This window comes from Clostridium isatidis, assembly GCF_002285495.1.
GTDB lineage: Bacteria > Bacillota > Clostridia > Clostridiales > Clostridiaceae > Clostridium > Clostridium isatidis.
On sequence record NZ_CP016786.1, the window covers coordinates 1,814,803 to 1,872,473 of the forward strand.

The 57,671-nt window shown below is 27.3% G+C and carries 55 protein-coding genes and 2 riboswitches (2 of these 57 only partly in view); of the genes, 13 read left to right on the forward strand and 42 right to left on the reverse strand.

The window, feature by feature from the left end:
- Nucleotides 1-34: the 5' portion of a hypothetical protein gene (locus tag BEN51_RS08600; protein WP_119865662.1), read on the reverse strand. 2,015 nt of this gene lie to the left of the window's left edge; 34 of the gene's 2,049 nt are visible here — the first part of the coding sequence; the start codon lies at nucleotides 32-34; its stop codon lies beyond the left edge, outside the window.
- Between the two features lie 163 nt (nucleotides 35-197).
- Between BEN51_RS08600 and BEN51_RS08605 the strand changes: the two genes are divergently transcribed.
- The 5 genes from BEN51_RS08605 (at nucleotide 198) to BEN51_RS08625 (ending at nucleotide 5,243) form a co-directional block, all read left to right on the forward strand.
- Nucleotides 198-851: a hypothetical protein gene (locus BEN51_RS08605; protein ID WP_119865663.1), complete on the forward strand. Its 654-nt coding sequence runs from the start codon at nucleotides 198-200 to the stop codon at nucleotides 849-851.
- 180 nt (nucleotides 852-1,031) lie between these two features.
- The gene (locus BEN51_RS08610) at nucleotides 1,032-1,877 is read left to right on the forward strand and encodes a tetratricopeptide repeat protein (protein WP_207652761.1); all 846 of its coding nucleotides are present in this window, start codon (nucleotides 1,032-1,034) and stop codon (nucleotides 1,875-1,877) included.
- A gap of 24 nt (nucleotides 1,878-1,901) precedes the next feature.
- Nucleotides 1,902-2,954: a tetratricopeptide repeat protein gene (locus BEN51_RS08615; protein ID WP_119865664.1), complete on the forward strand. Its 1,053-nt coding sequence runs from the start codon at nucleotides 1,902-1,904 to the stop codon at nucleotides 2,952-2,954.
- 146 nt (nucleotides 2,955-3,100) lie between these two features.
- Nucleotides 3,101-3,784, forward strand: a complete 684-nt coding sequence (locus tag BEN51_RS08620) for a response regulator transcription factor (RefSeq protein WP_119865665.1) — start codon at nucleotides 3,101-3,103, stop codon at nucleotides 3,782-3,784.
- A 4-nt stretch (nucleotides 3,785-3,788) separates the two neighbouring features.
- Entirely contained in the window at nucleotides 3,789-5,243 is a 1,455-nt protein-coding gene (locus BEN51_RS08625) for a HAMP domain-containing sensor histidine kinase (protein WP_119865666.1), read from the forward strand.
- Nucleotides 5,244-5,292: 49 nt separating this feature from the next.
- On the opposite strand, the gene tyrS is transcribed toward BEN51_RS08625, so the two are convergent.
- The 5 genes from tyrS to BEN51_RS08650 all read right to left on the reverse strand — a co-directional run bounded on the left by tyrS (nucleotide 5,293) and on the right by BEN51_RS08650 (nucleotide 11,102).
- Nucleotides 5,293-6,513: a tyrosine--tRNA ligase gene (tyrS, locus tag BEN51_RS08630; RefSeq protein WP_119865667.1), complete on the reverse strand. Its 1,221-nt coding sequence runs from the start codon at nucleotides 6,511-6,513 to the stop codon at nucleotides 5,293-5,295.
- Nucleotides 6,514-6,782: 269 nt separating this feature from the next.
- Nucleotides 6,783-7,196, reverse strand: coding sequence for a hypothetical protein (locus tag BEN51_RS08635; RefSeq protein ID WP_119865668.1), 414 nt, complete (start codon nucleotides 7,194-7,196; stop codon nucleotides 6,783-6,785).
- Between the two features lie 116 nt (nucleotides 7,197-7,312).
- Nucleotides 7,313-8,416 (reverse strand): sensor domain-containing diguanylate cyclase, encoded by a 1,104-nt coding sequence (locus BEN51_RS08640; protein ID WP_119865669.1) that lies wholly within the window; start codon nucleotides 8,414-8,416, stop codon nucleotides 7,313-7,315.
- A 153-nt stretch (nucleotides 8,417-8,569) separates the two neighbouring features.
- Nucleotides 8,570-9,688 (reverse strand): Ger(x)C family spore germination protein, encoded by a 1,119-nt coding sequence (locus tag BEN51_RS08645; RefSeq protein WP_119865670.1) that lies wholly within the window; start codon nucleotides 9,686-9,688, stop codon nucleotides 8,570-8,572.
- Nucleotides 9,678-11,102 carry a spore germination protein gene (locus BEN51_RS08650; RefSeq protein ID WP_119865671.1) on the reverse strand — a complete coding sequence of 475 codons (1,425 nt, stop codon included), beginning with the start codon at nucleotides 11,100-11,102 and terminating at the stop codon, nucleotides 9,678-9,680. Before BEN51_RS08650 ends, BEN51_RS08645 begins: the two co-directional genes overlap by 11 nt.
- A 111-nt stretch (nucleotides 11,103-11,213) precedes the next feature.
- Here BEN51_RS08650 and BEN51_RS08655 point away from each other — a divergent pair, with 111 nt between their 5' ends.
- The 4 genes from BEN51_RS08655 to BEN51_RS08670 all read left to right on the forward strand — a co-directional run bounded on the left by BEN51_RS08655 (nucleotide 11,214) and on the right by BEN51_RS08670 (nucleotide 15,408).
- Nucleotides 11,214-12,308, forward strand: a complete 1,095-nt coding sequence (locus BEN51_RS08655; RefSeq protein ID WP_119865672.1) for a GerAB/ArcD/ProY family transporter — start codon at nucleotides 11,214-11,216, stop codon at nucleotides 12,306-12,308.
- Nucleotides 12,309-12,475: 167 nt separating this feature from the next.
- Nucleotides 12,476-12,631 (forward strand): zinc-ribbon domain-containing protein, encoded by a 156-nt coding sequence (locus BEN51_RS08660; protein ID WP_119865673.1) that lies wholly within the window; start codon nucleotides 12,476-12,478, stop codon nucleotides 12,629-12,631.
- Between the two features lie 185 nt (nucleotides 12,632-12,816).
- Nucleotides 12,817-13,830: a tryptophan--tRNA ligase gene (trpS, locus tag BEN51_RS08665; protein ID WP_119865674.1), complete on the forward strand. Its 1,014-nt coding sequence runs from the start codon at nucleotides 12,817-12,819 to the stop codon at nucleotides 13,828-13,830.
- Nucleotides 13,831-14,121: 291 nt separating this feature from the next.
- A complete protein-coding gene (locus BEN51_RS08670; RefSeq protein WP_119865675.1) occupies nucleotides 14,122-15,408 on the forward strand; it encodes an O-antigen ligase family protein in 1,287 nt (428 codons plus the stop codon).
- Here the strand turns inward: BEN51_RS08670 and lepB are convergent.
- The 13 genes from lepB to BEN51_RS08735 all read right to left on the reverse strand — a co-directional run bounded on the left by lepB (nucleotide 15,374) and on the right by BEN51_RS08735 (nucleotide 29,489).
- Nucleotides 15,374-15,931, reverse strand: coding sequence for a signal peptidase I (gene lepB, locus BEN51_RS08675; RefSeq protein ID WP_119865676.1), 558 nt, complete (start codon nucleotides 15,929-15,931; stop codon nucleotides 15,374-15,376). The two genes, BEN51_RS08670 and lepB, sit on opposite strands and share 35 nt — an antisense overlap.
- Before the next feature lie 255 nt (nucleotides 15,932-16,186).
- Nucleotides 16,187-17,068 (reverse strand): UTP--glucose-1-phosphate uridylyltransferase GalU, encoded by an 882-nt coding sequence (gene galU, locus BEN51_RS08680; RefSeq protein ID WP_119865677.1) that lies wholly within the window; start codon nucleotides 17,066-17,068, stop codon nucleotides 16,187-16,189.
- A gap of 208 nt (nucleotides 17,069-17,276) precedes the next feature.
- Nucleotides 17,277-18,317 (reverse strand): hypothetical protein, encoded by a 1,041-nt coding sequence (locus BEN51_RS08685; RefSeq protein WP_119865678.1) that lies wholly within the window; start codon nucleotides 18,315-18,317, stop codon nucleotides 17,277-17,279.
- A complete protein-coding gene (locus BEN51_RS08690; RefSeq protein WP_119865679.1) occupies nucleotides 18,298-19,194 on the reverse strand; it encodes an ABC transporter ATP-binding protein in 897 nt (298 codons plus the stop codon). Before BEN51_RS08690 ends, BEN51_RS08685 begins: the two co-directional genes overlap by 20 nt.
- A gap of 24 nt (nucleotides 19,195-19,218) precedes the next feature.
- Complete coding sequence (locus tag BEN51_RS08695; RefSeq protein WP_119865680.1) at nucleotides 19,219-19,809, reverse strand: hypothetical protein; 591 nt, start codon at nucleotides 19,807-19,809, stop codon at nucleotides 19,219-19,221.
- A gap of 171 nt (nucleotides 19,810-19,980) precedes the next feature.
- Nucleotides 19,981-20,586: a sugar transferase gene (locus tag BEN51_RS08700; protein WP_119865681.1), complete on the reverse strand. Its 606-nt coding sequence runs from the start codon at nucleotides 20,584-20,586 to the stop codon at nucleotides 19,981-19,983.
- Between the two features lie 25 nt (nucleotides 20,587-20,611).
- Nucleotides 20,612-22,486, reverse strand: coding sequence for a nucleoside-diphosphate sugar epimerase/dehydratase (locus BEN51_RS08705; protein ID WP_119865682.1), 1,875 nt, complete (start codon nucleotides 22,484-22,486; stop codon nucleotides 20,612-20,614).
- A gap of 240 nt (nucleotides 22,487-22,726) precedes the next feature.
- Entirely contained in the window at nucleotides 22,727-23,695 is a 969-nt protein-coding gene (locus BEN51_RS08710) for a glycosyltransferase (RefSeq protein ID WP_119865683.1), read from the reverse strand.
- Nucleotides 23,696-23,714: 19 nt separating this feature from the next.
- Nucleotides 23,715-25,103 (reverse strand): O-antigen ligase family protein, encoded by a 1,389-nt coding sequence (locus BEN51_RS08715; protein WP_119865684.1) that lies wholly within the window; start codon nucleotides 25,101-25,103, stop codon nucleotides 23,715-23,717.
- Nucleotides 25,104-25,114: 11 nt separating this feature from the next.
- Nucleotides 25,115-26,140 (reverse strand): glycosyltransferase family 2 protein, encoded by a 1,026-nt coding sequence (locus BEN51_RS08720; RefSeq protein ID WP_119865685.1) that lies wholly within the window; start codon nucleotides 26,138-26,140, stop codon nucleotides 25,115-25,117.
- 24 nt (nucleotides 26,141-26,164) lie between these two features.
- On the reverse strand, nucleotides 26,165-27,571 hold the full coding sequence (locus BEN51_RS08725; RefSeq protein ID WP_119865686.1) for a lipopolysaccharide biosynthesis protein: 1,407 nt from the start codon (nucleotides 27,569-27,571) through the stop codon (nucleotides 26,165-26,167).
- Nucleotides 27,572-28,408 carry a LicD family protein gene (locus tag BEN51_RS08730; protein WP_119865687.1) on the reverse strand — a complete coding sequence of 279 codons (837 nt, stop codon included), beginning with the start codon at nucleotides 28,406-28,408 and terminating at the stop codon, nucleotides 27,572-27,574.
- Nucleotides 28,409-28,475: 67 nt separating this feature from the next.
- On the reverse strand, nucleotides 28,476-29,489 hold the full coding sequence (locus tag BEN51_RS08735; protein WP_119865688.1) for a glycosyltransferase family 2 protein: 1,014 nt from the start codon (nucleotides 29,487-29,489) through the stop codon (nucleotides 28,476-28,478).
- A gap of 229 nt (nucleotides 29,490-29,718) precedes the next feature.
- On the opposite strand from BEN51_RS08735, the gene BEN51_RS08740 reads away from it, so the two are divergent.
- Entirely contained in the window at nucleotides 29,719-31,347 is a 1,629-nt protein-coding gene (locus BEN51_RS08740; RefSeq protein WP_119864227.1) for an IS1182 family transposase, read from the forward strand.
- Nucleotides 31,348-31,511: 164 nt separating this feature from the next.
- Here BEN51_RS08740 and BEN51_RS08745 read toward each other — a convergent pair whose 3' ends face one another.
- From BEN51_RS08745 to BEN51_RS08760, 4 genes are all read right to left on the reverse strand, one after another.
- Complete coding sequence (locus tag BEN51_RS08745; RefSeq protein WP_119865689.1) at nucleotides 31,512-31,694, reverse strand: DUF1858 domain-containing protein; 183 nt, start codon at nucleotides 31,692-31,694, stop codon at nucleotides 31,512-31,514.
- A gap of 3 nt (nucleotides 31,695-31,697) precedes the next feature.
- The gene (locus tag BEN51_RS08750) at nucleotides 31,698-32,261 is read right to left on the reverse strand and encodes a hemerythrin domain-containing protein (protein WP_119865690.1); all 564 of its coding nucleotides are present in this window, start codon (nucleotides 32,259-32,261) and stop codon (nucleotides 31,698-31,700) included.
- A 9-nt stretch (nucleotides 32,262-32,270) separates the two neighbouring features.
- The gene (locus BEN51_RS08755; protein WP_119865691.1) at nucleotides 32,271-32,909 is read right to left on the reverse strand and encodes a hypothetical protein; all 639 of its coding nucleotides are present in this window, start codon (nucleotides 32,907-32,909) and stop codon (nucleotides 32,271-32,273) included.
- Between the two features lie 113 nt (nucleotides 32,910-33,022).
- Nucleotides 33,023-33,802, reverse strand: coding sequence for a histidinol-phosphatase (locus BEN51_RS08760; protein ID WP_119865692.1), 780 nt, complete (start codon nucleotides 33,800-33,802; stop codon nucleotides 33,023-33,025).
- A 173-nt stretch (nucleotides 33,803-33,975) separates the two neighbouring features.
- On the opposite strand from BEN51_RS08760, the gene ltaE reads away from it, so the two are divergent.
- A complete protein-coding gene (gene ltaE, locus BEN51_RS08765) occupies nucleotides 33,976-35,016 on the forward strand; it encodes a low-specificity L-threonine aldolase (protein ID WP_119865693.1) in 1,041 nt (346 codons plus the stop codon).
- A gap of 92 nt (nucleotides 35,017-35,108) precedes the next feature.
- Here the strand turns inward: ltaE and BEN51_RS08770 are convergent, their stop codons facing one another.
- The 3 genes from BEN51_RS08770 to BEN51_RS08780 all read right to left on the reverse strand — a co-directional run bounded on the left by BEN51_RS08770 (nucleotide 35,109) and on the right by BEN51_RS08780 (nucleotide 40,448).
- Nucleotides 35,109-36,506 (reverse strand): alanine/glycine:cation symporter family protein, encoded by a 1,398-nt coding sequence (locus BEN51_RS08770; RefSeq protein ID WP_119866602.1) that lies wholly within the window; start codon nucleotides 36,504-36,506, stop codon nucleotides 35,109-35,111.
- Nucleotides 36,507-36,604: 98 nt separating this feature from the next.
- Nucleotides 36,605-36,681: riboswitch (glycine riboswitch) on the reverse strand.
- A 2-nt stretch (nucleotides 36,682-36,683) separates the two neighbouring features.
- A riboswitch (glycine riboswitch) is annotated at nucleotides 36,684-36,759 on the reverse strand.
- A gap of 228 nt (nucleotides 36,760-36,987) precedes the next feature.
- A complete protein-coding gene (locus BEN51_RS08775; RefSeq protein WP_119865694.1) occupies nucleotides 36,988-39,336 on the reverse strand; it encodes an ABC transporter ATP-binding protein/permease in 2,349 nt (782 codons plus the stop codon).
- Between the two features lie 128 nt (nucleotides 39,337-39,464).
- Nucleotides 39,465-40,448: an alpha/beta hydrolase gene (locus tag BEN51_RS08780; protein WP_119865695.1), complete on the reverse strand. Its 984-nt coding sequence runs from the start codon at nucleotides 40,446-40,448 to the stop codon at nucleotides 39,465-39,467.
- Between the two features lie 175 nt (nucleotides 40,449-40,623).
- Between BEN51_RS08780 and BEN51_RS08785 the strand changes: the two genes are divergently transcribed.
- Nucleotides 40,624-41,262, forward strand: coding sequence for a GerMN domain-containing protein (locus tag BEN51_RS08785; RefSeq protein ID WP_119865696.1), 639 nt, complete (start codon nucleotides 40,624-40,626; stop codon nucleotides 41,260-41,262).
- A gap of 67 nt (nucleotides 41,263-41,329) precedes the next feature.
- On the opposite strand, the gene BEN51_RS08790 is transcribed toward BEN51_RS08785, so the two are convergent.
- From BEN51_RS08790 to BEN51_RS08820, 7 genes are all read right to left on the reverse strand, one after another.
- The gene (locus BEN51_RS08790; protein ID WP_119865697.1) at nucleotides 41,330-42,493 is read right to left on the reverse strand and encodes a class I SAM-dependent methyltransferase; all 1,164 of its coding nucleotides are present in this window, start codon (nucleotides 42,491-42,493) and stop codon (nucleotides 41,330-41,332) included.
- 29 nt (nucleotides 42,494-42,522) lie between these two features.
- On the reverse strand, nucleotides 42,523-43,359 hold the full coding sequence (locus BEN51_RS08795; protein ID WP_119865698.1) for a deoxyribonuclease IV: 837 nt from the start codon (nucleotides 43,357-43,359) through the stop codon (nucleotides 42,523-42,525).
- Between the two features lie 134 nt (nucleotides 43,360-43,493).
- The gene (locus BEN51_RS08800) at nucleotides 43,494-44,432 is read right to left on the reverse strand and encodes an L-lactate dehydrogenase (RefSeq protein WP_119865699.1); all 939 of its coding nucleotides are present in this window, start codon (nucleotides 44,430-44,432) and stop codon (nucleotides 43,494-43,496) included.
- Nucleotides 44,433-44,523: 91 nt separating this feature from the next.
- On the reverse strand, nucleotides 44,524-44,904 hold the full coding sequence (gene gloA, locus BEN51_RS08805) for a lactoylglutathione lyase (RefSeq protein ID WP_119865700.1): 381 nt from the start codon (nucleotides 44,902-44,904) through the stop codon (nucleotides 44,524-44,526).
- A gap of 96 nt (nucleotides 44,905-45,000) precedes the next feature.
- Nucleotides 45,001-46,956, reverse strand: coding sequence for an elongation factor G (locus BEN51_RS08810; RefSeq protein WP_119865701.1), 1,956 nt, complete (start codon nucleotides 46,954-46,956; stop codon nucleotides 45,001-45,003).
- A 17-nt stretch (nucleotides 46,957-46,973) separates the two neighbouring features.
- The gene (locus BEN51_RS08815; protein WP_236906196.1) at nucleotides 46,974-47,768 is read right to left on the reverse strand and encodes an EcsC family protein; all 795 of its coding nucleotides are present in this window, start codon (nucleotides 47,766-47,768) and stop codon (nucleotides 46,974-46,976) included.
- 29 nt (nucleotides 47,769-47,797) lie between these two features.
- Nucleotides 47,798-48,685: a LysR family transcriptional regulator gene (locus BEN51_RS08820; RefSeq protein WP_119865702.1), complete on the reverse strand. Its 888-nt coding sequence runs from the start codon at nucleotides 48,683-48,685 to the stop codon at nucleotides 47,798-47,800.
- 120 nt (nucleotides 48,686-48,805) lie between these two features.
- On the opposite strand from BEN51_RS08820, the gene BEN51_RS08825 reads away from it, so the two are divergent.
- Complete coding sequence (locus BEN51_RS08825; protein ID WP_119865703.1) at nucleotides 48,806-49,999, forward strand: coenzyme F420-0:L-glutamate ligase; 1,194 nt, start codon at nucleotides 48,806-48,808, stop codon at nucleotides 49,997-49,999.
- Nucleotides 50,000-50,157: 158 nt separating this feature from the next.
- Here the strand turns inward: BEN51_RS08825 and BEN51_RS08830 are convergent, their stop codons facing one another.
- The 9 genes from BEN51_RS08830 to BEN51_RS08870 all read right to left on the reverse strand — a co-directional run.
- The gene (locus BEN51_RS08830) at nucleotides 50,158-50,916 is read right to left on the reverse strand and encodes a MurR/RpiR family transcriptional regulator (protein ID WP_119865704.1); all 759 of its coding nucleotides are present in this window, start codon (nucleotides 50,914-50,916) and stop codon (nucleotides 50,158-50,160) included.
- 106 nt (nucleotides 50,917-51,022) lie between these two features.
- Entirely contained in the window at nucleotides 51,023-52,348 is a 1,326-nt protein-coding gene (locus BEN51_RS08835; protein ID WP_119865705.1) for a 6-phospho-alpha-glucosidase, read from the reverse strand.
- Between the two features lie 25 nt (nucleotides 52,349-52,373).
- Entirely contained in the window at nucleotides 52,374-53,972 is a 1,599-nt protein-coding gene (locus tag BEN51_RS08840) for an alpha-glucoside-specific PTS transporter subunit IIBC (protein ID WP_236906197.1), read from the reverse strand.
- A 211-nt stretch (nucleotides 53,973-54,183) separates the two neighbouring features.
- Entirely contained in the window at nucleotides 54,184-54,600 is a 417-nt protein-coding gene (locus tag BEN51_RS08845; RefSeq protein WP_119865706.1) for a hypothetical protein, read from the reverse strand.
- Between the two features lie 185 nt (nucleotides 54,601-54,785).
- Nucleotides 54,786-55,196, reverse strand: a complete 411-nt coding sequence (locus BEN51_RS08850; protein WP_119865707.1) for a hypothetical protein — start codon at nucleotides 55,194-55,196, stop codon at nucleotides 54,786-54,788.
- 209 nt (nucleotides 55,197-55,405) lie between these two features.
- On the reverse strand, nucleotides 55,406-55,624 hold the full coding sequence (locus BEN51_RS08855) for a DUF3892 domain-containing protein (protein WP_236906198.1): 219 nt from the start codon (nucleotides 55,622-55,624) through the stop codon (nucleotides 55,406-55,408).
- Nucleotides 55,625-55,757: 133 nt separating this feature from the next.
- Nucleotides 55,758-56,210, reverse strand: coding sequence for a GNAT family N-acetyltransferase (locus BEN51_RS08860; RefSeq protein ID WP_119865709.1), 453 nt, complete (start codon nucleotides 56,208-56,210; stop codon nucleotides 55,758-55,760).
- A 3-nt stretch (nucleotides 56,211-56,213) separates the two neighbouring features.
- Nucleotides 56,214-57,080 (reverse strand): DMT family transporter, encoded by an 867-nt coding sequence (locus tag BEN51_RS08865; RefSeq protein WP_119865710.1) that lies wholly within the window; start codon nucleotides 57,078-57,080, stop codon nucleotides 56,214-56,216.
- Between the two features lie 156 nt (nucleotides 57,081-57,236).
- Nucleotides 57,237-57,671 carry the 3' portion of an alpha-amylase family glycosyl hydrolase gene (locus BEN51_RS08870; RefSeq protein WP_119865711.1) on the reverse strand. The gene runs 858 nt beyond the window's last position, so only the last 435 of its 1,293 coding nucleotides appear in the window; its start codon lies beyond the right edge, outside the window — the gene reads right to left on this strand; its stop codon occupies nucleotides 57,237-57,239.

Below are 57,671 nucleotides of genomic sequence, written 5' to 3' on the forward strand. Positions count from 1 at the left end.
TATAAACATTCCCTATATTGTAAATTCCAGCCATTATCCCACCCCATCAACATTATCTATTATTTATAATATCGAATGTTAATGCACTTTTCTTAATAGAAGTCCCTTTGGAAATAAGTTAGAAATAAAATTATTATATTTAGAAATTTCTTATAAATAATATAGGAGTATAGAAATTTTTTTATAGGAGATGTAATATGCATAAAAAATTATTAATTCTTTTAACCTTTCTTGTTATAATGCTTTTTAGTGCTTGTAAAGCACCTATTGAAAATTCTAATAAAAATCTAAATAATAATCAGATTGAAGAAGTTAAGAAGGAAAATAATTCAAAAGAAGAAAATATAATTTCTACGGAAGAGGATGCGTTTATTGTGCCATCTAAGGATATGGATGAAGAGGATATAGATCAATCAGAAGAAAGTAGTCCTATTAGTTCTGAAGAATTAAAATATGACAGTAGATTTGGCTTTCTAAAAAATATATACTATGAAAATAATGAACTATTTATAGTCTTAGATGAAGCAGAAATATTCTTTGGAGAAGAAGCTGTTATAGAAGCATTAAAGGATGGAGCTGGCTATTATGAAGACGGAAAATTTTTTGTTCCAGATGGTTATTATATTAGAAATAATTATAATACTCTAACAAGCTATAAAATCAAAGATACTGCTACTTTTTATATTTGTTATCATATTATAGATCCCTATAGTACTAAAGGTGCAAATTTAGTTGAAGTATCATCTGAAGAATTTATAGACTATGTCAAAGATCTTTATTTTGAGTTAAGTCTCTGGATAGATACAGAGAATGGAGAAGGATATAAAGTTTATCAACAATACAGACCATAATTCAATCTTAAAATAGCATTATTACTTTATCAAGGCAGTAGATAAGTTAAAAGTATATCTACTGTCTTTTTATATACTTAGTATATTTGGAAACATTTTAGAAATATAATTATTATATTTAGAAATTTTTTAAGAGTAATATAAAAACATAGGATAATAGAAATTTTGGGAGGTTTTAATATGAGTTTATCTTCTACAAAAAACAAAAAAAAATTATTACTTTTTATTGTTTTATTCATTCCATTAATCACTATCTCTTGTAGCAATAATTCTAAAAAAATTACTTTATTCGAAGATACGGAAAAAGTACTTTTGTTAGAAGAAGGAGAAATCACAGAAGCTATAACTACAGGTGAAAAACTCTTAGATGAAGGAAAACTTGAAGAAGCAAAAGAAAGCTTTAATAAAGCTATTTATCTAGATAAATCAAATAAAGATACCTATTTGCGAATAAAAAATAAATATCTATCTGCAAATATGCTTGATGAAGCTTATGCAATTATAAGAACTGCAATATCAAATAATGTTGATATTGAAAATATGAAATTAATCCTTCAAGAGATCTCTTCTAAATTTGAAGTAATTAATTTATCTACTTCTATTTATCAATATAGCAGTTATTCTTTACCAAAAAGCACTAATATAACAATACTTGGAGAAGCAAAATCAATTCCTATAACTTGGAACGATGAGATTGTTAATACTGAAAATTTAGGCAGCTTTAAATATGAAGGCTTTAATGAAGAATATGGTAGAAAAGTAATAATGAATATTACTGTTTTAGAAAACATTTATGATAAGCAGGTAGGCTGGTTAAAAGACTTCTATATTGATAATGGAAAGTTATATATTGATCTTGATTTAATTGAACTATATTTAGGTAAAGAAGAAGCCCTTAGAGAGGCTATTAAAGATGGAAAAGCTAGAATAAATGAAAATGGAGAATATTTTTTACCTGATCCGGTTTGGATAAGAAACAACTCTAATAATGTAGTTTATAAAATTTATGAACAATACTTGCCATAAAAATAATAGCAAAGGAAATTGGTTATGAATAAAAAATTAATAAAACAAATTAATATGCTTGCTTTATTAACACTAGCTATTTCTCTTTTTGCTTGTACTGACATTAATAAAAAAATTACAATTTCTAATAACACTAATAAAGAAATTCTCCTTGAAGAAGATGAAATAAGCGAACTAATAAATAAAGGTAAAAAACTCCTTAACGATGAAAGATATGATGAAGCTAATGCTTATTTTAATAAAGCTCTAGAATTAGATAAATCAAATAAAAATTTATATTTAAAAATTAAAGATATTTATTTAGAAGCGAATAGATTAGATGATGCTTATTTTTTAATTAAAAGTGCTATTTCGAATAATGTAGATGTTGAAAATATGACAAAGATAGCTGAAGAAATTTCTTCAAAATTTGAAATTATAAAAATTAATGATAGTATTTATCAAGATTTAGAATATTATTTTCCTAATACAGTGACTACAGTTATAAATAACAAATCAATAGATCTACCTATAATCTGGGATTATCAAAAGGCAGATACGACTAATATAGGAAGCTTTGATTATTACGGCTTTAATGCTGAATATGGAAGAAAAATACAACTCACTTTAACTGTTAAAGAAGTTATCTATGATAAGCAAATAGGATCTATTCAAAACATCTATACTATTAATGGTAAAAGTTATATCGATGTTGATCTCGTTGAGTTTTATTGGGGAACTGAAACAGCTTCAAAAGAAGCCTTAAAAGACAATAAAATTCTTTTATATGATGAAGATGGAACTCCATATTATCCTAACGGCTATTATATAAGAAATAATGATAGTGAATTAATCACTTATGAAATTTCTGATAGTTGCAGCTTTCAGTTATTACCTAATGATTTTTTATTCTTAGGATATGAACTTCCACCCTCAAGCAGCTATACTATACCTAATACAGCTTCCTTTAATGATTTTAAAAACTATATTAATTTATATACTCCATATAACAATGAAAAAACAAACAGAAGAACCTTATGCTGGATTGAACTAAAAAATGGAGTTGCATACTCAGTTTATAGGCAATTTACACCATAAAAATGAAATATTAAGCTAAAAAAATGGACATATATGAATAAGACTATATGTCCATTTATTAAAGATACAAGTTCTTTTTGCATTCTTATTCAAAAATAAACCATATATACCATATAATTAAATATATAACTAAAGGAGATGTTTATATGAATAATCAAATATTAATAGTGGAAGATGATAAATCAATAAATGATATACTTTTTCATAGTTTAAAATCTGAGGGATATAATCCTTTTAGTTCATTTACTTTAGAAGAGGCTAAAGAATATCTAAATATAAATACTCCTGATTTAATTTTACTTGATTTAAATTTACCTGATGGTGACGGCTTCGATTTATGTAAGGAAATAAGTTCTAAATACCCTATTCCAATAATAATACTTACGGCTAAAAATGACATTGTAGATAAAGTATTAGGATTAGAACTAGGGGCTGATGACTATATAACTAAACCCTTTCATATAAAAGAAGTCTTAAGCAGAATAAAAGCTGTATTTAGAAGAATAGAAAAGTCATCCCAAAACTTTAATTCCAACTTTATCAATATAAATAATTCTATAAAGATAAACTTTAAAAACAGAACTGTTTTAAAAGATGATAAAGTAGTAAAACTTAAACCTAAGGAATATGAACTTTTAGAGTTTTTTGTTCAAAATAGGAACAAGGTCTTTTCCAGAGAGCAGCTTATAGATAATGTTTGGGAATTTTCTTATGATGGCGATATTAGAACAGTGGACATTCATATAAGAAGACTTAGAAGCAAATTGGACACCCCTGGAGAAGCATCAATAATTGAAACAGTATTTTCTGTTGGTTATATTACGAGGTAAATCTATGAAAATAAAATATAAATTTACCTTAATAATAACTGTTATTATGATTTTTCTAGGCTTATCCCTTAATATTTCAGTTAGAAAAATTTTAAAAGATAATATGGAGAATTCAATAATAAACTCCTTAAAGGAAGTCACTAAAAGTGCTCGAGAATCAATAAAATATACTTTATCTATAAGGGACTATATATTCAAAGATATAGCATTAGTACAAGAGGCTGATTATCTAATAGAATATATTTCATTAAATTATGAAAGCAAGCTAAGAATTTGTGATGTTAATGGCAAGGTAATTTCCAGTAATTTATCAGAAGATTATATTGAGTTTTCTGAAAATCTTAATGAAATTAACGAAGGAAAAACAATAGTTAATATAAAATATAGCAAAAATTCTCTCACTGGTTTAATATCATATCCCTTGATAATAAATCAATCTTATATAGGTATTATAAATCTAACTAAAGATTATTCAATTTTATTTATGGAATATAAAAAAGCTATTAACACATTAACATTAATCGAAATATCCCTTATTATTTTTATATTTTTTATTTCCTATAGGCTTACAAATAAGATAGTCAAGCCTATAGAAACTTTAACTTATGCTTCTAAAAAGTTAAGTGAAGGAAATTATAATATAAATATAGATATAAAAGGTAATGATGAAATATCTATTTTATCTAAAGAATTTATTAATATGAAAACAAAAATTCAGGAACAAATTTTAGAAATAGAGAAGGAAAAAGAAAAGGTTGAAAAATTAGCCTTAAGCAGAAAAATATTTTTTGACACTGTAACACATGAATTAAAAACTCCCCTTACTTCTATAATGGGATATTCTGAAATGATAATACAAAATATAGTTGATGACGAGAATTTTAAAGTTCATGCCCTTGATAGAATATACTCTGAAAGTAATCGTCTAAATAAACTTGTACTTGAAATAATCAATATTTCAAAGGGCTTATCATCAATAAATGAAGAATTTATTAGTATGGATATTGCACCTTTAATTGAATCCATTTCTTCAGATATGAATATAAAAGCTAAAAAATACAATTTAAATATTTACACTATTTTAGAAAGCGGAGAAATTTCTATAAAAGCAAATAAAATAAAAGAAGTATTAATAAACTTACTTGATAATGCAATAAAATATTCTATTGAAAGTACTATTATAATTGTTAATTCATATATTTGTGATAATTTTTATATTATTGATATAATAAACGAAGCAAATCCTATTCCAGATTATGTATATCAACATATCTTTGAACCATTTGTTAAATCTAATACTTCTGAGGATTTATCTAGTACAGGCTTGGGGTTATATTTATGTAAAGAAATAATAAAAGAGCATGATGGCATAATAAAACTAGACAATGGTGATACAATAATTTCAACAATAAAACTTCCTCTTTCAAATAATCATAACAAATCTATTATAAATAATTAACAGGTAAGGCCGATTTTAATTCCAATAAAATCAGCCTTACCTGTTACTTTTACTCTATCTCAATCTTATGATAATTCTTCTTTCCTCTTTTAATTAAAGCAAATCCATCTTTAAAGTCTGCTTCTTCTAATGTTTTAGCAAGATCTGTTACTTTTTCTCCATTTAAAGAAAGTCCATTTTGTTGTATTAATCTTCTTCCTTCTGCTTTTGAAGGAACAATTTTAGTTTGAGCAATTATATCAAGTAAAGTTGAACCTAACTTATCTCTAGCTATTTTTACAGTAGGAACATTAGACATATCTACCCCGCCTGAGAATAAGGCTTCTGCTGCTGATTTAGCTTTTAGTGCTTCTTCTTCTCCATGAACTAATTTAGTAACTTCAAAAGCAAGTCTCTTCTTGGCTTCATTTATAGCAGCACCTTCAACATTTGTAATTTCATTTATTTCTTCAACTGGAACAAAAGTTAAAAGCATTAAGCACTTTTTAACATCTGCATCATCAACATTTCTCCAGTATTGATAGAAATCAAATGGTGAAGTTTTATTAGGATCAAGCCATAAAGCTCCTCCAACTGTCTTACCCATTTTTTGACCTTGGCTATTAGTTAATAAGGTACATGTCATTGCCATAGCTTGACCTTGAGCCTTTCTTCTAACAAGCTCAACTCCAGCAATCATATTTGACCATTGGTCGTCTCCACCTAATTGCATTTTACAACCGTATTTTTGATTTAATACATAGAAGTCATATCCTTGCATTAACATATAGTTAAATTCTAAGAAAGAAAGACCTCTTTCTAATCTTTGCTTAAAACATTCCGCAGTTAACATTCTATTTACTGAGAAATGAACCCCTACTTCTCTTAGGAAATCTACATAATTTAAATTTAATAACCAGTCTCCATTGTTTACTAATAAAGCCTTACCATCGCTGAAATCAATAAATCTTTCCATTTGCTTTTTTATTGCTTCAACATTGTGATCAATTTGCTCCTTAGTAAGCATTGCTCTCATATCAGTTTTTCCTGATGGATCTCCTACCATAGCAGTTCCACCACCTATAAGAGCTATTGGTCTATGTCCAGCCTTTTGCATATGTGCCATAAACATTAAGGCAATAAAATGCCCTACATGTAAACTATCAGCTGTTGGATCAAAACCTATATAAAAAGTTATTTTCTCCTTATCTAATAACTCTCTAGTTTCTTCTTCATGAGTAAATTGTTTTATGTAACCACGTTCTAGTAACTCATCTAAAACATTAGCCATTTTGCCGTACCTCCTAGTTTAATTTACTTATTATAGTATATCTTTTTATTATTACAAAATCAATTACATTCAATTATTTGCAAGAACAATTAGGATAAAACAAAAAAATCGAGGCAAGCCTCGATTTTATATATTAATTTCTTTTTTGATAAATCACCCCAACTCCAAACTGTGTCTCACTCCACACTCCTAACTCCACACTCCTAACTCCAAACTGAGTCTCACTCCAAACTAGAGTTAAACTCCACACTCCAAACTCCTAACTGATATTATGCTACATATTCCTTAATAAAGTCTGGTAAACGTTCTCCTGTATTGCAATCTATATTAATAAATAAATTTACTTTAAACTTTTGAGAGAATTCCTTTAATCTTTTGAATAGTTCCATTGATTCTGATATCCTTAAATTAACTATTTCTGATAAGTTATCTATATATATATTCTCCACATCATAGTTTTGAGATATTATCCCACATAATAATCCATAAAAACTATCTATATCTTCTATTCCAAGTTCCCCAGTATTTATAAATCTAATGTTCATCTTAAGATGCATCATATTCTTTGACATATTATCAATGTATACCGAATCACCTTTTGATTGATATAAACGTTCATTAGCAAGTTTTATTAATCTTTTTGTTTTTCCGTCCCCCTTACTAGCGCAAAAAACCTGAATCATTGGAATCCACTCCTTTAAAGAATTTTTTCTACTCTTAATCTATTATATTCTTGAAGATTGCAATTATTTACAGATATTTGAACAAAATAAAAAAAGATAAATAAACTTAAGCTTATCTATCTTTTTGCTGTCAAGGATTCCTTAATAAACATTTGAGAAATTTCTACTTTATTCTTACCTTCAGACTTAGCTTTATAAAGTAACTTATCTGCACTATTTATTACTCTTTCTAAGTTTTCTCCATCAAGTGGATAAAAAGCAACACCAAAACTTGCAGTTATACTAGTGTTCGCTCCTTCTTTTGAAACAATATGATTGGATATAGCATTTCTTATCTCATCTATTTCTTCATATATATTTCTCTCATCATTATTACAATTAAGATATAGTATTAGTTCTTCTCCTCCATATCTAGCAATTATATCTTCCTCTTTAAGCCTGCTACTAATAATGCCAGCGGTTTCTATTAAAACCTTATCTCCAAACTGATGGCCTAAAGTATCATTAATTTGTTTAAAATTATCTAAATCAATCATAACTATTGCATACTTATTTACTGTACCGGAAGCTAATCTTTCTTCAATAATATTATAAAAGGTCTTTCTATTATAAACGCCTATTAAAGCATCATATTGAGCAGCTCTTTCAATTTGTTTATATAACATGGAGTTTTCCAAAGCAATTGCAATTTGGCTTGCTATTGAACTTAAAAATATCTCGTGAAAATCCGTCAAAAAATTGTAATGTGGATGATCAACAATTATATATCCAATAAACTTATCTCCTACTTTAATTGGAACTCCCATTCTAGAATGTATTGCTATTTTGTTCTGCGGGTCTTCTACAATAGGCTCTTTAGAATTTATTATAAAGGTTTTCTTTTTACTAATATATCCTTTACATTTATTGGTTAACTTAATACTTTCTTTTGTTCCATTAGTTGCTTTTATAACAAATTTAAAGTCTTGAAATAAATATATTGTTGATTGAGCTACCCCAATTATACCAATTATCATATCATTTATCATGGAGATAATATTATTACTACTTAAATTTGAATTTATGTAATTGCTAATTAAGATTACATTTGATAGCATATCAAGATTTTTTTGATATTGTATATTTTCGGAGCTGAGTTGCTGTATCTTCTCTTCTGTAATTTTTTGATACCCTTCATATTCCATCTTAAGTTGATGATACCTAAACTTATAATCGTCCATACTCCCTCCCTACTTATACTTAACTTAGTATGAATCGAATTAAAATAACATAATATAATAACTCATATATTTTATATATTACTTTATTTTCCTTTTAATATCAATAGATTTTCTTGTACAAATAAAAAATGTATACAAAACTTAAGATGTATTCTATAAAATATCTTTTATTAAACTGCTGCCATCAATTATTACCTTAACATTCACTTCTAAGTTAGTATTTAACAGAGGGCTTTCTATGTCAAATTTAGGGTAATTTATATTTAATAATCTTTTCACTTCAAAAATATCTAATTCTTCTTTTTTGAACTTATCAAATGTGCTTACTAAATAATCTTTCATTAAATTTTCAGTCTCTTCTTTTATATAATCTAAAATTTCATCATTAACAATTAGTTCGCTTTGTGCTTCTGCTATTGTTACTTTCAAATCTACATTTTTTATAAGCTTTATTTTTTCATCTTCAATTTCTATATTACTCTCAACATTTGTACCTAATATTTCCACTGTAATAAGTCCATTATCATTTTGTGGGTTAGCTATTTCCAATATACCATCTGTAATATTATTTAAAAGTACATTATAACTTATTACATCTTCAGGATTCATATTAGAAACTAACTTATGATCTTTTAATATAGCCCCTCCACTAAGCTCAATTTTTTCTCCAATTTCATCTTCCTTTATTTTAAGACTTCCTACAATAAAAGAATCATCTTCTTCTATCACCTTGCTTAAATAATCATTCATATTAGCACTTACTGCTTTTGGATTAGTCTTATTTCTATTAATAAGTTCTTCAAGAAATTGCCCTAGATACTCTTCATCTTTTGAACTTACTTCTAATAGTTTACTTATATCTCCAGAATAAATAAACATATCTGGCTTAATTGATAATTGCTGATTATTATTAATAAGGCTTAAATATTTCTCTATTCCTGATTTAGCAGCTTTTTCAGTAAATATATAAGCTCTATTTTGAGAATAATTTAATCTCGTACTAGAAATTAAATTTACATTTTTTAAGGCTTCTATTGCTGTTTTCCCTTCTCCCTTATACATTATTCTTCTAGCCTTTTCTTCCCCCTCATCACTGCTTCTATAGGGTTTAATACAATCAACGTAGACTATTATCTTATCACTATCTTCTTCATCAAATATTATACTTGTTACAAAGGTAAGTTTATTAATATCATTATAATTAAAACATCCGCTTAAAAGGGCAGGAGTAAGTAATAGCATTATAGCAATTATTATTTTATTAACTTTCATCTTTACCACCCTCTTTTATTACATTCTTTGAAATTTTAGATAAACTTCCTCTAAAAGCTATATCTCTAAATTTCAATTCTTTTGTGCTTCCAATTGGGAATAAGAATTGATAGCCAGCTGAATCTAACTGTGATAATTGAATTAACATCAATAAAACTCCAGATAAAAATCCTGGTATCCCAAAAGCAGAAGAAAAGCCAACCAAAACAATGGCCCAGAAAGATAAAGGTCCATAAAGCTTTGGAATTAAAAAATATGCTAAGGAACTTAAAGCTATTATAACTATAGTAATTCTTGAAGCTATTCCTGCAGCTACAGCTGATTCACCTAAAATTAAACCTGATACTATACTCATAGCTCCGCCTATTGGTTTTGGCAGCCTTAGACCAGCCTCCTTAATTAATTGGAAGGCTAACATAACTATTAATACTTCTAAAAAGGTTGGAAATGGCACCCCAGCCCTTGATACTGCTAATCTAAACATAAATATCGATGGTATAATAGAAAAATGATAGGTTGTTACCGCTACATATAAAGCTGGTACAAATACAGCTAGAAAAAATGCTATCCATCTTAATACTCTATTAAAGTTTGTAAAATATTTATTTAAATAATAGTCATCAGGCATTTGAAAGTTTTCTAAAAAGAAATATGGTACTGTAATAACAAAAGGAGTACCATCTACTATTACTCCAACTCTTCCTTCTAACAACTTCGCACAAACTTCATCTGGCTTTTCTGTATATCCTACTGTATCGAAGAAACTTATCTGATTTTTTAAAGCATCCTCTACATAATTTGTATCTAATATAAAACTTAAATCAAGCTCAGCAACCTTTTCTTTTACATTTCTTATTAAAGCTTCTGGAGCTAACCCATTTATATAACAAATAGCAACAGAAGTATTTGATTTATCACCTACTACTGCTATTTCAAACTTTAAATCTGTAGATTTTATTCTTCTTCTTATTAAAGCAATATTATTTACAATTAACTCATTAAAACCTTCCTTAGGCCCCTTTAGTACAGCTTCTGTTTCAGGAGTTCCAACACTTCTTACCGGAAATCCTTTAGCTTCTAGAAAAATAATATCTTCAATTCCTTCAAATATTACAATTGGATCACCAGATAAAATATGCCATAGGGCATCATCTACATCATCACATAAACCTAAGGCATTTATGTCTAAAACATTTTCCATTATTTGATCTAATATGCTTTTATCTTGATTCTTTGTCTCTGGTAACTGCCTAATATTCTTAAGCGGCATTACAATATATTCACTTATCATTCTTACATTACATAAGTCATCTATATATACGATTGTTGCATTGCCTATTGCAGTTTCTACTTTCCTATATTTAACATCAAAGTTTTTTTCTAATCTTTGTTTAATTTCTTGTAACTTATCCATATTCATCACCAAGTATATTATTAGATTTATAAATGATTAATATACATATTTTTGTTCAAAATAAGAAAAGATAAGTATTAATGAAAAATGATAGAATTTGGAGGGTATTATATGAATAAAATTTCTAGCAAACACTTTATATTATTTATAGTTGGAGCTACCCTTATATCCTTAAAAACTTATCCTTCTATATTTATTAATTTTGGGGGGAGAGATACCTGGCTGATAGCTTTATTTGCTTGTATAATATTTACTGTATTTTTAACTTATATAACACATATTTCTTTATCAACTAATACTTTTGATATCAGAGATATTTTTATTCAATCTACTCCAAGATTTATTAGTATGATATTAATAGCAATTTATACCATAGCTTTATTTATTAATGCAATAGAAGCAGCATCTGTGGAAATAAGCGCATTACATTCCACTATATTTATAGATACTCCAGTTTGGTATGCCTTAATCTTTTTTCTTTTTCCTTCTTTCTTTATTCTTAATAAGAATTTAAGAACAATATTAATATTCATACTTGTTAGTGTCTTTGCCTTAATAGTTAACGGAATTATATTTTTAATTTTGTCACAACCTTATAAAGAAGTAACTCAACTTCTGCCTATTTTAGGCACTGGATTTCCTAAAAACTACTACACCGCTTTATTTTCAATACTAGGAGCTCTTTCATGCTTTATGATTATTGCTCCATTTTTAAAATATGTAGTAGATCATGAAAACTTAAGAAAAAATAATCTCTATGCTGCTGCTATAATTTCTGTTTTTATAATATTATCCTTTATAGGAGTAATAACAGCTTTTGGACCTGAAAGAGGAAAAAACTTATTTTATCCTGAATTTGTAATTGGCCAAAGAATTAAACTAGGAGGCTTCATAGAATTCGGGGAAATATTTTTTATTAACCAAACTGTACTGGGATTTTTTATTAAATATATATTATCAACCTACAGCATTTTGACTTTAAATTCAAAATACATAAAAACTAAACCATTATTTATTGGAATTTATTCCTTTATTATATTTTCCTTATCAACCTTTATAGGGCAAAATAATTATATACTCTACTTTACATTAAAAAATATTCAACTTATGAATTTAGCTGTTTTCTTTATAATACCTCTAATAATTTATACTATTTATCTAATTAAATATAAGAACAACAGTAAAAATACTAAATTTTCAGAATAATTTATATTTTTTACAAATTAATATTGTAATTTAAGTTTTTTATGCTATAATATTCTTGAAAAAATGAAATGATTAGGAAAAATTGTATAGTTTCTTTCTTAAAATTCATAAAAAGGTAAGAAGTTATAACAATTTTATGCCTATGAATTTTAAGGAGGATTTTAAATATGGAAGATAAGAAAATAATTTGTAAAGACTGCGGAAAGGAATTTGTTTTCACAGTTGGAGAACAAGAATTCTACAAAGAAAAAGGATTTGATAACGAACCAGTAAGATGTTTTGAATGTAGAAAAGCTAGAAAAGCACAATACAACAGAAAGTAATCTGTTTTAATAACTAACCCTTTTGGGTTAGTTTTTTTATTATTTTTTGGGGTCTGACCCCATTACATTAATTGATAGTTATAATACCTCGATTTATCCTTATTGACATAAAAATTTTGGAATTTTATAATTAAAGGTATAGTTGTTCGTATTATAAGATGCACAAATGAAAGGAGTGCTTTGATTTGGAAAACAATAATGAAAGTAAAAAGGTTATTTTCAGCGGAATACAGCCTTCTGGAAATCCTACCATAGGTAATTATTTAGGTGCATTAAGAAACTGGGTTAAACTTCAAGATGAATTTGATTGTTACTTTTGTATAGTTGACTTACATGCTATAACTGTTAAGCAAGTACCAAAGGAATTAAGAGAAAAAACTTTAGAAATGTTAGCTATTTATTTAGCTGCTGGAATAGATCCTGAAAAGAATACTATTTTTATTCAATCTCATGTACCAGCTCATTCTGAAGCAGCTTGGTTATTAACATGTAATTCTTACATGGGTGAATTAAGTAGAATGACACAATATAAAGATAAATCTAAAAAATATGGAGATAATGATTCTATAGGGGCTGGACTATTTGTTTATCCAGTACTTATGGCCGCTGATATATTATTATATAACACAGATCTTGTTCCAGTAGGCCAAGATCAAAAACAGCATCTTGAACTAGCTAGAGATCTTGCAAATAGGTTTAATAATGCTTACAGCCCAACTTTCAAAGTTCCTGAACCATATATTCAAAAGGCTGGAGCTAAAATAATGAGCTTACAAGATCCTACTAAGAAAATGTCTAAATCAGATGAAAATGCAAACGCTTATATTTTAATTATGGACCCACCTGAAGTTATAAGAAAAAAAGTTTCTAGAGCTGTTACAGACAGCCTGGGAGTAGTTAATTACTCTGATGAACAGCCAGGAGTTAAAAATTTGCTAAATATTCTTATAGCTATTAAGGGTTCAACTCCTGAAGAACTTGTAGAATATTATAAAGGTAAAGGCTATGCTGAATTAAAGAAAGACGTTGCTGATTCTATTATTGGAGAGCTTGAGCCGATACAAACAAAGGTTAAGGAACTTCTTAAAGATAAGGCATACCTTGAAAGCATTTATAAAAAAGGGGCAGAAAAAGCGCATTATATTTCAATGAAAACCTTAAGAAAAATGCAAAAGAAAATTGGATTTATTCCAAGATAATATATGTATAAAGTTTTATATTTTTATTAAGTATGAGGAATAAGTTATGATAACCATGTTTATTGTTTTATGAATGGCAAATTATCATTTGAATAATAATGTAAAAAATTTATTTAACTAAAGTTATGTAAATTTTATCCATATATAACTTAGTTGACATTATACTTTTATAATTTTATAATTTTATAATTAGTGTTATGTTTATTATATTAACTTGTGTTTTATTTTAAAATAAATAATTTTGGCATGGGAAATTCATTAGAATTTCCTATTATTTTGAAGTGAGGTCATATGATTAAATTATATAAGAATTTATTAAATACATTAATAATAATTTTTGTTATTTTTTATCCAATTTTACCCAGTTATGGTGATAAAAATCCAGATAAAATACTGCATTTAATTTTTGTTGTACAAGCTCTAGGTATTATTTTTATTCCTTTAGAAAGAAAATATTATTTTAATGTTATGAAAAATATTAAAGAAGATAAAATTTTTCTTTCTTTATTATTACTAAATATTTTAATGTATTCCTCTAGTTTTATTTCTTTTGATAGCGATACTACCCTTAAAGCTAGTTTAAAATTTTCTTTGTATATTTGGATTTATTATAATATAGTCTATAATTTAAGGGGAAAAAATATATTTAAGATATTATTAACCTCTTTTGTAGGTGTTGCAGCAATTTCTAGTATTTTTTCTATATATCAGACTTATGAAAATCTTCATATTAACAAACATATAAATGCTGAAAATAGAATTTCTTCATTTTTAGAAAATTCAAATATACTAGGCTTATATGCTGTATCAGCCCTATTTATAGTTATAATGCTATTTTTAAACAGTAAAAAGAACTATCAAAAAGTATGCTTCTCAATTTGTTCGCTTTTACTTATTATAAATATTATATTATCTCAGTCTAGAAATGCTTTAATAGCATTAATATTTGGAAGTATACTTTTATCATTGATCTATAATAAAAAACTAATATTACCAACTGCTATAACATTAGGAACTTTAATAATATTGCCTATTAGCAGGACTAGAATAATAGATATTCTAAGTACAAATCAAAATATTAGTAGAATAAAAATATGGAAAATAACTAATTTTATAATAAAAGATAATTTCCTATTTGGTGTAGGCTATGATGGATATTCATCTGTTTATCCTGATTATGTAAATAATTATAAAGATTTAATGATACGTGATGACTATATGGCTTATCATCCTCATAATGTATTTTTAAAATTTCAAAGTGAGTTAGGTATCCTTGGAACAATATTATTAGTACTTTTCTTTTCATTAACTTTATATAACTTTTATAAAAATATAAAACTATTTAAAAACTCTAATAAACAAGCAATTATAGTTGGAACAGCAGTTTCATTTTTATGCTTTTTACTTATGAATATGGTGGACAGTTATTTTAATTCACCTAAGGCTATAATGACATTATGCTTAATTTTAGGAATATCAAACTTTTATTCAAATAAAAAAGTTAAAGAACCATTTGAAAAGTACTTTTCAAATGGTTCTTTTGTTACATCAGCTCAAAATCAGACAGGCTATATATAATTTTCCCTAAAACACTTTCTTTATAATTTATTACTCCTATATTAGGATTTCTTGAATCAGAAGAATGATTTCTATTATCTCCCATAACAAAGATTTCATCTTCATTTAAAAGTATGTCTATATCATATTTACCACTAACTACCTCTTCATCATTTATATATTTCTCTTCTAATAATTCTTCATTTATATATACTTTACTATCTTTTATAACAACATGATCTCCAGGAGCACCTATTACCCTTTTAACAATAGTTTCTGGCTTAAAGCTGTCATTTACTTTTATTATTACTATATCCTTATATTTAGGCACTTTTCTAACATAGGCTTTCTTATATAAAATCAAAATTTCTCCATCTTCTAAAGTTTTTCTCATTGAATTTCCTACAACTATTACTGGAACAAAAAATCTTGATATCATTAATAAAATTAAAAAGGTTATTAGTACTATTTGGGATATCTCTCTTAATGATAATTTTGTAAAAAAATCTTCTAGACTCCTATTAATTCTTTTTAACTCCAACATTATATTCCCTTTTAAAGCAAATTTCTATCTGATATATAATATGCCAAGAAAAAAGCTAGTGATAAAATTTGCTGTAAAATGTAATAGCTTGTAATTCAAAATAATAAAAAAGATATTATATGAACTCCTCATATAATATCCTCCTTAATTATGTCATTTTAAATTGTGATTTAATTAATAAAGAGCTTATATAGCTAATTCATATAAACTCTTCCTTAATTGTCAATTATCATTCGTCAATTGAACTAAAGAAATCTATTTCTTCAATTCATTATCCCAATCTCTATTTGCTAAATAGTTCATAAATGTTTCTCTTAATTCTTCTCTCTTTAAAGCAAATTCAACTGTTGCTTGTAAGAAACCAAATTTATCTCCAACATCATACCTCTTCCCTTCAAAATTATAAGCATACATAGCTTCTTGGGAAATTAATGTTTGTAGAGCATCTGTAAGTTGAATTTCTCCACCCTTTCCAGGCTTTGTTTGTTCTAAAATGTTAAAAATTTGTGGAGTTATTATATATCTGCCTAAAATAGCTACATTACTTGGTGCCTCTTCTATTGCTGGTTTTTCAACTAAATTCTTAACCTTATATACTCTATCTTCTATATGAAGTCCATCTACTATTCCATATTTATTTACATCATCCTTTGGTACAGTTTGAACTCCTAATATTGAAGTTTTATATTCATTATAGCAATCCATTAATTGCTTTAAACAAGGAACTTCTGCATCTACCACATCATCACCTAATAATACTGCGAATGGCTCATTTCCAACAAAAGCTCTTGCGCATAAGATAGCATGACCTAAACCTCTTGGTTCCTTTTGTCTAATATAATGGATATCTGCTATATCAGATATTTCCCTTACCATCTCTAGCATTTCATCTTTTTTGTTTTTTTCTAATTCTAATTCTAATTCAACAGATCTATCAAAGTGATCTTCTATACATTTTTTATTTCTTCCAGTTACAATAAGAATTTCTTCTATTCCAGATGCCACAGCCTCTTCTATAATATATTGAATAGTTGGCTTATCAACTATTGGAAGCATTTCCTTAGGCTGTGCTTTAGTAGCTGGTAAAAATCTAGTCCCTAATCCAGCTGCTGGTATAATAGCTTTTCTAACTTTCATTATTATCCCTCTCATTCAAATTATTTTGCATAATTGTCATATTTATATTATAGCATTTATTTAAATATTTTACCAAATTTAATGCCATTGTTAAATAATACTCCTTATAAACTCAATAAACAAATTCTTCTATATTAATATTATTGCCCACTTTAACATTTTTCTTACTAAAATAGGGTCTGACCCCATTACATTTTTTGGAATGGGGTCAGACCCCATTTTTTCTCATTTTTAATAAATAAGAAGAAATAAAAGAAAAAATTATCACTATTAATAACTTAACAGCAAATAACATATTAGCATTTAAAGTATAAGAAAAATAAAATTCATTTATTAATTCACTAAGAAATGGAGCTAAAACCAATCCTGAGAAAGTTATTAGCATAAATTTAAATGCCTTTTTAGGGAATTTCATTAGTATCCCCTCATTCATGTTTTCAACAAACATATTCTTAGTTAATCCTTTACTGATTATAATTAATATTATTCCAATAACAAATAAAGCTGCTGATATTCCTTGTACCCTTAAAATAATAGTTGCTCTATCTAAATTACCTGCATAATCTCCATAAAAATAGTAACCCTCAAGGTAGTACTGTATATTTTCTATAATTATGTTAAAGGCCCTGTTAGCATAAGTATACATAGTAATATAGCCCTCTAAATTTATAAGAAGCGTAAAAAGATAGGCCAGTATAAATATCATGGAACCAAATACAAAATACAAATTAGAAAAAAAGCAGTCAAGTAAGGCCAGGCATCCTATAATTAGTGTTGAAATACATATAATCCTAATAATATCCAATAAAAAGCTAGTTCCAAAGTTGCCAATATAATAAAGCACTTCATAATTTAAATATACATTTTGTATAACTGAAATAATATAAGAAAATAAGAAAACTAAAAAGGAAATTATCATCAAGGTAAATTCTCTTTTTCTTATATCAAGCTTTGAGAAAGGTCCACTTAAAAATAATGACCACTTTTTCCTCTTATGAAGTCCCACAATAATTGAATAGCAAATCATTAAATAAACAGTAAGTAAAAGTATTGCCCCACCTGTAATGATAAATTCAATCCCCTGACTATAATTATTTAAATTGTATAATTTATTTATGATATTATAATTAAAATAATCATCAACTATGCTTTTATTAAGAAAAAAGGCTATAAGATATACTACACATAAAAATACTATTATTTTTGAATCTCCTTGGTACAAAAGACTTTTATTTAAATATTTTCTCATATTCCTTTTCCTTTCCAAGCTTATAAATAAAAATTTCCTCTAAGTTTAAATCAATTTCTTCAATGAATAATGGTTCATATTGTTGCAGACTTTTTATAAATTTATCATCATATTTTTCTGTAATAATAGTAAATACCCTGCCAACATTATCTATAGTTATTATTCCTTGGCAAGCTAAGTCCTCTTCATAAATTGGCTTATCAAAGGCTACTTGAATCTTCTTAATATTCTCCTTCATATTATTTAAAGTATTATAATAATCTACCTTACCATTATTAATTATTAATATTTCATCGCATACTTCCTCTAAATCTCTCAAATTATGTGAAGTTATTATTGCTGCTTTTTCTCCCCTAGTTACTTTCTCCTTAACTAAATTTAATACAGCCCTCTTTAAAATTGGATCAAGGCCAGAAGTAGGCTCGTCTAAAACTAATAAGCTGGCATCTATTGAAAAAGCTATCATTATGCTTACTCTCATTTTCATCCCCTTTGAAAGCTGCATAAATCTCTTGTTTAAAGGTATTTTAAATACCTTATTTATTTTATAAAATCTTTCCTCACTAAAGGAACTGTATATGCTCTTATAAAAGTTAACTATCTCTTTTATAGTAATTAAATAAAAGCTAGGCTGCTCATCTGGCACATAGGCTATATTTCTTTTTATTTCAGGATTATCATAAACCTGCTTTCCAAAAAGCCTAATATTACTTTCATTTGATTCATATAGTCCAACTATTGCCTTGACTAAAGAGGTTTTTCCACAGCCGCTGGGACCTATTATACCAAGAATCTTTCCTTTTTCTAAGGAAAAATTTATATTATCTAAAACTAAATTTTCTCCATACTTAAAAGAATAATTTTCAACTTCTAGCACTATCTTCCCCCCCTTAATCTATAGCTAATCTAAATATATTTCTTGATAATAATCAACTACATATCCTTCTCCTTCGTCTATTACAACTAAATATAAAGAAGTTTTATCTAACTCTTCCGTGCTAGTAGAACTATAATCATTTGAAACTGTTCCATTATCATTAATTAATTCCATATCTATAACTTTATTATAATAATAAGAGTTTCCATCTAATCTATAAAATCTTATATCCTTTGCTCTTTTATAATTAGGTATTTTATCAAAACTATTTTCATATTCCTCTTTTATTAATTTCTCATCTATTTCTTCTAAATCATAACTATAGAAAGAAGGTATATATCCATAAATAAATCTTGCATCATTACTGTTTTTAATAAATAATCTATATCTTCTTGATAAGCTTTCTAAAAACTTAGTAGGAGCCATATTTATATAAGTCCCTTTAGTACCAATCCTTTCGTAAGCATTAGCATAACCAATAAAGCTAGATATTGCTTCCTCAGGAGTATTAAAGTTTATTTCCTTTTCATATATTTTTGTTTTGCGTGAAAAAGTGCTTAATACTAAAAATACTATCATAAGGCTTGCAATAGCATAAAATGTAGATTTCTTCATAAGTCCTCCTATAAAAAAACTAAGTATACAAATAAGTTGTACACTTAGTATTATAAATAATTAAGAATAATAAAACAATTAATATTTCCTTAAGGTTGCTATTTTCCCTTTTTATGTTAATTGTATATCTCGTTTTCTTTTTAAATGTTTCTTAAATAATTATTTAATTACTTATATGCATTTAAGTATTGTTTTAATAATTAAGTAAATATCAAAAAATATATTACTTTTCTCAATATATTCTAAATTTAATTTAAGCTTATCCTTCATAATAACATTAATATAATATTCTTCAGGATTTTCAACCTTACCTAGTATATCATTTTCATCGCTGTATCTTATGGATGCTAAATCTGTAATACCAGGCCTAACTTCTAAAACCTTTTTTTCTTCTTCAGTATATAATTCAACATACTTTGGAACCTCTGGTCTAGGACCAACTAAACTCATATCACCTTTTAATACATTAAAGAGCTGAGGAAGTTCATCTATTTTATATTTTCTTAAGAAAGCCCCAACTCTTGTAATTCTACTATCTTTTCCAACTGTAATCTGGGCTCCCAGTTTTTCAGCATTACTTACCATAGTTCTAAACTTATAAATATTAAAAGGCTTACCATCTTTACCAATTCTTTTTTGAAGAAATAATATATTTCCTTTAGAATCTGCTTTTATACATATTGCTACAATTATAAGAATAGGTGATATTATTATTATCCCAATTAAGGATACTACAAAATCAAATATTCTTTTTATTACTCTATCAATTTTGCTCATTTTTTTACCTCTTAATTTTAAATTTCTAACTTTCAGTTAATGCTACTTCATTTACTTCACTGGGTTCCCTATAAGTAGGAACGATTTGTTTCATTTTAAGCTTTACCATTTCATTACTTTCTTCTTTTAATACTTCCTCTAATTCTTTTAATTTTTTATTTAAACTATCTATGTTCTCAAAGGTAGGTCTACCAATATATATTTTTTTATGTTTAGTAGCCTTTAAGCCTTCCTCACTCATTAAAAGCTCTTCATAAAGCTTTTCTCCAGGTCTTAAGCCTGTTATTTTAATTGGTATGTCTTCTCCTGGCTCAAAACCAGAAAGCTTTATAAGATCTTTTGCTAGATCATATATTCTTACTGGCTTACCCATATCTAAAACAAATATTTCTCCACCTTTAGCATAAGCTCCTGCTTGAAGAACAAGCTGTGCTGCTTCTGGAATTAGCATAAAATATCTTGTAATATTTTTATGAGTCACAGTAACTGGACCGCCTTCTTGAATTTGCTTCTTAAATAAAGGAATTACAGACCCATTACTTCCAAGAACATTACCAAATCTTACTGCAACAAAATCAGTTTTACTTACAGTGTTATAAGCTTGAATTATCATTTCACATAATCTCTTAGTAGCCCCCATTACGTTGGTCGGATTTACCGCCTTATCTGTAGATATAAGCACAAATCTTTCAATCTTATGTTCATTAGCAGTTTGAACTAAATTTAAAGTACCAAAAACATTATTTTTTATAGCTTCCTTTGGACTATCTTCCATTAATGGAACATGTTTATGAGCTGCTGCATGAAAAACCACTTCGATATTATTACTTTTAAAAACTTCTTCTAATCTTTCTTTATCTCTTATAGATCCTATAAGTACTTCCATATTTAAATTAGTAAAATGACTCCTTAATTCATTTTGAATATCATAAACTGAATTTTCATATATGTCAAAAAGCACCAACTTTTTGGGGCCATATTTTACAATTTGTCTACATAATTCTGACCCAATAGAACCACCAGCCCCTGTAACTAAAACTACTTTATTATTTAAATAGCTTGATATTCCTTCATCATCTAATACAATAGGATCTCTACCTAGCAAGTCTTCTAAATCTACATCTTTTATTCTGTTAACAGTAGCTTTTCCAGATATAATTTCATAAATACCAGGTATTATTTTGATTTTACAATTGGTTTTCTTGCATATTTCTAATATCTCTTTTTTATTTTTACTATCAATAGAAGGAATTGCAATTAAAATAATATCTATTTCCTTTTCAACAGCTAATCTAACTATATCCCTTCTTTTACCTTCTACCTTAACACCACTTATTCTCTTACCTTGCTTATAATCATCATCATCAACTAAAACAATTGGATTAAGCTTAAGATTTCTTTTAGATAACATTTCATTAATAAGCATGGTTCCAGCAGAGCCTGCTCCAACTATCATAACTCTTTGTTGGTCTTTAGCATACTTATATGGAGCATATAAAAGGTATCTTCTATATACTCTAAACAATATTCTATATCCTAACACAAAGATACAAGTCATCATAGTTGCAATAACACAAACATTCAATGGAATAGTTGCTCCAACTGATGTAATATTAGGAGAAAATCTTGTATACAAAATTACTAAAGAACCCGATAGAATACCTCCTCCAGCTCCAAGTAAAAATTCATCTGTTCCTGTTAAATCCCATAATGAATTGTATAATTTGAACAGAAAAAAGCATATTGTATAAATTATAGTTACTACTATTATATTTTTTGCATATATAGTAGCAATCTCTGTAAATCTATCATGAAAAGTAATGTTTATTGCTAATAAATATGCCATATTAACCAAAAAAGCATCTATTACTACTAATAAAAAGGTTTTTAGCTTCTTCATATTTTTCCTCCACTTCTATGTGTTAGTGCATATATTAATTATTAAATTTAACTACATTATTATACTACTAAAATCATTAAATTGTCTATATTAGTGAAATCTTAAGATTTTTGTAACATCTAAATATAATAGATTATAAATATTATTTAAATAATATTTAATTATAAAAAAATAAAAAATCATTAATTTCAAACTATATATTGTTATATAGTCTAAATTAATGATTTTTTAATAATAATTTTATTTTATTCTGTTTCTTAATCTTAACAGCTTCGATGTATTTTTTATACCAATAAGTTTTACTACATTTCTAACTAATTTAGCTCTATTACTATTAATATCTTCTAATAAATATAAATTATCCTTAAGTTCCTTAGTCATTTTTTTATTTTCTTCGCCACTATAGGCCTCTAGTTCATTTAATGCAGTAACATAATTATGCTCTACTCTATATTGTAAAAAACTTCGCATTATTCCTTGGGCATTATCTCTTCTAATTTTATTGTATAAATTTTTTGAAACAAAAATTTTATCATATACCTTTTTAGGATTTAGCATTCCCATTATAGATTTTGGATTTCCTACTCTATAACAATAAACTGATTCCTTTACTACTGCAAAGTTTTTAGCAGAACATAAAACTCTTGGAGACCAATCTTCATCTTCGTGATATATTCCTTCAGTAAAGAATAAACTATTTTCTTCTATTAATCTCTTTTTTGCTATAAACCTTGTGGCAGCATAACTTGCACTACCTTTATTATAGAAATATACATAGGGCTCTTTTTCATTTTCTTTTGGTTCTTCTAAATAATCATTTATAACTTCTCCATTTGGATAAATATTACAGTGACTTACCATTACTAAATCTGTATCTTTTAATGAAGCATTAATAATCTCCTTAATACTTCCATCTTTAATATAATCATCACTATCTACAAACCAAATATATTTTCCATTAGCTTTTCTTATTCCTGCATTTCTTGCAGAAGATAAACCGCCATTTTCCTTATGAAGTACCATTATATATTCATATTCTTTTTCGTATTTATCACATATTAAAGGACTACTGTCTTTTGATCCATCATCAACTAAAATTACTTCTACTCCTTCTTGATAATTATTAATAATACTTTTTAAGCACTCATCTAAATATTTTTCAACATTATAGACAGGTACAACAATTGATAAAAGAATATCTTTTTTCATACTTGCCTCCACTATTATTTTATATAAATTTCTCCTTTTTGTTTAAATAAACTATATACCCTACAAAAATCCATAATATTGCTGCTGTAAAAGAATTTTGAAAGAAAACTTCAGTTATAAAGAAGGTTGTCAAAAGTATTGCTCCTATCATAGATGTCAATATAGTATATACATAATAATCATTATCATGTTTTTTATTATTTACTATGTTTCTTAGAGCTGATATAGCTATATCTCCAAGTAAGAACATCATTATAAGTAGTGATACAGCCCCCCCTGAAAGTAACATATGTAAATATCCATTATGTACATATTGTTTAGTTATTGATGAACCAGGCATCAATTTTTGTGCAATAGCCATTATATTTCTATCCCCTACTCCAAATATAGGAAACTTCTTACTTAATTTAAGTCCATCTGTCCATAATTCTATTCTACCATTTGATGATTCTACATCTGCCCTATCTATTGTAATATTGTTTGATTTATTTTCATCTTTATCATTTTGTTTATTTATTATACTCTCACTTATACTATAACCTATTTCTGGTATTAATGCTAATGTCTTTCTAGTTATTCTAAAGGTAGCTACTAAGGCTACTGATAAAATTATGCTTAAGATAAGACTTATTAATTTTTTAGAATTTATAGCATTATTTTTATCTTTAAATTTCCTATCAAATACTAAATAGAACAGCCCAATTAATAATATTATTAATCCTAGCGAACCTCCTCTTGAACCAGATAAAACAATAAGTGAGTATTGAATTAATATGTTTGATATAAGTAATACTTTATTAAGTAATGTTTTTCTCAATAATAATATAACAGATAATGCTAAAGAAATTATTGCTACATTACAGGATTGATTTGGATCTACATAAATTCCCCATAATCTTGCAGCATAATATCCTTGAGGAATACTTCTTCCATCTACTCTTGTAACTATATAACTAATATCGAGGAAAAATTGTAATACAGATATGGCTGATATTATTAATGTTGCTATTATTACTGCTCTTCCTATTCTATCTATATCCATTAAAATTTGCTTCTTATCTTTTCGATAATCATTTATAAATAATCCAATTATCATAATACTTTGCCAAATTAAAGTTTTTATATTTCCAAGCAAATTCAACTCTCTATTAATAACTATTGTTACTAAATATGCCAATAAAAAACTAAATATTAAAATAAAATACTTCCTTGAAAAATCTACTCTATCTATCAATAGAAGCTTAATTAATATTAATCCACCCCATAATATTATAATGGGAGATGCATATGAGGTTACATATTGCCCTAATGCTAGTGAATGAATTAATGCCCATAAAAGAAATGTTATTTTGAAATATACACTGTCCTCTAGTATTCTTATTTTAAAAATCTTTTGTAATGTCTTCATATTATCTACCTCTATCTATAAAAAACTTTCCTCATATTAACTTTAATAAAATATATTATTTTACTTAATAATATAACGCTTATAGGAAATGCTAATGATAATTTAAGAAGCTTAAAAGCAAAACTTAAATCATCAGTATCATTAATAATATTATTATATTTTTTTATACTTTCTTTAACAAACTTGTATTTTCCAGAAATACTTAAATCACAATTTCTATTATGAAGATCTATATAACAAGAATACATCCATTTTATAAATAGCCCATTCATTTTCCTTATATAAGACCTTTCTAAATCAGAAGCTTCAAAATAACTTATACAATTTTTATATAAAGCTTCCATTAATTCTAATTTATCCTTTCTATATTTAAAAGTTAAATTATCTTCTAATCTCATGCAATAATGATAATAACATTTTTCAGAAAAGACTACACAATTACAATATTTTAGATACTCTAAATTAAAAGCTAAATCTTCTCCTAAATCAATATTCTTATCCATAAATAAGTTATTATCAATAATGACAGATCTTTTATACAGCTTATTAACTGGTGAATTAACGTATGTCCCACTTAGTCTCTCTAAAACATTTATAGCAATATCTTTCTTATTATTAGAAATATTATTTTCGTAGGTTTGTATTTCTGTTACTATTTTATTTTTTTCCTCTATATCTAGAAAAAATCCTGTCATTACTAAATCTGCTTCTTTATTCTCCATTATATTCAGAGTTTCTTCAAGCATATTACTTTCAATAAAATCGTCTGAATCAATGAATTGTATATATTCACCAATTGCTTTTTTAATTCCTATATTTCTTGTTTCTGATACCCCATTATTTGAATTATCAATTACTCTTATTCTTTCATCTAACTTTTCAAATTTTTTAAGTATATCTATGCTTCTATCACTAGATCCATCATTAATTAATATTAATTCAAAATCTTTAAAGGATTGATTTAATATACTTTTAATACAACGAGATAAAACTTTTTCTGCATTATAAACAGGCACTATAATGCTAATTTTCGGCATGAGTTTCCCTCCAACATATTAATATTAAGAAATTTTCTTAATTTCTTTTATTCCTACTTTAACGCTTATTACTAATAAAATTATTATTATTGACCATCTTACTATAAAAGCATTTAAAAATACATAAGAAATTCCCCATGCTAATGCCACTGCAGAAATTCCGTATATATTATATATAAAAGGATAATCCTGATGTTTCAATTTAAATTTTACAATACAAAAATGCATGAAAAATAACACAATATAAGCTATTAATGTAGCAATTGCCGCCCCATACATACCAAAGTACTGAATTAAAAAATAATTAAAAATTATATTTACAATGGCTGCTGTTATTGTTCCCATAGCTATAAATTTTGTATTTTTACTATAAAATTGAAAATTAGCAGGGAAGGTATACAAATATACAAAATAATATCCCATTATAATTATGAACACTAAAGGTATCCCTGGCCAATATTCTTCTGAAGCAAATAATTTAATTACTTCTGGTACTCCTAGAGTAAACATTACTGTTAATAATGTAAATAATATTATATAAATAGATGATTTTTTTCTTAAGTCTTCTTTATCTCCTTTTTTTAATGCTTCATAATACCAAGGCACCCATGCTCCATTTACGGCTACTTGTATTATATTTATTATAGAACCAATAGTATATAATATTCCATATACCCCAACTATTGATTCCGTTGTAAACTCCTCAAGCATTAAAATATCTGATTGATTTAAAAGTAAATGAGATAAATTGTGAACAATTAAAGGTAAGGCTACTGGCAAACAAAATTTCCAATACTTTAAATTTATATAAGTTTTACCTTCTAAAATAACTTTTATATATAGTACAAATCCAATAGCTATAGTAGCTATAGCCCATCCAAAAATTCTTCCTAAATATCTATTACTATCCATTGACAAAATAATAGATATAGAAAGTACTATATTCAAAATAGTTGATAAGAAAGATACACCTAAATATGCCTTATACTTTCTTGCAAAGGTATATGTTGATAGCACAAAACTTGTAACAAAAGAGAAAAAGCTTTGCGTTAATAGTAAAAACAAAAGTCCTGCTTCAAGACCAGTAAGTACTAATAATTGTTTTTTAAATATATTAATTAATATAAACATTACTACAAAGCTAAAAGTTGCTAAAATTAAAGAACTTGATAAATACTCCGGATATTCTTTCTCCTTAAGATTAGCTTTTGCAACTCCTACTGTTCCTTCTATTCCTAAACCAACCAAAATAACTGCAATAGCATTCCAGGTAGAGTAAACTGTAACCTTTCCCATTTCAGTAGTTGTCAGCAATTCTGTAAATACAGGTACAGTTAAGAAATTTACACCTTTTAACACAAAAGAACCTATTGTGTACCAAAGAGCTGAATTAACCAAAGTATTCTTTTTTAACAATTCTTTTATACTCATTTATTCATCTCCATTTTCCCAGTAATATTCATATGACTTATCAAAATCTACAATTGCATCACCATGTCCAATTCTATCTTCTTCTGGTGGTAAAACCATATAATCTCCATAACAACGTGTTAAATATTCATGATATTTTTCAGGAATTATAACTTCCATATCTTCAAATAGTATTTTCTTTCCATTACCGAACATATTACTTTTAAAAAGCATTTTATTATAACTTCCCGATAGAAATTCTATACACTCATCACAATCATTAATTTTATATTTGGTTATTTCTTTTAAACACTTATTTTTTATATATTCCTTAAATTTTTTGGGAAATACACCGTAAATAATCTTAAATAAAGTATTTCCCTCTGGATTTTTATTAGTTAGATATCTTTCATAACTAAATATTCTATAAATTAATATTTGAAGCTTTTGAATTAACCTTTTTATTGCAGAATTAGGAACTCCAACTATAGGAAAAATATCCATGCATATCCCATAATGGCATTTTATATGTCTTAAATGTTTTTCCATTGATGTAGTATTATTTATTCTTACCTTATTCCAAAGAGTAAAACAAAATTCATCTGTTTCTTGACTTTGATAAAAATATTTATCTCCTAACTCTTTTTGTGCGATTTTTTCAAACCTTATATAGTTATCCCAAGTCATTGATATATCAATATCATCATCCCAAGGAATAAATCCTCCATGTCTAACAGCACCTAAGGCTGAGCCCCAAGTTACATAATATTGTATATTATTATTTTTACATACTCTATCAATATCTTTTAACATCTGTAGCTGATACATTTGTAATTTTTTCACAACCGATTTATCCATTTTTTCTTCTCCCGTAGTTATTCTTAGAATTATGTATAAAATGGGTTAGTATAATCTAACCCATTTTTTAAATATTATTCTTTAAAAATGCTGGTATTTTAATTAATCCTACCAAAGTTCCAATACCATAATTTATGTGCAACGCAAGCAATATAAATGGTAATGCAAACATTTGAAGCATAAATTTACTTTTTACAATTTCAACTAAAGAAATTAATAAATTTACAAAAAGATATGACCCAGTTAATAATATTAAAGGTAAATCAACACCTGTAAATAGTGCTAATATACTGAAAACTATCAATCCACAAACAAAAGCTAAAGGTGCAAAATGATATATTGAAAAACATTTTGGACATACGGACATAGTTAAACCTATCCAATATCCATTTAAATACTTTTGCCTGCACATCTTTTTAAAATCATTTCTTGCATGATGATAAGAAATTATTTCAGGATTAAAATAAAATTTATATCCCTTTTCTCTCATTCTATAATGCATTTCATTATCTTCTGTTCTAAATAATCTCTCATTATATGGTCCAACTGCATCAAATACTTCTTTAGAATAGGCAGCATGCGCTAATGTACTTACATATCCTTCTTTTTCACTTCTTCTATAAGCAGCTATACCACTACCAAAAAGTGATTTTTCAGCCGCTAATAGTACCTTTTGCCATGAATTATCTTCATCAATTATACTAATTCTATGTCCACCAACTATCTTTTCTCCCTTATTTATATGCTTTACATTTTTCTCTATAAAATCATGAGGTAATGATGAATGAGCATCTACTCTTAATATTATATCTCCTTCAGCTTCTTTTAAAGCAACATTCCAGCCAGAAGGCAATACTTTTTTAAGATTATCAAGTACTATTATTCTTTTAAAATCATGATTAGATCTACTAAATTCAAGCATTACTTTTTTAGTATTATCAGATGATGAACTGTCTACTAAAATGATTTCAATTAAGTTATGAGCATAACTTTGACTTTTTATATCTTTTATTAATGATTTAAGTTTATCACCTGCATTATATGCAACAACAATAAACGTAACTAATTTTTCTCTTTTCATAATCACGCCTCATATTCCATTAAATTTAATATTTGCGACATATTTTTCCCAATATCTATCATATTATAGCATACCCATATAATATAAATCAATTCAGTCAGCTTTTAGTTTACATATTTTTTAATAGTAAAAAGGGGCTGTCGCACTAATAATTAGTGCACAGTCCCTTTTTGTGCAAAAAAATAAATCCTAGACTCCATGAGTTTAGGATTTATGATAAAATATTTTTATGCACAAAGAAAATATTTTACAAAAGAATTATACATTAAACCAAAAGTTTTATCAATTAAAACTTCCATTAAATATTGATTACATGATACCGGTTAATGATTCAGTGCGATTACTAAGTCAATTTGTAGAGGAGATGGATTTAACAGATTTATATTCGACTTATTCCAAGATAAAGGAAAATCAAGTATCGCCAAGAAAAATGCTGAAAATCATGACTTATGGATATATGAATAAGATTTATTCGTCTCGAGATATTGAAAAGGCATGCCGTAGAGACATTAATTTTATGTTTTTGCTTGAGGGAGCATCCGCTCCGGATCATGCAACATTTGCAAGATTTAGAAGTCTTCATTTTGCTCCATGTTCTGAAAGGATCTTAGCTGAAACAGCTAAATTTCTTTATAAAATTGGTGAGATATCAGGAGATGCTATCTTTATTGATGGCACAAAAATAGAAGCTTATGCAAATAAATATACTTTTGTCTGGAAAAAGGCAGTTACAAAAAACATGGCAAAATTGCTAATTAAAGTGGCCGACCTTGTTAAAGAGTGCGAAGAACTTTATGATATTAAGTTAATCTATAAAAATGAAGTTCAAATGAAACATGTAAAAAAGCTTAGAAAAAAGCTTTATGCACTAAAGAAATCAGAAGGAATAGAATTCGTTCACGGATGTGGGAAAAGAAAAACTGCATTGCAACGATCAATAGAAAAACTTGAAGAATATCTTTCAAAGTTTAAAGAATATACTCAAAAAGTGTACACTTGCGGAGATAGAAACAGTTACTCAAAAACTGATGTTGATGCTACATTTATGAGGATGAAAGAAGATGCTATGAAAAACGGTCAACTTAAGCCAGCTTATAATGTGCAGCATGGTGTAGATTCAGAATATATTACATGGCTTACAGTTGGACCACAACCAACGGATACAACTACGCTAATACCTTTCTTGAAAAGCATGGAAGAAAACTTAAAATTTAAATACTTAAAAATAGTTGCAGATGCTGGATATGAAAGTGAGGAGAACTATTCATTTATTGAAGAAAATAATCAAATAGCATTTATTAAGCCATCTAATTATGAAATATCAAAAACAAGAAAATATAAAAATGATATCGGTAAAATAGAAAACATGGATTACAATGAAGAAAAAGATTTCTACATATGCCGAAATGGTAAGCAGTTAAAGGCTGAAAATATAAAAATTAGAAAATCTAAAACAGGATATGAAAGTGAAAAGACAATTTATGTTTGTGAAGATTGCAATGATTGCACTTACAAGAGTAGTTGCATCAAAGGGAATAATTGTAAAACTCCTTTGGAAGAAAGAGTAAAAAGATTTGAAACATCAAAAAAGTTTAATCGCCAAAGAAAGTCTGATTTAGAAAGAATTCTAAGCGAAGAAGGTTGCTTGCTTAGAATGAACAGAAGTATTCAAGCAGAAGGTTCTTTTGCACAAATAAAACAAGACATGAATTTCAGAAGATTTATGTGTCGTGGGCAAAAGAATGTATTAGCAGAAAGTATACTTCTTGCAATGGCACACAATATAAATAAATTACATAGTAAAATACAAGCGGGCCGCACTGGTAAGCACTTATTTGAATTGAAGAAAGCCTCATAAGTTAAATTTTAAAAAAGCTTTTTTTCTGAGGCTTATTGAAGTGCGCCTATTTTTAGTTGATTTACATGCAAATAAAAATAACACCTAAAAAGTTAATTTATAGAATAGAAAAAGGAGCTATCGCTAACGGATTTTAATCCACTAATGCGACAGCTCCTTTTTAATTATCTATTTAAAGCTGATAATAATTGATCTAAATCTAATCCATGAACTTGTGCTGCATCTTCTAAAGATTCTGCTTGTGATGATGGACATCCAATACATCCCATTCCAAAGCTCATTAATATTTTATCAGCATCTTCCTTTGCTCTAAGAATTTCTCCTATAGTCATGTCCTTTGTTATCATTTATTATTCCTCCATTTCAATTTCATATTTTTTCGCTAAATCTGTTAAAATATCTAAATATTTTTTTGCTTCTTCAATTGTTTCTTTTTCAAAGCTTTCACATTCTTCATTAATTTTTTCAAGGGTTTCTGCCTTTAATTGTCTTCTTGCAAAATTATATATTACATTATCTTCTTTATGAATATGATCCTTTAATAAATTAGTATATCCTACTGCATTTGCAACTATATCTAATTTGGCTTCTTCTTTTCCTTCTTTTAAATCCTTTAAGGCCTCATCAAGTCTTCTTATAAATAATCTTCCCCAATCATGTTCAACAAGCATACCTTGATTTACTACTTTTTCAGCAGTTGGTCCAATTTCCTCAACCATTTTATTAAATAAATAATCCTCTTCTTTCTTATGATGATGTTTATCAGCATAATTTCTTATAAAGTCAATAATTTTGTCAAATTCATCAAAGTTCACTTGCCCGCCATTCATTATATTAAAAGAAACTTTTCTAACTATCTTTAACATAAGCTTAATATTTTTATGCTCTTCTACCATTAAATTAATAGCATCCATCATCTTCACCTACCTTATTCTTTCTATTACCATTTCAATTTCAGATAACTTTCTATATTGGAAGTTAGCATTTACTTCTTCAACAAAAGTTTTTATCCATAAATCTCTTAATCCATAGAAATAATTTACATCGATATTTTTATCTTCCCAAATATCTTTGTGAACACAAATTCTTCTTTCCCATAGAACTTTGTCTTCTTCATACTCTATTATTAAATTAACTCTATCACAAGGCATCCCATCTAAAATATAGTCATTTACTAAATTATAAATAGCTATTGCATCCTCTGCTGCTTTATTATTTCCCTTAACTTCTTCTGCAGCAGCAGTTCCTTGGCTTATATAAATTTCTTCTATTTTTTTATTAATATATTCAATTTTTAATAATTCTGCAGTTAATGCTGAAAGTCTATTTTCAGCTATTATTATTCTATCTTGTAACCAACCATGAATATTTCCTTGATCTATAATTTCTTCTAGAGGTCTATTTTCGACCTTTTCACCATATTTTTCATCTAAACTTTTTAAAATTTCTTCTGTATTTAATCCTTCATTTTTTGCAAGTTTTTCTAATTCTACTTCTAAATTTTGAAACCATATTATTTTATTAAACATCCAATAATGTATTTTCCCTAAAAATAAACTCATAATCTTCCTCCATACTTTTTTCATTTAATATTCTTAATGTGTATTTAGAATACCACAAATAAGTTAGTATTTCGGTAACAATGGTTACACTCCTTAAAGAAAAACACCTTTTTTTATAAATTTAATTTTTCTATTATATCTAGTTTAATTTCCTTAGCAAAATTTAATCCCCACTCCATATTTTCAAGATTTAATGGATTATGCGCATCAACCCCAATTATTCTTTTAACACTATATTCTTTAGACAATTCCCAAAATTCTTTTATAGGATAAGCATATCTTTCTCCTAAATTATATCTAATTACAGGCCTTCTAATTCCGTTTATATTTATTTCTATAGGCATATCTAATTTTTCCGCAGCCTCTAATATTCTTCTTGAAGCATTAATTGTATTTTCATCCCAGTTTCTATAACTTATCCCAAAGAGGTCTGGATGTGCTAAATAATCAAATTTCCTGCTTTCCATTGATTTTATTACATAATCTGTATAAGCTTTTAAACTCTCAGAATTTAAGTCTAAATCTCCTACATAATACCATTCATTTTTATATGGAAAAAAATGAACTCCTAAGATTAGATATTCAGCCTTATATTTTTCTCTTAACTCTTTATAAAGCCAATCATAATCTTCAAAATACTCACATTCCATTCCCTTTCTTATTGAAATTTCATTTTTGTATTTATCTTTTACTTCATCTATTTCTTTAAAATATTCAACTAATTCTTCATATTTCATTCTACTTACATTATCAATATTTTTACCTGGATGGGGCATATGATCTGATAAACCAATTTCATCATATTCATTTTTTATCGCCTCAATAATATAATCTTTAACATTTCCTACTGCATGATTACATCTAAAATTATGTGTATGATAGTTAGTTTTCATTTTTCATCAATCCTTTTTATTTATGTAATATTATCATTTATATAATATCATAACTATAGATTATATCCAATCAGCTCATTCAATTCAGAATTCTAACAATATTTTCTATATATTTTACCAATTAATTTCATTATAATATAATAGAATTAATTGTTGTAAAAGGAGCGTTAGCAATGAAAAATTTTATAGATTTAAGAAGTGATACAGTTACTCTACAGCCAGATTTTATGAAAGAAGCTATGTTTAAGGCAGAAGTTGGTGATGATGTATATGGTGATGATACTACTATTAATGAATTAGAAAAATTAGCCGCAGAAATTGTTGGAAAAGAAGCAGCATTATTTGTTCCTTCTGGTACCTTTGGAAACCAGCTAGCATTATTTACTCACTGCAAAAGGGGCAGCGAAGTTATTTTAGCTGATTCTAATCATATTGTTGTTCATGAAGTTGGTGCAAGTGCTATAATTGCAGGCGTCCAGCTTAGGACAATAGAAACTCTAAATGGAGTTATTACAAAAGGAGATATTGAAAAAAGAATCAGATTTGAAGAAGAAGATATCCATTTCCCTTCAACTTCTTTAATATGTATTGAAAATGCCCATTCAAGCGGAAATGTCCTATCTCTAGAAAATATGAAAGAAGTATATGAAACTGCCAAAAAATATAATTTACCTGTTCATTTAGATGGAGCCAGAATTTTTAATGCAGCTACATATTTAAATGTTGATGTTAAAGAAATCGCCAAATATTGTAATTCTGTTATGTTCTGTCTTTCTAAGGGATTATGCGCACCAGTTGGATCTATTTTAGCTGGGGATGCTGAATTTATAAAAAGAGCAAGAAAGAAAAGAAAAGTTTTAGGAGGTGGACTTAGACAAGCCGGTTATTTAGCTGCAGCTGGTATAGTAGCCTTAAAGGATATGACTAAAAGATTAAAAGATGATCATGATAATGCTAAGTTCCTTGCAGAGGAACTAGATAAAATTCCAGATTTAACTGTTGATTTAAATAATGTAAAAATTAATATGGTTTTCTTTAAATTCAATAAAGAAATTAATACTAAAGCCTTAACTGAATATTTCAAAAAAAACGGAATTAAAATCAATGATGCAGAAAATGGCAAATTGAGATTTGTAACTCACTACTGGATAACAAAAGAAAATATTTATAAAATAATAAAAACTATGAAAGACTTCTTAGCAAAGTCTATATAATCAAAAAAACTACTAAGGCATACAGGATTAACTTATTAAGACCAAATCTCGTACCTTAGTAGTTTATAAAAGCTTAACTCTTCTTTACATAGCTATTTCACTTCTTTAACATATCTATCTAAACTAATCTTTGTTTTTTCCTTTTTTTCCTTTAGTTTTTCTAAATAAATGTTTGTTTCACTAACAATTACTTCTCTAAGACCTATAAGACCTATCAAATTAGGTATAGCCATAAGCCCATTTACTATATCAGCAATTCCTAATATTAAACCTAAAGGTAAAAAGGAGCCAATTGCTACAAGAACTATAAATATAATTTTATAAGGCTTAATTGCTTTTACTCCAGCAAGATACTCTATGCATCTTTCACCATAATAATTCCATCCAATTATAGTTGTAAAAGCAAAGAAAATAAGGCCAAGGTTAACAATATATACTCCTAAATTACCAAGTGGAATACCAGCTTTAAAAGCAGCTGTAGTTAAAGCAGTTCCTTCTAAATTTCCTTCATACATACCTGTTAAAATTATTACTATTCCTGTCATTGTACAAACAACCATTGTATCAATAAAGGTTCCAGTCATTGATACTAATCCCTGTCTTGCTGGAGACTTTGTCTTTGCAGCTGCTGCAGCTATAGGAGCTGAGCCAAGGCCTGATTCATTAGAAAATAGCCCCCTGCTAACTCCACTTCTCATTGCAGTTAAAATAGTAATTCCTATTGATCCACCTAAAACTGCTTTTGGCTTAAAAGCGCCTAAAAGAATTAACTTTATTGCTTCTGGTATTTTTTCTAAATTAAGAACTAATACTATTATTGCTCCAATACCATAAAGAATTGCCATAAAAGGAACTATTTTTTCAGATACACTTGCTATTCTTTTAATCCCACCTAAAGTAACTAAAGCAACTATTATTGTAATTATGGCAGCTGTTACTACTAGGGGTATATTAAAAGTTAACTTAACAGCCTCAGATATAGATTTAACTTGTCCAAATGTACCTATGCCAAGTAAAGCTACTCCCACTCCAAATATAGCAAAAATCTTTGCAAGCCATCTTAAGCCAAGACCCTTTTCTATATAATACATAGGTCCCCCAGACATTTCTCCATTTTCATCTTTTTCTCTATATTTTATTGCAAGTAATCCTTCTGCATATTTGGTTGCCATTCCAAAAAAAGCTGCAACTAACATCCAAAATAATGCTCCTGGTCCTCCAGTTTTAATAGCAGCAGCTACACCAACAATGTTTCCTGTTCCAACAGTAGCAGATAGAGCAGTACATAAGGCTCCAAAACTACTTACATCTCCTACTAATTCTCCACTTTCTTTTTCTTCCTTTTCAAAAATATACTTAAGAGCTAAAGGCATCCTAAATACTTGTATAAATCCAAGCCTAAAGGTAAGATAAATTCCTGTTCCCACTAATAAAATTAAAAATGGCGGTCCAAGTAATACAGCTCCTATCTTATTTACTGCTGCTTCCATGTTTTCTAAAATTTCTAGCATAAAAAAATCCTCCTTAATATTTTTATTATGGAGGAGAATAGGTAAAAAAGCCTATATATTTATAAGCCTATACCATTCCCCTGTCCTTTTACCTGAGAGTTTGAGTAATAAAATTACTTTGCTCCTTCGGTGCTCTTTCGAGTCTCTCCAAGGGTTCGTCCAATAGTGGTCCTTTTACCTGAAAGATTTACTTCTTCGGTGGGCAATTGTACCTCTCTCCCACTATCTTCATCCGAACATATTTAATTTTTATTGAATTATATATTAATATTTAGCTAAATGCAATATAATTTTAAAATATAAGGAGTAATTTTATTAATTCTTTATAATAATATATGAAATAATATAAAATTGCAAAATAGACTATGTAAAAAGAGCGCATTTTCTTACATAGTCTTAATTATAAATTTCATTTCTCTAAAAATATATTCTAATTATGTATCTAAAGTATTAATTGAAACTATTCACTTCTCAATGCTTCTACTGGATCTTTCTTCGCTGCATTCTTTGCAGGAATAAATCCACCTAGCATAGTTAATAATACACTAATTATTACAAGTAATATTGCATGAACTGGATTTAAAACTGCAACATTTTCTAAATCAGTTAATCTATATAATATCCTATTTGTTGGGAAGGTTAAAAGCCAAGCTATAAATATTCCAAGAAATCCTGAAAGAGATCCAATAATAAAAGTTTCGGCATTAAATACTCTTGAAATATCTTTTTTTCTTGCACCTAAGGCCCTTAACACACCTATTTCCTTTGTTCTTTCCAAAACAGATATAGATGTAATAATTCCAACCATGATTAATGAAACTACTAAAGATATGGCTGCAAAAGCAATAAGAACCATTGTTATTGCATCCATTATTCCACTTGATAAACTTACAATTGTACTTGCCATATCATTGTAAATTATCATATCATCTTTTTCTTTTCCTTCATTCCATTTATCTAAATATGACACTATTTCATCTTTTGTTGTAAAATCTTTTGGATATAAAGTTATCATATAAGGAACCTCAGTTGCACCTAAAGATGCTAGGATATTTTCTTTAGTATTTATACTCGAACTTTCCATCATCATTGGGCTGCCATTTGATGTTGAAAAACTTTCCCCAGTGAACACATTATAATCTGCCTCTAATTGAGCTTTAACTACTTCTGAATTTTTTGCATTTTCAATAAAGTTTTTACTTAACTCATCTGAATATGCTAAGCCACTTTGTAAAACTGGAATACTTACATCTTCTTTAAGTCTTAAAATACCTGAAATCTTTAATGAAATGGAATTTTTATTATTATAAAGACTACTCATATCACTAGGACTTGCTGCTAAAGTAAAGTAATTTCCAACCTTTTTATAGTAATCGTCATTTAATACAGCTTTTATTTCATATCCAACTATATCCTTAAACTCTATTCTTTCTGTACTGCTATCTATCCCTAAAGCATCTAAAATCTTAGTATCAATTTTGTTATATTCATCAACAACTAATATTAAATCATTCATTGTTTTAGGATAACTTCCATATAATAAATCATAATTCTTTTCTAAATATCCTTCCTTACTTTCTCCTGTGCTTATTGGATATGAAGATAAATTTAAATCTTGTGAATTTATTGTTGTTGCAACACCATCTATAATCTTTAATAAATTCATATTCACTAAACGAGTATAAGATAAGCCTGATAGTAGATTTTTATCCATATCTTCAATATAATCTACATATTCTTCAGTTATAACATTTTTATGAATATCTTTATTTTCCTCCCTATTATAAGGATAAATAGCTTGATCCTCTGGATATTTTCCTTCATCTTCATCTAAACCAAGAGCCTTATTTCTTTCTCTCTTCATATCGTTAAAATCTATTTCTGTTGTAGTTTGAGTAATCATTATAGGAAAGCCTGATAAAGTTTCTGTTTCAAATATATCTATTTGCTTATCAAAACCATTTGATAAAGATAATATCAAAGCTATTCCTATAATTCCTATACTTGAAGCAAAAGCAGTAAGAAAAGTCCTCATCTTCTTTGTTCTAATATTCATTCCTGATATTTTTAAGGCAGTAAAAAAACTCATACTTGTTTTTTTAAGATTATATAATAAATCACTTTTTTCTTCTTCTAGGGGATTAGAATCTGAAATTACTCTTCCATCTCTAAATTCTATTATTCTATCTGAATACTTATTTGCCAACTCTGGATTATGAGTAACCATAATAACAAGCTTATCTTTTGCTATATCCTTTATAAGCTCCATAATTTGAATGCTTGTTTTAGTATCTAAAGCTCCTGTAGGCTCATCAGCTAGAATAATATCAGGATCATTAGCTAAAGCCCTTGCAATTGCAACTCTCTGCATCTGTCCACCTGATAATTGATTTGGCCTTTTATGAATATGATCTTTTAAACCTACCCTTTCTAAGGCTTCCTTAGCTTTTCTATGCCTTTCTTTTGCAGATACTCCGCTTAATGTCATTCCTATTTCAACATTATCTAAAATACTCAAATGATTTATTAAATTATAACTTTGAAAAACAAAGCCTATACTATTATTTCTATAAGCATCCCAATCTGAATTCTTAAAGTTCTTTGTTGATTTGCCGTTTATTATTAAATCTCCACTATCGTACCTATCTAAACCTCCAATAATATTTAAACAAGTAGTTTTGCCTGAACCACTAGGCCCTAAAATAGAAACAAACTCCTTTTCCCTAAAATTTAAATTTACGCCATCTAAAGCTACTTGTTTAAATTCACCTGTTATATAAGATTTTGTTATATTTTTAAGTGATAACATTTTATTCCTCCTGTTAAAAAATATATTATAGATTATACACTTCTTTTCAATTTTATATATCATATTTACAATATATTAACTATATTTTTACAAAAAAAATAGCTGATTAAACAGCCATTGGGATATTTTTACAAATTATCAATAATAAACTTAAATATATTTATACCAATATCTTTAATATTCTCCTGATTAAAATCTAAAAAATCATGACTTGTTCCTTCTAATGTTAATATTTTTACTTTATTCTTTGTATTAACTAATTTTTTATATAAGACTTCTGCATTTTTATAAGGAACTAGATTATCATCAGTACTATGAATTATTAAAGTATTAGGTTCTCCTGCTCCTATATGATTTATTGGACTATATTCCTTTAAAATTTCTTCTTTCTCATCTCCTAAGGAATTTATTATTTCCTTAAAAGTGCTGTCAGCATTACTTATGTCTAAAGTACTTAAATCAGTTGGTCCAAATAAATCTATTAGGTATTTTATATTAGAATCATAATTCATTAAATCTCTATCATCTATAAAATCATCCTTTTCACTATAAGCAGCCATCATAGCTAAATGAGCTCCAGAAGAAACTCCTATAATTCCAATATTATCTGTATCAAAATTATATATTTCTCTATTTTTATTTATCCATCTTATCGTATCTTTTATATCACAAATCTGCTTATAAAAAATCATTTCATCCTTCATAAGTTCATACTGAGTGCTTATTATAGTAAAGCCTTCTTCCCTAAAAAAATCTAAAATAGGTTCCATAAACTCTGGAATATCATTAGTTCCATAAGCCCAGCTTCCACCATGAACATATATTAATACTGGTGAAGCAGCTCTTTTTAATTTCTTAGGACCATATATATCTAACGTTAATGGAACATTATTAGTATTTTTATATTCAATAGCATTATAATCAACAGTTATTAATTCCCTAATCTCTTCTTTATCCAAATTAGTGTCTATTGTAGTATTTTCTTCTGTAATATTTTTATATTTTTGATAAGCATGAAAATAAGTTGTAATTTTATCTTTTGATAAATAAAATCCTACAAGCAAAAAGCTTACAATAATAGTTGGAATAATTACTTTATATTTTCTTTTCATATACCATCCCTTTTAATTCAAATTATTTAACTAATAAATAACCTTAATAAAAATAATTAAGTATACTATAATAGTATATTATCAAGATTTATTAATATATAATAACTATATATATTATTTAATAATATATTTATAATTATGTAATAAACTTAATAAAATTTTTTTGGAGGAAAGCATGAAAAAATTACTATCTATTATTTTAATCCCTCTCTTACTATTTATTTCAATAATTTCAACCGGATGTACACAAAAACAAGATATTAATAAAGAAAATAATATTAAAGAGGAAAACGTTGATAAAAAACCAGATCCTCAAGAAAATAATAATAATAATAATAATAATAATAATAATAATAATGGTGAAAATAAAATAGAAAAAACTAAAACTGAGTTAAGAAAGGTTCGAATTTTTGCCTTTGATTATCAAACACCAGAACTATATTATTATGATACTCAAATTAAGGTAACAGATAATGCATTAGTAAAAGCTTTAACTAATGAGCTACAACACAATTTACCTGAAGATAGATTTCTGACTTTAACTGATGAAGTAGGTGTTACTTCTGCAAAATTAGATAAAGAAAATGGAATTTTGACAGTAGTATTCAATGAAGCTTTCACTGAAAAAATGCTGCTTGGTTCTGTTACTGAAAGTGGACTTCTTGCTTCAATTCTTAGCACTTATGCCTACAATTATGGAGTAGATAAAGTTGCCATATACTTTGGAGATAAATTATATACTTCTCTTAGAGGTGAACTTCCTGAAGGATATTTTAAAGTTGATTATTCTGATGCAAAACCATTATACAACTAACAATAAAAATAGAAATTTAATAAATTATAAAAAAGAAGATTAAATCAATCTTCTTTTTTATTTCTTTTTATATAAAATTATCTTTTTTTAATAGTTCCATTAGAGTTTGCTTAAAATTAAATTCTTTTATTATTGCATTTACTTCTTCTATTGCTTTTTTCTTTTTTTCTTCACTAATATTAGCTTTTGAAGCCCTAATTAATATATTTTTAGGTGAATGAGCAATATCAATAAACTCTAATAACTGTGTTTTATATCCACAGGCTTCTAATAAATTTCCCCTAATAGCATCAGTCATTAAAGCTGCAGTTCTTTCTTGAATTATTCCATATCTATTTAGTATTGAAAGATTTTTAGCCTTCATTTGACTGTTTAATTCATGCTGACAGCAAGGAACAGAGAAAATCATTCTTGTATTCCATTTTACTGCATTATATAAGGCATAATCTGTTGCAGTATCGCAAGCATGTAATGTGATAACCATATCTACCTTATTATTATATTTATATCCATTTATATCTCCTAATTCAAAGTGAATATTATCATAATTATATCTTTTGGCTATTTCATTACATTTATTAATAACATCTTCTTTTAAATCAAGACCTATCATTTTTACATTAATATTTTTTATTTTTACAAAGTAGTAATATAAAACAAAAGTTAAATAAGATTTACCACAACCGAAATCTAAAATAGTTAAATCTTTATAATTACTCTTTTTAATTTCATCATCAATAATTTCAAGGAATCTATTTATTTGCTTATACTTATCATACTTTGAATTAACAACCTTACCTTCTTTAGTAAAAATACCCAAGTCAATTAAAGGCTCTATTATCATACCTTCTTTTAAAATATAATTTTTTTCTTTATTATGACTAGTATTTTTAAGTTTTTCATTATTACTTTTCTTTTTACCTAAAAAAATCTTACCCTTTTTTGAAATTTTTAAATCAAAGGATGTATCTGCTGACCAAGCTGAAAGCTGTTTATAATTTACTAAGTACTCATTAATTTTCTCTTCAAGACTTTCTAAATCTATATTTTCATGAAAAACTTGTTTGTCTGTAAACTTTTCGACTTGATAATACTTTTTACCATTGTTATTTATCTTTAATAAAATATTAATCTTATTATATTTCTCCTCTTTATTCTTTTTATTGCTTATAACTATTTTTATCAATTCTTCTTGAACTATTTGATTTATAAACTTCTTTAATTCATCCATTATTACACATCCTTTTTACATTATTCTAACTATAATTCTTTATATCTACTTTTCAATAATTCAATTTCTTTTTTATAGCCTTCTAATTCATTTGGAGTTTCTAAGAAAAATGGTAAACTCCTAAGTTTTGAGTGATTTATTATTCTTGTAATAGCTTCTATTCCTATAAAGCCTTCACCTATTTTTTCATGTCTATCCTTATGACTTTTAAAAGGATTTTTACTATCATTCAAATGAATTGCTTTTAATCTATCTAAACCTATAATTTTATCAAATTCCTTTAAGACTTCATCCAGATTATTTACTATATCATAACCAGCATCATATACATGACAAGTATCTAAACATACACCCATTTTATCTTTTAATTCTACTCTAGATATTATTTCTGCAATTTCTTCAAAGTTTCTTCCAATTTCAGATCCCTTACCAGCCATAGTTTCTAATAAGACAGTAGTTTTTTGTTCTTCCCACAATACTGAATTTAATAAAGCAACAATATAATTTATTCCTATTTCTACCCCTTGCTTAACATGACTTCCAGGATGAAAATTATATAAATTGTTTGGAAGAAGTTCCATTTTATTTAAATCATCTATCATCATTTCTTTAGCAAGTTCCCTTGTCCTTTCATCTGCTGAACAAGGATTTAAAGTATATGGTGCATGAGCAAGAAGCTTTGTAAAATTATTTACTTTCATTATATTTAGTAAAGCTTTCATATCTTTTAAATCTATTGCCCTAGCTTTTCCCCCTCTAGGATTTCTAGTAAAAAATTGAAAAGTATTTGCGCCAATTGAAAGAGCGTCCTTTCCCATATTTTCATAGCCTTTACTTATTGATAAATGGCATCCTATGTTTAACATTATTCCCTCCAAAATGCTTATATAACTATAAACATCAAAATTATTTTCTTATATTAGATGATACTATATTTTTGCCTTTTTTATCAATTTAAAAGATAGCCCTACATAAAAAAAGAGCAATTTAATGCTCTTTTTTATTCATTATTAACTTTTTCTATATATTCCTTCATCAGATTTGCAGAAGCAATAAATTTTTCCTTTTCTTTTTCAGAAAGTTCTATATCTAACACTTTTTCTACTCCATTTTTACCTACTATTGTAGGTACACTTAGGTACACATCACTTACTCCTTTATAATTTTCAAGTAAGGTTGATACAGTTAAAATTGTTTTTTCATCTTTAGTAAGAGCTTCAACAATCCTTGATAAGACTGCTGCAACAGAGAAGGCTGTAGCGCCCTTTCTTTTTATTACTTCATAAGCAGCATTCTTAACATCCTCTGCTATTACCTTTTCTGTCTCCGTATCCCACTCTATATTAAATTGATTAGAAAAGTCCTGAACTTTTATATTTCCAATTGTTAAAGATGACCAAGTAACAAATTCGCTATCACCATGCTCACCTAATACAAAGCCCTGAACACTTCTTCCGTCTATTCCAAAGTATTTTCCTAATAAACTTCTTAGTCTTGTTGTATCTAAAACTGTCCCAGAGCCAATTACTCTATTCTTAGGAAAACCAGATAGTTTATAGGTTATATAGGAAAGAACATCTACAGGATTTGTTACAACTAGCAGTATGGCATTGGGACTTAATCTTGCTAAATCAGGTACAAAGCTTTTAAATATCTTATAATTTTTATCTATTAAATCTAATCTTGTTTCCCCTGGTTTTTGACCAACACCTGCTGTTATTATTATAATATCAGAATCTTTAGTATCCTCTATTGTACCTAAAGTAACATAGCATGGACTACTTAAAGAACTTCCATGAGTTAAATCCAAAACTTCTCCTAAGGCCTTTTCTTGATTTATATCTGTAATAACTAATTCTCTAACTAAACCTTTTTGCTGTATGGCAAAAGCTGTTGTAGCACCTATAAACCCTGCTCCAATTATTGAAATTTTTCTCATATTCTCACTTCTTTCTTAATTTAGTTGCTATCTTATTTTTTACCAAATTAAATAAAATAAACTAGCAACTTTTAGTAAATAAGTTATCTCTTTATCTCCTTATAACTTCAATTTTATATCCATCGGGGTCTGTTACAAAGTAATAAGTTGGAGCACTTCCTGGAAGACCTTTCAATGGGGTAACTTCATAACCTAAAGCGATATGTTTTTCTCTCATTCCTTCTAAATCTTCTGTTCCAACGGCAATATGACTAAAGCCATTTCCTAAGTCATAAGGCTTTTCAACATCATAATTATAAGTAAGTTCTATTTCATATCCACCTTCTTCGTTAGATAAGTATACTAAAGTAAATTTATGCTCAGGAAAATCCTTTCTTCTTGTTTCAAATAGTCCTAAGGCTTCTTTATAAAATTTTAATGAAGCATTTAAATCTTTAACTCTAATGCAAGTGTGTAACATTGCCACTGACATAATTCTACCTCCTACTATTAACTAATAATTATTATTAAAATCATCTTACTTTAATTATATTCTTATAATCAGATTTTTCAACCATAATATGTAATTTTAATAAACTTTTTCACAATGCAGATATTTTTCTACCTCATCCCATTTTACTATAAATCCAGATCCCTTAGCACAAAATACTGAACTAGATGTATATTCAATATCTGCATTTTTATTATATTTTTTCTTTGTGATAACTTCTTCACTATTATGACATATATCATATCCATCATAGCTTAAACTGATATTCCCCTTGCCTTTTGTAAAGGTAAGGATTTCTTCACTATAATTCATAAAAGTTGCAACAGGCCCCCTTCCAGCAATTATTGCCCTATTAATATTCATTTCTGGAGAATTAAATTTTCCCTTTAATCTCTGAATATCTGATAATACTCTTCCTACATATTCTGGCTCAATAATGATTTTAAATTTATAGTAAGGTTCTAAAAGTATATTTTCTGCTTTTTCTAACCCTTGTCTTATGGCCCTATATGTTGCTTCTCTAAAGTCTCCTCCTTCTGTATGTTTGTTATGTGCTTTTCCAGTTAGCAATGTTATCTTAACATCAGTAATTGGTGACCCAGTTAAAATCCCATTATGATTTCTTTCAAAAATATGGGTCCTTATTAAATTTTGATGCCCTACATTTAAATTATCAGTATGACATTTATTTTCAAAAGTTATTCCTTCTCCTCTTTTATTGGGTTCAAGTTTTAAATGAACTTCTGCATAATGTTTTAATGGTTCAAAATGACCATACCCATATGTCTGATTATTAATCGTCTCTTTATACATAATTTCACATGGACCAAAGTCTATATCTAAATTAAATCGCTCCAATAGAATTTGTTTTAAAATTTCAAGCTGTATTTTTCCCATAATCGAAACCTGAATTTCTTTTAAGCTCTCATTCCAAATTATATTTAAAGCTGGGTCTTCACTTTCTAAAATTTTAAAATATCTTAATATATCTTTTACATTATGTCTTTCGTCAAAAATTACTTTTGATTTAATTGTTGGAGCCATATTAAAATTTACTTTATCTAATATTTTTCCAATTCCATCTCCCGGCATTGCAGATGTTAAACCAGTTACTGCAAATATATCTCCTGCTTCTACCCTATCAACATTAACAAATTTACTTCCATTAACTAACTTTATACTGCTTATTTTTTCTGTAATTTTTTTATCATAGAAATAAGTAGTTTCATCCCTAACATTTAAGGCTCCCTCTAAAGCCTTAATATAAGTCATTCTTGTACCATTGTTATCATATTTTATTTTATAAACCCTGCCAGAAAAAGCTTTTTCCTTATAATTTTCATACTCTGAATAAGTAATTTTATCAAAGACTTCTAAAAACTCCTCTATTCCATCATCCAACAAGGCAGAGCCCCCTAGACATGGGAAAACCCTTCTTTCTTTTATAAGATTTTTCAATTCTTCTATCCAAAGATTTTCTTCATATTTTCCTTCAAGATATCTTTCTAATAATTCATCATTCCTGTCTGATATAAATTCAATCAATTCTTCATCTATATTATTTAAGGAACTAATATATATAATATCTTTTGTTAAATTATTCTCTATCTCTTCTATTACTTCTTTTAAATTAGCTCCTGTCCTATCTAATTTATTTATAAAAAAAATTGTTGGAACTTTATATTTCTTTAATAAATTCCATAGGGTTTCTGTATGACCTTGAATTCCTTCAACTCCACTTATAAGTAAAACAGCATAGTCTAAAACACTTAATGCTCTTTCCATTTCTGTTGAAAAATCCACATGACCTGGGGTATCTAAAAGATAATATATAGAATCTCCTATTTCAAAAATTCCTTGATCAGAAAAGATTGTTATCCCTCTTTCTTTTTCTATATCGCTATTATCCAAAAAAGAAGTCTTATGATCTACCCTTCCTAACTTTCTAATCGATTTTGTATGATATAATATTTGTTCTGAAAATGTAGTCTTTCCAGCATCAACATGGGCAAGTATTCCTATTGTTTTCTTCATATAATCACCTATTAAAACTATAAATTATTTTTTAAATATCTCTTTTTATACTTTATCCTGCTTAAATTACTCACTTTATTAATAACGCTATAATTATTTGTTCCCCCTATTACACCAACAATAGGCAGACCTTGAATAAACTTAGAAATAAGCAGTGTATCTGATAAAATTTCTGAGGCTGTCTTAATTGTTTCATCTAGACTTTCTTCCAGTTTCATATTTAAATCTATTCTTTCAGCAATATAATCAAGTTTATTATTAAACCTCACCTGTTCTTCTTCATTTGCAAGAGCAGTACAAATTAAATATACTATAAAAATTTGCTCTTCCTCTTTTTCATAATTAAATCCATAACTTAAGGCAATTTCATAAATCGTTTTTAAGATCATCGCCAAAAATATTGGAATATCTGGAATTCCTATACCTAATAATCCTAAGCCTGCACCTTCCGCCGTTGAAATTGATACATTAATAAGCTTCCTTTTTCTACTTAAGCTATCTAAAGTTCTAATACTTTTTCTATTTAATTTTTTACTTACTGAATAATTATTTATATCATGTTCGATTTTTATTTTATCTTTATCAAATAGTTTTTGTATATATTTATTTCCCCTTTTCAAAACAATTTTAAATCCATTGTAAAAGGTATTTTCTAATGTGTTTTTTAACTTATTAGGAATTAATTCTTCCATTTTATCAGTAATAGGATTTATTTTAGATTTAAAAAATCCTTCTTTCTTGCCTATCATTTTCTTTTCTTTTTTTCTTAATTTTTCAAGTTCTCTAAATTTGATTTTTTTATTTTTATCCACTTTTAATTAATCACTCCATTTTTTAAAATTTATATTTCTTCTATAATTAATTCTAAAAATTTATTAGCAGCCAATGATAATGGTACATTCTTTAAAGAACATAATCCAATACTTCTAGGAGGAATATTTTCTATGGTCTCAATTTCAAACACACTTCCATTATCTAAATATTCTTTTGCAAACTCCTTTGTTACAGAAGCTATTCCTAAATTTATTTTAGCAAATTCTAAAAGCAATTCATGAGATCCTAATTCAAATTCTGGAGATATACTTACTCCCTGACTTATAAGATAATTTTCAACATATTTTCTTGAGTTAGATTTTCTTTCAAGCAATATTAATGGATGTTTTGCTATTTCTTCAAAATCTAATTTTTCTTTTATTTTTTCTTTATATTTTTTTCCACAAACAAAAATATCATGAATTTTAAATAAAGGCTTTTTATCTATACTTTCATCTTCTAATGGAAAATTACATATTGCAATATCTATTTCTCCCGCTTTTAATATAGAACATAATTCTAAAGTTGTACCATTAATTATTTTAAACATTATATTAGGATATTTAATATGAAACATTTCTAAATAAGGAAGTAAAAAATATCTTGAAATGGTATCTCCAACTCCTATTTTTAATTCTCCCACAGATAAATTTTTAAATTCTAAAATTTTTTCTTCTCCTGAATTAATTAATCTCATGGCAGAATTTACATAATCATATAGTGCTTTACCTTCCGCAGTTAAAGAAACTCCCTTAGTTGTTCTATTAAACAATCTTGTATCTAATTCTGTCTCTAATTGTATAATAGATTGACTAATAGCTGGCTGAGTCATATATAATTCTTTTGCTGCCCTTGAAAAACTTTTGCTTTTAGAAACCTGCCAAAATATTTTATACAAATCTAATTTACCTATCATATAATCTCTCCTTATACCTTTTATATGATTTATTTATTTTACTTATAACATAATTATAGTGTATATTATAAATGTAAACTAGAAAATATAAAAACAAATTAAAAGTTAGGAGAGATTGTTTTGGAAAGAGTTGTTGGAACAGTTATTAGAGGACTTCGCTGCCCTATAATTAAACAAGGAGATAACATCGAAGAAATCGTTGTCGAAAGTGTTCTTAAGGCTTCTGAAGCTGAAGGGTTCACAATTATGGACAGAGATATAGTGACTATAACTGAATCTATAGTTGCTCGTGCACAAGGAAATTATGCAACTGTTGACAATATTGCCACAGACATAAAAGCAAAATTTGCTGAAGATACCATTGGAGTTATTTTCCCAATTTTAAGTCGTAATAGATTTGCAATAAATCTTCGTGGAATTGCAAAGGGAGCTTCAAAAAAGATAGTTTTAATGCTTAGCTACCCTTCTGATGAAGTTGGTAACCATTTAGTTGATATTGATCTTCTTGATGAAAAGGGAGTAAATCCTTGGAGCGATGTTTTAACTGAAGAAAAGTTCCGTGAATTATTTGGATATAACAAACATCAGTTTACTGGTGTTGACTATATAGAATATTATAAAGCATTAGTTGAGGAATGTGGAAAAGAGTGTGAAATTATATTCTCAAATAATCCTAAAACAATTTTAGAATACACAAAAAGCGTTCTTACTTGTGATATACATACAAGATTTAGAACCAAAAGAATTTTAAAGGCTAATGGAGCAGAAAAAGTTTATAGTCTTGACGATATATTAACATCATCAATTGATGGAAGCGGATATAATGAAAAGTATGGTTTATTAGGTTCAAATAAATCTACAGAGGATACAATCAAGTTATTCCCTAGAAACTGTCAGCCTGTTGTAGATAAAATCCAAGCAATTCTTAAAGAAAAAACAGGTAAAGATGTTGAAGTTATGATTTATGGAGATGGAGCTTTTAAAGATCCTGTAGGTAAGATATGGGAACTTGCTGACCCTGTAGTATCTCCTGCCTATACTAAAGGTCTTGAAGGTACCCCAAATGAAGTGAAATTAAAATACTTAGCAGATAATGAATTTGCAGATCTTAAAGGTGAAGAATTAAAGAAAGCTATTTCTGAATATATACAGAATAAAGAGTCAAACCTAGTTGGAAATATGGTTTCTCAAGGAACTACTCCAAGAAGACTTACAGACTTAATAGGTTCTTTATCAGACTTAACTTCAGGAAGTGGAGATAAAGGAACACCTGTTATATATATTCAAGGTTACTTTGATAATTATACAAAATAAAATGATTGCCTAGCAATCTTTTTAAGTTCACTATGAGTTAAATAATAATATTGGAAATAAATCTATAGAGGGCATTAGAAGCTCTATAAATTTATTGAAAATAGAATTATTTAACTCTTTATAATACTAACATCAACATTTATTAAAAATAACCTAATTTATTTTTCTCTACTTCTTAAAAATGCAATATATTCTCTAAATAATATTTCTACTGCAATAGAAAATAAAACCATTGATTCATATTCATTTCCATTTCCTAATTCTATTATTGATGTAGATACATAAATATTATTCTTCGTTCTAATAGCCACTTCATTATTGTTTATTTTAGTTATTGCAATATATTCTATACCTTTTGAATTTAATTCCTTAACTAAATCAATGAGATATTCTCGGCTTCCTGATAAAGTTACTATTATAATTATATCTTTTGGTGTAAAACTTGGAGATATCATTTTTAATTCTGTATCGCCTTCAATTTCATAAAAACATTTCTGTAAAGATAAAAACTGTCTTCTCATTTCTCTCGCTACTAAAGCTTGGGCAATTCCTGTTCCATAAACAAAGACTCTTTCAGCATTATAAATAAGTTTACATATTTCTGCAAAATTCTTTTGCTGCATACTCTTTAAAGTTTCCTGAATATCAAAGTAAAACTTTTCAACTGGTCTACTTTCAATATTCTTTTTACCTTCAATATCCCATTTCAAGAATGCTTTAAATTCACTATATCCCCTAAAGCCAAGCTTTTGTGCAAACCTTAGTATTGTAGTTCTCGATACATTACATTTAGAGGCTAAATCATTGATTTTTAAATCTACACATTCTTTTTTATTATTCATTATATATTTTAAAATATATAAATCACTGTCATTTAGTTTTAAATAATTTTTATTTATTATTTCATCTAATTTCATGCTACACCTCCAAGAAGATACAAGTCAATTATACCATAAAGGATTAGTTAGCCAAAGAAAAGAACCTATATATTTATATAGGTTCTCTTTTACTTTTATTTAATTTTTATTTTAATTCTGGCCAATAGCCTTTGTTTGCTTCGATTAATTCATCTAAAATCTCCCTTGCAACTTTTGCACTAGGAACTGTTTTAGATAAAGTTAAAGCCTGCCATAACTTTTGATAGGATCCTTCTTCCCAAGCTTCAACAACTAACTTTTCTACAGCTACTTGTTGTTCCATTAACCCCTTTTGGAATCTTGGAATTTCACCAATTGAAAGAGCTTCTGGACCATTTGAACCAACTAAGCAAGGAATTTCAACCATAGCTGTTGGATCAAAATTTGATATTGCTCCTTTATTTTCAACTATTAACAGCATTCTCTCCTTAGTATTATAAGCAATTGCTCTTGCTAAATCTACAATATATGAAGCATGTTCATCTATATGAAGGGTAATTCCCTCTGTGCTGCCTTGTTCGATTACTTTCTTACATTCGCCAAAAACAAATTTTTCCCTTCCATCCATAACCTCATTTGCTCTTGTATATTCTTTATTTGAATGTTCAACTACATAATCAGGGAATAAATAATATTTTAAATATGTGTTTGGCAAATGAGTTGGGTCAATTGCTAGTACATCTTTTGCTTTAGCAAAAGTATCACTCCAGCTGGCATCTACATGTTGATATTCTTCAATATCAACATTATAGCCATATTTAGAAACATGCTCCTTAATCCTTGGCATTAGATCATTTCCTTCTTTATCAGTAATGCTTGACCACCATCCAAAATGATTTAAACCATAATATCTAACAATCATATCTTTTCTTGAAGATAATCCTGCTATTTTTGCCATATGCTCTTCTATTCCAATAGGCATATCACAAATATTTAATATCTTTGAATATGGTCTTAATTTTCTTGTTGCTTCTGCCACAATTGCAGCTGGATTAGAATAGTTTAACATCCAGGCATTTGGTGAATATTTTTCCATATAATCAATTAATTCTAGTATTCCACCAATAGATCTCATTCCATAAGCTATTCCTCCAGGACCACAAGTTTCTTGACCTAAAACATTATGCTTTAGAGGAATCTTTTCATCTAATTCTCTCATAGCATATTTGCCAACCCTTATATGAGCCATTACAAAATCTATATCTGTAAAAGCTTCTTCTGGATCAGTTGTAGCTTTAAATTCTATCTCTGGAGCTCTTTCCTTTATTAAGATTTCACAAGCTTTAGCTATAGTATCTTGTCTTTCTCCATCATTATCATAAAATTTTAACTTTCTAATAGGAAATCTCTCCAAATTTTCTAAGAGCATTAATACAATTCCTGGTGTATATGTGCTGCCTCCTCCTGCTACTAAGACCGAAAATTTTCTCATATAAATCTCCTCCACTTAAATATATTTATAAAAGCCTTTCAAACCTTTCTCTTATTTGAGGAACAGATAACCCAACTATAACTTGTATCGCATTTCCTTTTTTTACCAGACCGTGAGCGCCTGCTTCTTTGAATTCATCCGCTATAGCCACTAAAGTTTCATCCTTAACTGTTACTCTTAATCTAGTTGCACAATTAGTAACTTCAACAATATTTTCTTTTCCTCCAAGAAGTTCTAAGAATTTTATAGCCTTTATATCTCTCGGATCTTCATTAGAAGCTTCCTTTGTTGAAGCAGCTTCCTTCATCGCTTTATAATCTGATTTTCTATATAATTTTGTTGTTTCTGAATCTCCTTCCCTGCCAGGAGTTTTAAAATCAAATTTTAATATTAAATATCTAAACACTATAAACCAAACTGCTGTAAAAATTAACCCTACTACTATTTGTGCTATATAAGTTCCTGAATGATATTTAAATAATGGAATCCAGTTCTTTGCTACCCAGTCTATTAAACCTCCTCCAAAATCTCCTACTACACCAAAAGCATAAGATGTTGCAGCAAGGGTAGCTGCTAGGACAGAGTGAACTACAAATAATATTGGTGCAACGAATAGGAATGTAAAATCAAGTGGTTCAGTAATTCCTGCAAAAGCAGCTGTTAATGTTGCTGGTATCAATAATCCTGCTACAGCCTTTTTCTTTTCTGGCCTTGCTGTTGAATAAATAGCTAATGCTATACCTGTACAACCAAATACCTTCGATAATCCATGTAAAGCAAATCCACCTTCTGGGAACATTGCTTTTAAGCTTTGAGCTGAACTAGCAAAGTCTTGTAAATGTTGTGGGAAATACATTGCAATTCCATTTTCAACAACAGCTGGTCCAAAAATAAATGGTGTATAAATAAAATGGTGTAATCCTGTTGGAATTAATATTCTTTCTAAGAATGTATAAATTCCTACTCCAAGTACTCCTGCATCTCTTAAAAAACCTTGTAGGCTGCTTATCCCTCCTTGAACTTTTGGCCAAGTTAAGCACATAAGAAGGGCTACTGGCAACATTACAAAGAAGCCAACTATAACAACTAAAGAAGAACCCTTAAATATTCCCAGCCATTCAGGGAGTTCTTTATCAAAAAACCTATCATGTAAATACACAACAATACCTGCAATTAATATTGCTCCTATCATTCCTGTGTCAAGGGTCTTAATATTTGCTATCATAGTAAGACCACTTTCCCCGCCAACTTCTTGAGCAAAATTAACTCCAAAGGATGGTCCCCATAAACTTAGCATTGCACTAACAAAATAATTAAAAGTTAAATATATTACTAATGATTCTAATGCTGCTCTAGCATTATTTTTTTTTGCAAGGCCTATAGGTAATCCAATGACAAATAAGAAAGGTAATTGTCTAAATACAGTCCAAGCTCCTTCTTCTATAACATGCCAGAACTTGTACCACATTCCGTCTGTATTGGCCAAAGCTCCCATAATATCTTGGTTCTTAAAGACAATTGCTAATGAAACCATAATACCAGAAAATGAAAAAAGTAATACTGGTGTAAACATTGCTGCACCAAATCGCTGAATTTTTTCCATAAGAACACTTTTTTTATTCATAATTCCTCTCCTTAATAAAATAATATTACAAAGTACTTTGCAATATTATCCTACTAAAGTAAGAAAATGTTTTCAACGCTTTTAGGGCAATCAGTTCCTTAGTAAACTATACTGTAAACAATCACATTTTATGTGAATTTTCCCTTAAAGCTTTTTACTGGTATATTATTAAAAAATAAAAAGGGTTGCTATGGACAACCCTTTAGAATTTTTACTTATTAAAATAAATCTCTTTTTTACTATATATAAAATATAATAATAATCCTGGAAGTATTAAACTTATTAAAATACCTATCAGAATACTAACTGATAGCCCTTTAGTTATTATTGAATAAAAAATAGATACTACTTGTATACCAGTAAATATATAGACTCCTATTCCTTTTTTGAATAAAATTAGTATCACAGCAATAAGTATAATAGCCGCAATTATCGCTGAGAAAATGTACTCACCTCTAGTAACTGTATAATTTCCCATCCCCATTGATATCAGAAAATTATTAGTTTCATCAAGATTAGCTAAATTGAATGGTAAAGTAATAAGCGAAAAAAGTTGTCCTATTATAATTAAAACAGATAAAACTATTATACCAGCTCCTAATTTTTTCTTTTTATCGTTATCTTCCATTACTTTCATCCCCCTTTCTAAACATTTCCTTTTTATTGTATTACTAATCATTGTATAAATCAACCTTTTTTTACATTATTTCATATTTATACCATATAAGGATTATTAACTTTTTACAAAAAAAGAAGATTGCAAGCAATCTTCTTTGTATTTATGTTTATTAATAAATCTCTTATTAATTGTATTTATTTTTTAATGTAAATCTCTTTTTTCCTATATATAAAATATACTAACAATCCTGGAAGTATAAGTCCAAATATCAATTTTATATTAAATCCATTAATAATAATTGAAGCAATAATATTAACAATTTGTACTCCAACAAATAAATAAACTCCTATTACCTTTTTTAATAAAATTAATATTATAGAAATTAATAATACTACTCCAATTGCTAAGGAAACTATAACTTGACTTGAAGTAATTTCAACTTGTGAATAACCTTGTTCTAAAATAAACTTGTTGTACTCTTCTAGATTCATTAACTGCATTATAGAAGCAAAAATAGAGTAAGCAGTTAATAAAAGAAAATATCCCGATAAAAGTATAAGTCCTAAGCCTAATCCTTCTTTATTATTTGTCTTGCCGCTTTTCATCACATTCTTCATCTCCCTTTAAACTATATATTCTTTTTAAGAATACTATTTTTTGCCTAAAAAATCAAATATAATATTAAATGTTTACATATTATTTTAATTTAAATATTACATTCAATTTTTCTATTTTTAAAAAGAGTATAGTATTAAGCTGCTACACAAAGAAACTGATGTTTATATTAATATAAACATCAGTTATTTTTATAGTTCTAAAATGTTGGCAATTGATCTAAATTATTTGATTCATCTCCATCAGCATTACTTCTTATATATTTTTTACCATTACGGGCGGTACCTACATTACATCCTTCAAGTTGATGATTTTCGGCCATTTGAATTGCTTGCTCTTGATTAATTACAGTTCCATTATCTAATTTATACTCAGTTATAGTACCATTACTATCCTTTTTTACTGCTGTAATTTTCATATTTAACACCATCCTTTTTCTTTATATAATAATACTTATTAAAATTATTATATTAATATTTTTTTATCCAAAATCTCCTCATTTTATTCATATAAATATAAAGTATTAAATATAATTACATCAGCTTTTTTATTTATAACTTTATTGTATATATACGTGAACTTTCTCCCCATGGATGATAACCATTACCCACATATTCAAAACCATATTTTTCATAATATCCTATATGGCTTGTGCACAGATATAAATTAGTAAATCCACCTTCTTTTGCATCACATTTCACGGCTTCTATTAACTTAGCACCATATCCATTACCCCTATATTCTTCTTCAATGTATAATGCACATAACCAAGGATATAGATCCATTCTGCTTATAAAATCATTAGTAATTAATCCTGAACATCCCACTATCTTCAAATCATCCATAAGCAAATACCATTGTGGTAATGGATTATTACTAGTAATAGCATTTGTTATACAATCATGATATACCATCATGCTATTTTCATTTGCCCATTTGCTTTGAAAATATTTAATTGCACTATCTTTATATTCAGGATGCTTTCTAATTGATATAATTTTCATATATTAACCTCTTTCTTTATTATTAGGATTGATTTCATTTAATAATGTAAAACTTAAAATAATTAATCCTCCAATAATCTGCAATAAAGTAATTTCTTCCCCGAGAATTGTTACTGAAATAATTATTGCAACAAGGGGATCAATATAACTTAGTATTGCTGCCTCTTGTCCTTCCAAATCCTTAAGAGATGAAAAATATAAACAATAAGCAAAGCCAGTATGTATAATTCCAAGTATTAAGAGACTTATTATGCTATTAGGTTTTAAACTCCCTATATTTATTCCTGTAGTCCCTAATATATAAGGAAGTAAGACTATAATTGCAGCAATAAATTGAATTAATGTTCTATCAATACCTGTAACATTTTTAATAAACTTATTAAGTATTATTACAGCTGCATAAAGTACTGCTGCTCCTAAACCGAAAGCAATGCCAATATTATTAGATTTATCTATACTTTTTACATTTATGACCATAATCAATCCAATTGTTGCCATAATAAAATACATTATTTGTTTTATGGTAATCCTTTCTTTAAATAAAACAGGACATACCACCATAACAATTACAGGAGCAAAATAATAGCTTAATGTAGCAATTGAAGCAGTAGTATATTTATAAGCTTCAAAAAGTAAAATCCAATTAAATCCTATTGCTACTCCAGATAAAAATAAAAATAAAATGTCTCTTTTTAGTTCTCCAAAACTTATCTTTTTTTCTTTTATAAATTTATAAATCATAATTATAATGGAGGCAATAAGCGCTCTAAATAAGGCTATCTCTCCAGAAGAGAGAGAAATATTTCTAACAAAAATTCCAATTGTTCCAAATATAATCATAGCAATAATATTTTTAAGCTCTGCTTTCATAATAATTTATCTCCCATTTAATAATAAATAATTTAAAATCTAATATATATCTTTTATCTTATGGAGTCAACATTTTTCCTAATCTTATTATTTATTAAAGCCCTATAAAAAATAAAGGGGATCTATCATGATCACTCTGATATATCCCCATATTTATTATTTTACTTTAAATATTAAGGCTTCTTTACCTATTAAAAGCTTATTATCTTGAATTACTATCTTTTTATTTTCTACTAAGTCTAAATACTCCCCATCTTTAATTTCTAATTCTATTACATCATCCCTTTTTCCAAAATTAAATATTCCATAGAGTTTTTGATTATTCATTTCATAGGAAGCTGCCACAACTTCTTTATTGCTTAATATATTTATCTCATAATATCCTTCAGAAAATACTTTATCCTTCTTAATATTATATAAACTTCTAAACAAATAAACCAACTCTTCATTAATATTATTAAAATTTATTTTATCTAAATCAAAAAGACTTGGTGTTTTTTCTTCTAAAGCCTCTTGTCCATTATAAATTAATACTGTTCCCTTTTGAAAATAAATAAATTTGGTCCAGATTTTTAATAAATTAAAATCTTT

Coding starts and splice junctions, on each gene's coding strand:
- BEN51_RS08605 (WP_119865663.1), top strand. CDS start 198: ATGCATAAAAAATTATTAATTCTTTTAACCTTTCTTGTTATAATGCTT.
- BEN51_RS08610 (WP_207652761.1), top strand. CDS start 1,032: ATGAGTTTATCTTCTACAAAAAACAAAAAAAAATTATTACTTTTTATT.
- BEN51_RS08615 (WP_119865664.1), top strand. CDS start 1,902: ATGAATAAAAAATTAATAAAACAAATTAATATGCTTGCTTTATTAACA.
- BEN51_RS08620 (WP_119865665.1), top strand. CDS start 3,101: ATGAATAATCAAATATTAATAGTGGAAGATGATAAATCAATAAATGAT.
- BEN51_RS08625 (WP_119865666.1), top strand. CDS start 3,789: ATGAAAATAAAATATAAATTTACCTTAATAATAACTGTTATTATGATT.
- tyrS (WP_119865667.1), bottom strand. CDS start 6,513: ATGGCTAATGTTTTAGATGAGTTACTAGAACGTGGTTACATAAAACAA.
- BEN51_RS08635 (WP_119865668.1), bottom strand. CDS start 7,196: ATGATTCAGGTTTTTTGCGCTAGTAAGGGGGACGGAAAAACAAAAAGA.
- BEN51_RS08640 (WP_119865669.1), bottom strand. CDS start 8,416: ATGGACGATTATAAGTTTAGGTATCATCAACTTAAGATGGAATATGAA.
- BEN51_RS08645 (WP_119865670.1), bottom strand. CDS start 9,688: ATGAAAGTTAATAAAATAATAATTGCTATAATGCTATTACTTACTCCT.
- BEN51_RS08650 (WP_119865671.1), bottom strand. CDS start 11,102: ATGGATAAGTTACAAGAAATTAAACAAAGATTAGAAAAAAACTTTGAT.
- BEN51_RS08655 (WP_119865672.1), top strand. CDS start 11,214: ATGAATAAAATTTCTAGCAAACACTTTATATTATTTATAGTTGGAGCT.
- BEN51_RS08660 (WP_119865673.1), top strand. CDS start 12,476: ATGGAAGATAAGAAAATAATTTGTAAAGACTGCGGAAAGGAATTTGTT.
- BEN51_RS08670 (WP_119865675.1), top strand. CDS start 14,122: ATGATTAAATTATATAAGAATTTATTAAATACATTAATAATAATTTTT.
- lepB (WP_119865676.1), bottom strand. CDS start 15,931: ATGTTGGAGTTAAAAAGAATTAATAGGAGTCTAGAAGATTTTTTTACA.
- galU (WP_119865677.1), bottom strand. CDS start 17,068: ATGAAAGTTAGAAAAGCTATTATACCAGCAGCTGGATTAGGGACTAGA.
- BEN51_RS08685 (WP_119865678.1), bottom strand. CDS start 18,317: ATGAGAAAATATTTAAATAAAAGTCTTTTGTACCAAGGAGATTCAAAA.
- BEN51_RS08695 (WP_119865680.1), bottom strand. CDS start 19,809: ATGAAGAAATCTACATTTTATGCTATTGCAAGCCTTATGATAGTATTT.
- BEN51_RS08700 (WP_119865681.1), bottom strand. CDS start 20,586: ATGAGCAAAATTGATAGAGTAATAAAAAGAATATTTGATTTTGTAGTA.
- BEN51_RS08705 (WP_119865682.1), bottom strand. CDS start 22,486: ATGAAGAAGCTAAAAACCTTTTTATTAGTAGTAATAGATGCTTTTTTG.
- BEN51_RS08710 (WP_119865683.1), bottom strand. CDS start 23,695: ATGAAAAAAGATATTCTTTTATCAATTGTTGTACCTGTCTATAATGTT.
- BEN51_RS08715 (WP_119865684.1), bottom strand. CDS start 25,103: ATGAAGACATTACAAAAGATTTTTAAAATAAGAATACTAGAGGACAGT.
- BEN51_RS08720 (WP_119865685.1), bottom strand. CDS start 26,140: ATGCCGAAAATTAGCATTATAGTGCCTGTTTATAATGCAGAAAAAGTT.
- BEN51_RS08725 (WP_119865686.1), bottom strand. CDS start 27,571: ATGAGTATAAAAGAATTGTTAAAAAAGAATACTTTGGTTAATTCAGCT.
- BEN51_RS08730 (WP_119865687.1), bottom strand. CDS start 28,408: ATGGATAAATCGGTTGTGAAAAAATTACAAATGTATCAGCTACAGATG.
- BEN51_RS08735 (WP_119865688.1), bottom strand. CDS start 29,489: ATGAAAAGAGAAAAATTAGTTACGTTTATTGTTGTTGCATATAATGCA.
- BEN51_RS08740 (WP_119864227.1), top strand. CDS start 29,719: ATGCACAAAGAAAATATTTTACAAAAGAATTATACATTAAACCAAAAG.
- BEN51_RS08745 (WP_119865689.1), bottom strand. CDS start 31,694: ATGATAACAAAGGACATGACTATAGGAGAAATTCTTAGAGCAAAGGAA.
- BEN51_RS08750 (WP_119865690.1), bottom strand. CDS start 32,261: ATGGATGCTATTAATTTAATGGTAGAAGAGCATAAAAATATTAAGCTT.
- BEN51_RS08755 (WP_119865691.1), bottom strand. CDS start 32,909: ATGAGTTTATTTTTAGGGAAAATACATTATTGGATGTTTAATAAAATA.
- BEN51_RS08760 (WP_119865692.1), bottom strand. CDS start 33,802: ATGAAAACTAACTATCATACACATAATTTTAGATGTAATCATGCAGTA.
- ltaE (WP_119865693.1), top strand. CDS start 33,976: ATGAAAAATTTTATAGATTTAAGAAGTGATACAGTTACTCTACAGCCA.
- BEN51_RS08770 (WP_119866602.1), bottom strand. CDS start 36,506: ATGGAAGCAGCAGTAAATAAGATAGGAGCTGTATTACTTGGACCGCCA.
- BEN51_RS08775 (WP_119865694.1), bottom strand. CDS start 39,336: ATGTTATCACTTAAAAATATAACAAAATCTTATATAACAGGTGAATTT.
- BEN51_RS08780 (WP_119865695.1), bottom strand. CDS start 40,448: ATGAAAAGAAAATATAAAGTAATTATTCCAACTATTATTGTAAGCTTT.
- BEN51_RS08785 (WP_119865696.1), top strand. CDS start 40,624: ATGAAAAAATTACTATCTATTATTTTAATCCCTCTCTTACTATTTATT.
- BEN51_RS08790 (WP_119865697.1), bottom strand. CDS start 42,493: ATGGATGAATTAAAGAAGTTTATAAATCAAATAGTTCAAGAAGAATTG.
- BEN51_RS08795 (WP_119865698.1), bottom strand. CDS start 43,359: ATGTTAAACATAGGATGCCATTTATCAATAAGTAAAGGCTATGAAAAT.
- BEN51_RS08800 (WP_119865699.1), bottom strand. CDS start 44,432: ATGAGAAAAATTTCAATAATTGGAGCAGGGTTTATAGGTGCTACAACA.
- gloA (WP_119865700.1), bottom strand. CDS start 44,904: ATGTCAGTGGCAATGTTACACACTTGCATTAGAGTTAAAGATTTAAAT.
- BEN51_RS08810 (WP_119865701.1), bottom strand. CDS start 46,956: ATGAAGAAAACAATAGGAATACTTGCCCATGTTGATGCTGGAAAGACT.
- BEN51_RS08820 (WP_119865702.1), bottom strand. CDS start 48,685: ATGATAGGTAAATTAGATTTGTATAAAATATTTTGGCAGGTTTCTAAA.
- BEN51_RS08830 (WP_119865704.1), bottom strand. CDS start 50,916: ATGAAATTAGATGAAATAATAAATAAAAATTATTTAAAACTAAATGAC.
- BEN51_RS08835 (WP_119865705.1), bottom strand. CDS start 52,348: ATGAGAAAATTTTCGGTCTTAGTAGCAGGAGGAGGCAGCACATATACA.
- BEN51_RS08840 (WP_236906197.1), bottom strand. CDS start 53,972: ATGAATAAAAAAAGTGTTCTTATGGAAAAAATTCAGCGATTTGGTGCA.
- BEN51_RS08845 (WP_119865706.1), bottom strand. CDS start 54,600: ATGGAAGATAACGATAAAAAGAAAAAATTAGGAGCTGGTATAATAGTT.
- BEN51_RS08850 (WP_119865707.1), bottom strand. CDS start 55,196: ATGAAAAGCGGCAAGACAAATAATAAAGAAGGATTAGGCTTAGGACTT.
- BEN51_RS08855 (WP_236906198.1), bottom strand. CDS start 55,624: ATGAAAATTACAGCAGTAAAAAAGGATAGTAATGGTACTATAACTGAG.
- BEN51_RS08860 (WP_119865709.1), bottom strand. CDS start 56,210: ATGAAAATTATATCAATTAGAAAGCATCCTGAATATAAAGATAGTGCA.
- BEN51_RS08865 (WP_119865710.1), bottom strand. CDS start 57,080: ATGAAAGCAGAGCTTAAAAATATTATTGCTATGATTATATTTGGAACA.